This window comes from Arthrobacter sp. AOP36-C1-22 (assembly GCF_052377515.1).
Lineage (GTDB): Bacteria > Actinomycetota > Actinomycetes > Actinomycetales > Micrococcaceae > Arthrobacter_H.
In genome coordinates, this window is sequence record NZ_JBQSWW010000026.1 from 1 (window position 1) to 46,588 (window position 46,588).

The 46,588-nt window shown below is 67.3% G+C and carries 45 protein-coding genes, 1 tRNA gene and 1 pseudogene; 16 read left to right on the top strand and 31 right to left on the bottom strand.

What is annotated here, in order from left to right:
- The first annotated feature begins 152 nt into the window (after positions 1-152).
- From ACT3S6_RS13010 to ACT3S6_RS13040, 7 genes are all read left to right on the top strand, one after another.
- The gene (locus tag ACT3S6_RS13010; protein ID WP_444555316.1) at positions 153-2,153 is read left to right on the top strand and encodes a M13 family metallopeptidase; all 2,001 of its coding nucleotides are present in this window, start codon (positions 153-155) and stop codon (positions 2,151-2,153) included.
- A 173-nt stretch (positions 2,154-2,326) separates the two neighbouring features.
- Positions 2,327-3,811 carry a lysine--tRNA ligase gene (gene lysS, locus ACT3S6_RS13015; protein WP_444555343.1) on the top strand — a complete coding sequence of 495 codons (1,485 nt, stop codon included), beginning with the start codon at positions 2,327-2,329 and terminating at the stop codon, positions 3,809-3,811.
- 3 nt (positions 3,812-3,814) lie between these two features.
- Positions 3,815-4,000: a hypothetical protein gene (locus ACT3S6_RS13020; RefSeq protein WP_444555317.1), complete on the top strand. Its 186-nt coding sequence runs from the start codon at positions 3,815-3,817 to the stop codon at positions 3,998-4,000.
- Positions 4,001-4,134: 134 nt separating this feature from the next.
- On the top strand, positions 4,135-4,437 hold the full coding sequence (locus ACT3S6_RS13025; RefSeq protein WP_444555318.1) for a histone-like nucleoid-structuring protein Lsr2: 303 nt from the start codon (positions 4,135-4,137) through the stop codon (positions 4,435-4,437).
- A gap of 158 nt (positions 4,438-4,595) precedes the next feature.
- Positions 4,596-7,121 (top strand): ATP-dependent Clp protease ATP-binding subunit, encoded by a 2,526-nt coding sequence (locus ACT3S6_RS13030; RefSeq protein ID WP_444555319.1) that lies wholly within the window; start codon positions 4,596-4,598, stop codon positions 7,119-7,121.
- Positions 7,122-7,222: 101 nt separating this feature from the next.
- A complete protein-coding gene (locus ACT3S6_RS13035; protein ID WP_444555320.1) occupies positions 7,223-7,726 on the top strand; it encodes an amino-acid N-acetyltransferase in 504 nt (167 codons plus the stop codon).
- A gap of 184 nt (positions 7,727-7,910) precedes the next feature.
- A complete protein-coding gene (locus tag ACT3S6_RS13040; protein WP_444555321.1) occupies positions 7,911-8,111 on the top strand; it encodes an Rv0909 family putative TA system antitoxin in 201 nt (66 codons plus the stop codon).
- Between the two features lie 95 nt (positions 8,112-8,206).
- Here ACT3S6_RS13040 and ACT3S6_RS13045 read toward each other — a convergent pair whose 3' ends face one another.
- Positions 8,207-9,169, bottom strand: coding sequence for an A/G-specific adenine glycosylase (locus ACT3S6_RS13045; RefSeq protein WP_444555322.1), 963 nt, complete (start codon positions 9,167-9,169; stop codon positions 8,207-8,209).
- Positions 9,170-9,255: 86 nt separating this feature from the next.
- Here ACT3S6_RS13045 and ACT3S6_RS13050 point away from each other — a divergent pair, with 86 nt between their 5' ends.
- Positions 9,256-9,963, top strand: a complete 708-nt coding sequence (locus ACT3S6_RS13050) for a hypothetical protein (RefSeq protein ID WP_444555323.1) — start codon at positions 9,256-9,258, stop codon at positions 9,961-9,963.
- Between the two features lie 16 nt (positions 9,964-9,979).
- On the opposite strand, the gene disA is transcribed toward ACT3S6_RS13050, so the two are convergent.
- The 3 genes from disA to ACT3S6_RS13065 form a co-directional block, all read right to left on the bottom strand.
- Entirely contained in the window at positions 9,980-11,056 is a 1,077-nt protein-coding gene (gene disA / locus ACT3S6_RS13055; RefSeq protein WP_444555324.1) for a DNA integrity scanning diadenylate cyclase DisA, read from the bottom strand.
- Between the two features lie 85 nt (positions 11,057-11,141).
- Complete coding sequence (radA, locus tag ACT3S6_RS13060) at positions 11,142-12,518, bottom strand: DNA repair protein RadA (protein ID WP_444555325.1); 1,377 nt, start codon at positions 12,516-12,518, stop codon at positions 11,142-11,144.
- 42 nt (positions 12,519-12,560) lie between these two features.
- A complete protein-coding gene (locus tag ACT3S6_RS13065; RefSeq protein ID WP_444555326.1) occupies positions 12,561-13,688 on the bottom strand; it encodes an FUSC family protein in 1,128 nt (375 codons plus the stop codon).
- A gap of 240 nt (positions 13,689-13,928) precedes the next feature.
- On the opposite strand from ACT3S6_RS13065, the gene pstS reads away from it, so the two are divergent.
- From pstS to pstB, 4 genes are all read left to right on the top strand, one after another.
- Positions 13,929-15,047: a phosphate ABC transporter substrate-binding protein PstS gene (gene pstS, locus ACT3S6_RS13070; RefSeq protein WP_444555327.1), complete on the top strand. Its 1,119-nt coding sequence runs from the start codon at positions 13,929-13,931 to the stop codon at positions 15,045-15,047.
- Between the two features lie 87 nt (positions 15,048-15,134).
- A complete protein-coding gene (gene pstC / locus ACT3S6_RS13075) occupies positions 15,135-16,067 on the top strand; it encodes a phosphate ABC transporter permease subunit PstC (RefSeq protein WP_444555328.1) in 933 nt (310 codons plus the stop codon).
- Positions 16,067-17,194 carry a phosphate ABC transporter permease PstA gene (gene pstA, locus ACT3S6_RS13080; RefSeq protein WP_444555329.1) on the top strand — a complete coding sequence of 376 codons (1,128 nt, stop codon included), beginning with the start codon at positions 16,067-16,069 and terminating at the stop codon, positions 17,192-17,194. Before pstC ends, pstA begins: the two co-directional genes overlap by 1 nt.
- A 27-nt stretch (positions 17,195-17,221) precedes the next feature.
- A complete protein-coding gene (pstB, locus tag ACT3S6_RS13085) occupies positions 17,222-18,001 on the top strand; it encodes a phosphate ABC transporter ATP-binding protein PstB (protein WP_086997601.1) in 780 nt (259 codons plus the stop codon).
- A gap of 170 nt (positions 18,002-18,171) precedes the next feature.
- Here pstB and ACT3S6_RS13090 read toward each other — a convergent pair whose 3' ends face one another.
- The 3 genes from ACT3S6_RS13090 to ACT3S6_RS13100 all read right to left on the bottom strand — a co-directional run bounded on the left by ACT3S6_RS13090 (position 18,172) and on the right by ACT3S6_RS13100 (position 20,764).
- Positions 18,172-19,194, bottom strand: coding sequence for an inorganic phosphate transporter (locus ACT3S6_RS13090; RefSeq protein ID WP_086997598.1), 1,023 nt, complete (start codon positions 19,192-19,194; stop codon positions 18,172-18,174).
- Positions 19,195-19,207: 13 nt separating this feature from the next.
- A complete protein-coding gene (locus ACT3S6_RS13095) occupies positions 19,208-19,804 on the bottom strand; it encodes a hypothetical protein (protein ID WP_241895493.1) in 597 nt (198 codons plus the stop codon).
- Between the two features lie 300 nt (positions 19,805-20,104).
- Positions 20,105-20,764 (bottom strand): hypothetical protein, encoded by a 660-nt coding sequence (locus ACT3S6_RS13100; protein WP_444555330.1) that lies wholly within the window; start codon positions 20,762-20,764, stop codon positions 20,105-20,107.
- A gap of 101 nt (positions 20,765-20,865) precedes the next feature.
- On the opposite strand from ACT3S6_RS13100, the gene ACT3S6_RS13105 reads away from it, so the two are divergent.
- Positions 20,866-20,941, top strand: a tRNA-Lys gene (locus tag ACT3S6_RS13105).
- A 34-nt stretch (positions 20,942-20,975) separates the two neighbouring features.
- Entirely contained in the window at positions 20,976-21,299 is a 324-nt protein-coding gene (locus tag ACT3S6_RS13110) for a hypothetical protein (protein WP_145997429.1), read from the top strand.
- 192 nt (positions 21,300-21,491) lie between these two features.
- Here ACT3S6_RS13110 and ACT3S6_RS13115 read toward each other — a convergent pair.
- The 15 genes and pseudogenes from ACT3S6_RS13115 to ACT3S6_RS13185 form a co-directional block, all read right to left on the bottom strand.
- Positions 21,492-22,526 (bottom strand): annotated as a pseudogene (locus tag ACT3S6_RS13115) (recombinase family protein); the annotation flags it as partial.
- A 229-nt stretch (positions 22,527-22,755) separates the two neighbouring features.
- On the bottom strand, positions 22,756-22,998 hold the full coding sequence (locus ACT3S6_RS13120) for a hypothetical protein (protein ID WP_101572327.1): 243 nt from the start codon (positions 22,996-22,998) through the stop codon (positions 22,756-22,758).
- Positions 22,995-23,567 (bottom strand): hypothetical protein, encoded by a 573-nt coding sequence (locus ACT3S6_RS13125; protein WP_444555331.1) that lies wholly within the window; start codon positions 23,565-23,567, stop codon positions 22,995-22,997. The genes ACT3S6_RS13120 and ACT3S6_RS13125 overlap by 4 nt, the downstream gene beginning before the upstream one ends.
- An 18-nt stretch (positions 23,568-23,585) precedes the next feature.
- A complete protein-coding gene (locus tag ACT3S6_RS13130) occupies positions 23,586-24,032 on the bottom strand; it encodes a single-stranded DNA-binding protein (RefSeq protein WP_444555332.1) in 447 nt (148 codons plus the stop codon).
- Between the two features lie 88 nt (positions 24,033-24,120).
- Positions 24,121-25,905: a TraM recognition domain-containing protein gene (locus ACT3S6_RS13135; RefSeq protein ID WP_101569924.1), complete on the bottom strand. Its 1,785-nt coding sequence runs from the start codon at positions 25,903-25,905 to the stop codon at positions 24,121-24,123.
- Positions 25,902-26,471, bottom strand: coding sequence for a hypothetical protein (locus tag ACT3S6_RS13140; protein ID WP_180958886.1), 570 nt, complete (start codon positions 26,469-26,471; stop codon positions 25,902-25,904). Before ACT3S6_RS13140 ends, ACT3S6_RS13135 begins: the two co-directional genes overlap by 4 nt.
- The gene (locus ACT3S6_RS13145) at positions 26,471-27,958 is read right to left on the bottom strand and encodes an ATP-binding protein (protein ID WP_101569926.1); all 1,488 of its coding nucleotides are present in this window, start codon (positions 27,956-27,958) and stop codon (positions 26,471-26,473) included. Before ACT3S6_RS13145 ends, ACT3S6_RS13140 begins: the two co-directional genes overlap by 1 nt.
- Positions 27,955-28,821: a hypothetical protein gene (locus tag ACT3S6_RS13150; protein ID WP_444555333.1), complete on the bottom strand. Its 867-nt coding sequence runs from the start codon at positions 28,819-28,821 to the stop codon at positions 27,955-27,957. The genes ACT3S6_RS13145 and ACT3S6_RS13150 overlap by 4 nt, the downstream gene beginning before the upstream one ends.
- A 171-nt stretch (positions 28,822-28,992) precedes the next feature.
- A complete protein-coding gene (locus ACT3S6_RS13155) occupies positions 28,993-30,780 on the bottom strand; it encodes an ABC transporter ATP-binding protein (protein WP_101569928.1) in 1,788 nt (595 codons plus the stop codon).
- Positions 30,781-30,782: 2 nt separating this feature from the next.
- A complete protein-coding gene (locus tag ACT3S6_RS13160) occupies positions 30,783-31,718 on the bottom strand; it encodes a Clp protease N-terminal domain-containing protein (protein WP_444555334.1) in 936 nt (311 codons plus the stop codon).
- The gene (locus ACT3S6_RS13165) at positions 31,715-31,963 is read right to left on the bottom strand and encodes a hypothetical protein (RefSeq protein WP_101569930.1); all 249 of its coding nucleotides are present in this window, start codon (positions 31,961-31,963) and stop codon (positions 31,715-31,717) included. The genes ACT3S6_RS13160 and ACT3S6_RS13165 overlap by 4 nt, the downstream gene beginning before the upstream one ends.
- A gap of 256 nt (positions 31,964-32,219) precedes the next feature.
- Positions 32,220-33,683 carry an SCO6880 family protein gene (locus tag ACT3S6_RS13170; protein WP_444555335.1) on the bottom strand — a complete coding sequence of 488 codons (1,464 nt, stop codon included), beginning with the start codon at positions 33,681-33,683 and terminating at the stop codon, positions 32,220-32,222.
- 7 nt (positions 33,684-33,690) lie between these two features.
- The gene (locus ACT3S6_RS13175; RefSeq protein ID WP_444555336.1) at positions 33,691-35,142 is read right to left on the bottom strand and encodes a conjugal transfer protein TrbL; all 1,452 of its coding nucleotides are present in this window, start codon (positions 35,140-35,142) and stop codon (positions 33,691-33,693) included.
- 38 nt (positions 35,143-35,180) lie between these two features.
- Complete coding sequence (locus ACT3S6_RS13180) at positions 35,181-35,492, bottom strand: DUF6112 family protein (protein ID WP_101569933.1); 312 nt, start codon at positions 35,490-35,492, stop codon at positions 35,181-35,183.
- Between the two features lie 121 nt (positions 35,493-35,613).
- Positions 35,614-35,880, bottom strand: a complete 267-nt coding sequence (locus tag ACT3S6_RS13185; RefSeq protein ID WP_101569934.1) for a DUF6112 family protein — start codon at positions 35,878-35,880, stop codon at positions 35,614-35,616.
- Positions 35,881-36,166: 286 nt separating this feature from the next.
- Here ACT3S6_RS13185 and ACT3S6_RS13190 point away from each other — a divergent pair, with 286 nt between their 5' ends.
- Together ACT3S6_RS13190 and ACT3S6_RS13195 are read left to right on the top strand one after the other, a co-directional pair.
- Positions 36,167-36,532 carry an ArsR/SmtB family transcription factor gene (locus tag ACT3S6_RS13190; RefSeq protein ID WP_180958887.1) on the top strand — a complete coding sequence of 122 codons (366 nt, stop codon included), beginning with the start codon at positions 36,167-36,169 and terminating at the stop codon, positions 36,530-36,532.
- Positions 36,529-37,542: a cation diffusion facilitator family transporter gene (locus tag ACT3S6_RS13195; RefSeq protein WP_101569935.1), complete on the top strand. Its 1,014-nt coding sequence runs from the start codon at positions 36,529-36,531 to the stop codon at positions 37,540-37,542. The genes ACT3S6_RS13190 and ACT3S6_RS13195 overlap by 4 nt, the downstream gene beginning before the upstream one ends.
- 41 nt (positions 37,543-37,583) lie before the next feature.
- Here the strand turns inward: ACT3S6_RS13195 and ACT3S6_RS13200 are convergent, their stop codons facing one another.
- The 9 genes from ACT3S6_RS13200 to ACT3S6_RS13240 all read right to left on the bottom strand — a co-directional run bounded on the left by ACT3S6_RS13200 (position 37,584) and on the right by ACT3S6_RS13240 (position 46,383).
- Positions 37,584-39,227 (bottom strand): M23 family metallopeptidase, encoded by a 1,644-nt coding sequence (locus ACT3S6_RS13200; RefSeq protein WP_444555337.1) that lies wholly within the window; start codon positions 39,225-39,227, stop codon positions 37,584-37,586.
- A 20-nt stretch (positions 39,228-39,247) separates the two neighbouring features.
- Complete coding sequence (locus ACT3S6_RS13205; protein WP_444555338.1) at positions 39,248-39,943, bottom strand: hypothetical protein; 696 nt, start codon at positions 39,941-39,943, stop codon at positions 39,248-39,250.
- 40 nt (positions 39,944-39,983) lie between these two features.
- Positions 39,984-40,994 (bottom strand): ParB N-terminal domain-containing protein, encoded by a 1,011-nt coding sequence (locus ACT3S6_RS13210; protein ID WP_444555339.1) that lies wholly within the window; start codon positions 40,992-40,994, stop codon positions 39,984-39,986.
- A complete protein-coding gene (locus ACT3S6_RS13215) occupies positions 40,994-41,890 on the bottom strand; it encodes a hypothetical protein (RefSeq protein WP_444555340.1) in 897 nt (298 codons plus the stop codon). The genes ACT3S6_RS13210 and ACT3S6_RS13215 overlap by 1 nt, the downstream gene beginning before the upstream one ends.
- 93 nt (positions 41,891-41,983) lie before the next feature.
- A complete protein-coding gene (locus ACT3S6_RS13220; protein ID WP_101569940.1) occupies positions 41,984-42,403 on the bottom strand; it encodes a hypothetical protein in 420 nt (139 codons plus the stop codon).
- Positions 42,400-43,206: a DUF2637 domain-containing protein gene (locus ACT3S6_RS13225; RefSeq protein ID WP_444555341.1), complete on the bottom strand. Its 807-nt coding sequence runs from the start codon at positions 43,204-43,206 to the stop codon at positions 42,400-42,402. Before ACT3S6_RS13225 ends, ACT3S6_RS13220 begins: the two co-directional genes overlap by 4 nt.
- Complete coding sequence (locus tag ACT3S6_RS13230) at positions 43,203-44,144, bottom strand: bifunctional DNA primase/polymerase (protein WP_180958889.1); 942 nt, start codon at positions 44,142-44,144, stop codon at positions 43,203-43,205. The genes ACT3S6_RS13225 and ACT3S6_RS13230 overlap by 4 nt, the downstream gene beginning before the upstream one ends.
- Positions 44,144-45,244 carry an ArdC-like ssDNA-binding domain-containing protein gene (locus ACT3S6_RS13235; RefSeq protein WP_444555342.1) on the bottom strand — a complete coding sequence of 367 codons (1,101 nt, stop codon included), beginning with the start codon at positions 45,242-45,244 and terminating at the stop codon, positions 44,144-44,146. Before ACT3S6_RS13235 ends, ACT3S6_RS13230 begins: the two co-directional genes overlap by 1 nt.
- A gap of 209 nt (positions 45,245-45,453) precedes the next feature.
- The gene (locus tag ACT3S6_RS13240; protein WP_101569943.1) at positions 45,454-46,383 is read right to left on the bottom strand and encodes a helix-turn-helix transcriptional regulator; all 930 of its coding nucleotides are present in this window, start codon (positions 46,381-46,383) and stop codon (positions 45,454-45,456) included.
- Between the last annotated feature and the right edge of the window lie 205 nt (positions 46,384-46,588).

The window sequence follows — 46,588 nt, forward strand, 5'->3', positions numbered from 1 at the left end:
CCGTGCCGGCGTTCCGGCCGCCGGCTACCTGTTTTCGCGTTCAGGGGAACTTCGGCCGGCGCACAGCCAAAGCCCGAAGTCGATCAGTAGGGTGAGGGTCAGACCACCATCGACGCCACGGGAACTTCTGGCGTCCCGACCCCTGGGGAGCCATGACTGCAGATCCAGCTTCACGCACTATGCCCGAACCCGCGACCAGCGAGGACCACCGCGACCACGACGTGAGGATCCAGGACGACCTGTACCGACACGTCAACGGCCAATGGCTGGCCACCGCGCAGATCCCCGGGGACCAGGGCAGCTACGGGTCGTTCATGCAGTTGCGCGACGAGGCGGAAGCGGCCGTGCACGCCATCATCAAACAAGCACGGCACGATAGCGCCGAGCCGGCCGGGGTGGCCGACGCCCGCCAGGAACGGATCGCCGGGCTCTTCAGCAGTTTCATGGACGAGGACGCCATCGAAGCCCGCGGCATGGACCCCATCCGCGAGGATCTGGCATCCGTCTACGCCTGCACCAGCATCGAACAGTTGCTGACCCTCAGCGGGGCTCTTCAACGGCGAGGCGTCTCGGGGCTCTACCAGGCCGGAGCGAACTCCGACGCCGGCCAACCGGACCGCAACATCTTCTCCATCATCCAGTCCGGCCTCGGACTGCCGGACGAATCCTATTACCGGGACGAGAAGTTTGCTGAACTGTTGCAGGAATACCAGGAACACCTGGGCCGGTTGCTCGGCCTGGTGGAGGTACCCAACGCCGACCAGGCAGCTGCCGGAGTGGTCGAGTTGGAGAAGGCACTGGCCGCCCATCATTGGGATGCCGTCAAATGCCGCGACGCCCAGGCCCGCTACAACCTGATGTCAGCGGAGGGGCTCTTCTCCCTCCAGCCGACCTTCCGCCTCTGGCTGGAGGGCGCGGGCATCGACGAGAAGTACTACGACGAAGTCGATGTCTGGCAGCCCAGCTACCTCCAGGGGGTCGAGGGGCTGCTGCACTCCCAGCCGCTCCGGGCGTGGCGCGACTGGCTGGCCGTACAGGTCGTGCGCAGCAACGCCTCGTTCCTTTCCGCGGCCTTCGTGGAGGAGAACTTCTCGTTCTATTCGGCCAAACTGGCAGGGGTGACCGAAATGCGTCCGCGGTGGAAGCGCGGGGTGGCCTTCACCGAGGGGGCCGTTGGCGAGGACATCGGACAACTCTATGTCGACGGGCACTTCGGACAACGCAGCAAGGACCTCATGGAGGACCTGGTCGGCAACCTCATCGCCGCCTATCGGCTGTCCATCGACGCCTTGGGTTGGATGAGCGCGGAAACCCGGGTGAAGGCCCAGGAGAAGCTCTCCATGTTCCGCCCCAAGATCGGTTATCCCGTGAAGTGGATCGACTACAGCGACGTATCGGCGGACCCGGATGACCTGATCGGCAATGTCTCCAGCGCCAATGAATTCGAGTTCTCCCGTGAACTGGCCAAAATCGATGAGGGTGTGGACAGGGACCTGTGGTTCATGTATCCGCAGACGGTCAACGCCTACTATCATCCGCTGCTGAATGAAATCGGGTTCCCGGCTGCCATCCTGCGTAGCCCGTTCTTCGACCCCGACCGGGACCCGGCCTCGAACTACGGGGCCATAGGTGCGGTCATCGGCCATGAGATCGGCCACGGCTTCGACGACCAGGGCTCGCAGTTCGACGGGACGGGCCAACTACGCGACTGGTGGACCGCCGAGGATCGTGCGGCCTTCGAAGAACTCACGGCCCGGCTGGTGGCCCAATATGATGCCCTCGTCCCCGAGGAGGCGCCGGAGCACCACGTCAACGGCGAACTCACCCTGGGGGAGAACATCGGCGATCTGGGTGGCCTGGGCATCGCCTACCAGGCCTACCGCCTGGATCTGCAGGCCCGCGGGCTGTCGGTGGATGAAGAGATCGACGGTCTGAGCGGGGACCAGCGCTTCTTCCACAGTTGGGCCGAGTGCTGGAGGTCGCTGACCCGTCCCGAAACGATGGTCAACCGGATCACCACCGATCCCCATTCCCCCGGGGAGTTCCGCTGCAACCAGGTGGCGCGGAACATGGATGCCTTCCACCGGGCCTTCGACACGAAGCCCGGCGACGGGATGTGGCTGGATCCCCAGGAGCGCGTTGCCATCTGGTGACCGGTGCTCTACCGGCGTCCCCTCCTGGAGACGGCGGTGGAGCGCTTCCGTGCAGCAAACCGTGACCGTTGGCACACCCATGGAAGAGCGTGCCCGTGCCGCGGCCGAAGGACGTAGAATCGAGTACTGTGACTGCTGATCAGACCCCCACCGCCCCCACCCCTGCCGAGACCATCGACACGCATGACCTGCGCCAGGTGCGTCTGGCCAAACGCGCCGAGCTGCTCGAAGCCGGCCGCGAGGCGTATCCGGTCGGCGTCGAACGCAGCCACACCCTGTTGCAAATCCGTGAGAAGTACGGACACCTGGAAGCCGGCGAGGAGACCCAGGACATCGTCGGCGTGGCAGGGCGCATCGTGTTCGCCCGCAATACCGGAAAACTGTGCTTCGCCACGTTGCAGGAGTCGGGCCCGAAGGGCGAGGCCGTCCGCCTGCAGGCCATGCTCTCGCTGGCCAACATCGGCGAGGAGTCGCTGGCCGACTGGAAGCGACTCACCGACCTGGGGGACCACGTGTTCGTCAAGGGTGCCGTCATCAGTTCCCGCCGCGGCGAACTCTCCGTCATGGTCACCGAATGGCAGATGGCCTCCAAGGCATTGCGCCCCATGCCGGTGCTGCACGCCGACCTCAACGAGGAGACCCGGGTCCGCCAACGGTATGCCGACCTCATGGTCCGCGACGAGGCCCGCGAGATGATCTACAAGCGTGACGCCGTGACCCGTGCCGTACGGGACACCCTCTACGGCCACGGGTATGTGGAAGTCGAAACCCCGATGCTGCAACTGATCCATGGTGGGGCCTCGGCTCGGCCCTTCCACACGCATCTGAATGCCTTCGACCAGGACATGACCCTGAGGATCGCCACCGAGCTCTACCTCAAGCGCACCGTCGTCGGCGGCATTCCCCGCGTCTTCGAAGTAGGGCGCCTGTTCAGGAACGAAGGTGTGGACTCCACCCACTCCCCCGAGTTCACGACGCTGGAATGCTATGAGATCTACGCCGACCAGTTCGTGATGGCCGAACGGATCCAGGAGATCATCCTCAAGGCCGCCGACGCCGTCGGGGCCGGCCGCCGGATCGAGACCTCCCAGGGCACCATCAACCTCGACGGCGAATGGCGCTGGCTTAGCGTCTATCCCGCCCTCTCCGAAGCGGTGGGCACCGAAATCACCCCCGAAACCACGGCCGGGCTGCTTCAATCGATCGCCGAGAAGCACCGCGTGAAGGTCGACCCGAAATGGGGGGCCGAGAAGCTGGTCATCGAACTGTTCGGGGAGATCGTCGAACCGACCCTGATCGACCCGACCTTCGTCTACGACTACCCGCCGGCGGCCCAGCCGTTGGCCCGACCGCACCGCTCCCAACCCGGGGTCATCGAAGCCTGGGACCTGATCATCGGGGGCATGGAACGCGGCACGGCCTTCACCGAACTGATCGATCCGGTCATCCAGCGAGAACGCCTCACCGAACAATCCCGACTTGCCGCCGACGGTGACGACGAAGCCATGCAACTGGACGAGGACTTCCTGCGGGCGCTGGAGTACGGTGCCCCGCCCATGGGCGGCATCGGGTTGGGCATCGACCGGCTGGTCATGCTCTTCACCGACGCCGGCATCCGCGAGACCATCCTCTACCCGCTCCTGAAGCCCGAGGCCTAGACCATGGCCTACGTCGAGGTGCTGCTGCCCACGATCGTCGCGGCACTGGTCTTCTGGTTCGTGATGCGTGCCCTGTTCCGGGTGGATCGCAATGAGCGGCTGGCGGAATCCGCTGCCGATGCCCACCGGGAGGGGACGGCCCCTACCGAGGAACCCGACCCCGGGAGCGCCGACCGGCCCGGGGAGTAGGTTCCCGGACGCCGAGATCGGCCCATCCGCAGTACCATGGTCTCCGGAGGCACACCTCGACCCCCGGACCCCGAGGGCGAGATGCCCCGGGGCCCGCCTGGAAGCCCCGATACCTTCTAAGTGAGGAGCCGCCCGTGGCGCGCAAGGTCGAAATCACGCTCATCGACGACCTGGACGGGTCGACGGCGAACGAGACCGTGCACTTCGGTCTGGACGGCAGCCACTACGAGATCGACCTCGGCGAGGCCAATGCCGGGAAGCTGCGAGAGGCGCTGGCCCCCTTCGTCGCCGGGGCGAGGCGTTCCACCGCCTACTCCGCGTCCGAGGCCCCCGCCATCCGGGCGTGGGCTGCCGACCACGGCTTCAAGGTCAGCGAACGCGGCCGCCTGCACTCGGAGGTCATCGACGCCTACCGCGAAGTACATCCGGAGTCCTGAGCCCGCTTCGGCAACCCCCGGGACCTCCCGGGGACCGGCTCGGACACCCCGCCGGCGGGACGGTGGGGAAATCTGCTTTATCCCCACGGCGAACACGGGCCATCTGGCGCCATTTGATGCGTAGCATCGTGAGTACGCGTTAGCTAGGAGTGTGCCGCATGTTTGAGAGATTCACCGACCGTGCCCGTCGCGTTGTCGTGCTCGCCCAAGAAGAGGCGCGCATGCTCAACCACAACTACATCGGAACCGAGCACATCCTGCTCGGCCTGATCCACGAGGGGGAGGGTGTCGCCGCGAAGGCGCTGGAGTCACTGAACATCTCCCTCGGTGCCGTTCGGGAGCAGGTGCAGGAGATCATCGGCCAGGGCCAGCAGGCCCCGTCCGGACACATCCCCTTCACCCCCCGCGCCAAGAAGGTCCTGGAACTCTCCTTGCGTGAGGCACTCCAGCTCGGCCACAACTACATCGGTACGGAGCACATCCTGCTCGGTCTGATCCGTGAGGGCGAAGGAGTGGCCGCCCAGGTCCTGGTCAAGTTGGGCGCCGACCTGAACAGGGTCCGCCAGCAGGTCATCCAGCTGCTCTCGGGTTATCAGGGTGGCAAGGAAACCGCAGGCGCCGGAGTCGGCCAGGGCCAGGCCGAAGGACAGCCTGCCGGCTCGGTCGTGCTGGACCAGTTCGGGCGAAACCTCACCCAGGCGGCCCGCGACGGCAAACTCGACCCGGTCATCGGCCGCGAGTTCGAGAAGGAACGCGTGATGCAGGTGCTCTCGCGCCGGACCAAGAACAACCCGGTGCTGATCGGTGAGCCGGGCGTCGGCAAGACCGCAGTGGTCGAGGGCCTGGCCCTGTCCATCGTGCGCGGCGACGTCCCCGAGACCATCAAGGACAAGCAGCTCTACACCCTGGACCTGGGGTCCCTGGTGGCCGGCAGCCGCTACCGCGGCGACTTCGAGGAACGCCTGAAGAAGGTCCTCAAGGAAATCCGCACCCGCGGTGACATCATCCTGTTCATCGACGAGATCCACACCCTCGTCGGCGCCGGTGCCGCCGAAGGCGCCATCGATGCAGCGTCGATCCTCAAGCCCATGCTGGCTCGTGGCGAACTCCAGACGATCGGCGCGACCACGCTGGACGAGTACCGCAAGCACATCGAGAAGGATGCCGCCCTGGAGCGCCGCTTCCAGCCGATCCAGGTCAAGGAACCTTCCGTGGAACACACCACGGAGATCCTGCGTGGCCTGCGTGACCGCTACGAGGCGCACCACCGGGTGACCATCACCGATGGCGCATTGGCCGCTGCCGCTCAGCTGTCACACCGCTACGTCTCCGACCGCTTCCTGCCGGATAAGGCCATCGACCTCATCGACGAAGCCGGCGCCCGCCTGCGTATCCGTCGACTGACGGCCCCTCCGGCACTGAAGGAGATGGACGAGCAGATCGCCAAGGTCCGCCGGGAGAAGGAATCCGCGATCGATGCCCAGGACTTCGAAGGGGCCGCCTCGTTGCGCGACAACGAGCAGAAGCTCCAGGAGGAGCGTGCAGAGAAGGAGAAGTCCTGGAAGAACGGCGATATGGACGATATCGCCGAAGTCGACGAGGAACTGATCGCCGAAGTACTGGCGAACTCCACGGGCATCCCGGTCATCAAGCTGACCGAGGAGGAATCCGGCCGCCTGCTGAACATGGAGGCGGAGCTGCATAAGCGGGTCATCGGCCAGGACGAGGCGATCAAGTCGATCTCGCAGGCCATCCGCAGGACCCGTGCCGGGCTGAAGGACCCCAACCGCCCGGGCGGTTCGTTCATCTTCGCCGGCCCCACCGGCGTCGGCAAGACCGAACTGGCCAAGGCCCTGGCGGAGTTCCTCTTCGGCGAGGAAGACGCACTGATCACCCTGGACATGTCCGAGTACTCGGAGAAGCACACCGTGTCCCGGCTCTTCGGTGCCCCTCCGGGCTACGTCGGTTACGAGGAGGGCGGACAGCTGACCGAAAAGGTCCGTCGTCGCCCGTTCTCCGTCGTGCTGTTCGACGAAGTCGAAAAAGCCCACTCGGATCTGTTCAACTCGTTGCTGCAGATCCTGGAGGACGGCCGATTGACCGACTCCCAGGGCCGTGTGGTGGACTTCAAGAACACCGTGATCATCATGACGACCAACCTCGGCACCCGGGACATCTCCAAGGGCGTCATGACCGGCTTCCAGTCGACCAGCGACACGAAGACCAACTACGACCGGATGCAGGCCAAGGTCCAGGAGGAACTGCGCCAGCACTTCCGCCCGGAGTTCCTGAACCGTGTCGACGACACGCTTGTCTTCCCGCAGCTGTCGCAGGAGGAGATCGTGCAGATCGTCGATCTGTTCGTGGCCCGCCTGGAGTCCCGCATGGTCGAAAAGGGGATGCACGTCCTGCTGACCGACGAGGCGAAGTACTTGTTGGCCACGAAGGGCTACGACCCGGCGATGGGTGCCCGTCCACTGCGTCGGACCATCCAGCGCGAGGTCGAGGACCAGCTCTCCGAGAAGATCCTCTTCGGGGAGATCATGGCCGGCCAGACGGTCACCGTGGACGTCGAAGGCGAGGGCGAGGACGCCAAGTTCACCTTCACCGGCCGCGAGGAGACCCCGGAACTGGAAGGCAAGGACAGCCCCGCGGAGATCGAGGAAGGCCACCTGAGCACCTGAGCCTGATCCCCGCCTGCACCAGGGGCCCGGTCGTGGAGATCCACGACCGGGCCCCTGGTCATGTGCTGGGAGGGTGCCGCCGACGGGAATAGGATGGGTAGATGCCAGATTTCATACTTCGGCCTGCCCGCACATCGGATGTCGCAGGGATCCGCCAGCTCGTCAGGCCGCTGGCCGATGAGAGGGTCCTGCTGGAGAAGGAAGCCGTCGCCTATTTCGAGAGCCTGCAGGAATTCATCGTGGCCGAGGACCGGGGGGACCTGCTGGGATGCGGTGCCCTGCACGTGATGTGGGAGGACCTTGCCGAGGTGCGCACGCTGGCGACCGTGGACAGCCGCCGCGGCCAAGGAATCGGCAGGTCCCTGCTCATCGAGTTGATCGAGAACGCGCGCAGGATCGGGGTCAGCCGGTTGTTCTGCCTGACCTTCGAGGTCGATTTCTTCAGGACGATGGGCTTCGATGTCATGGAGAATCAGACCGCCGTGGACCCCGAGGTGTATTCGGAGTTGCTGCGTTCCACCGATGAAGGCGTCGCCGAGTTCCTGGACCTCGCGCGGGTCAAGCCGAACACGCTGGGCAACACCAGGATGATCATGAACCTCTGAGGCCCGGGATTTCGCGCTCGGATGAATCCCGGATTAATTGGTCCGTCATGGTGGACGAGCGGCCGTGCTCGTACCTACGCTGGCAGCACAGGTCCCTCGGGGGCCGACGAGCCGCACCCCGCAGCCAGTGGGGAGCCGTGGCACCGTAAGTACCAACTGGAAACCAACGAAAGTAGGTCAAGAAATGGGACTCGGAGATAGCTTGGGTGGACTCGGCGACAAGGCCAAGGACCTCAAGAACGAACACGGTGACAAGATCAACGAAGGCGTGGACGCCGCCCAGGACAAGTTCGGCGACCAGCTCGGCGACCACAAGGACGCCATCGACGGCGCCCAGGAGAAGTTCCTCGGTGGCGACGACGACAAGGACAAGAAGGACAAGTAAGTCCGTTCATCCTTCATGAGGTAGGCGCCGCACGGCGCCACGGGGCCCCGCGGTATGCGGGGCCCCGTTGTCGTTGACGGGCCCCGTCCCCGCCGCTAGTGCGGCAGGGTGATTCCTGCCTCGGTTTCCACGGCCAACCCGTCCCGCAGCAGCCCCGCCAGGCATCGACGGCGCTGTTCAGCCCCCGCAGCCAGCGACCTCAGCCGTTGGAACGCAGAATCGGACTCGGCGTCGCCCCCCGACTCCGGCGGGGCGGTGTCCACCAGCAGGTCGGCGGGTTGGGGGTCGTCGCTGGCGCGCAGGACGGCCATCATGGCACCGCGGACCTGGCGATCGGTCCCCGCCCAGGGTTGGCCCTTGGGCGTGTAATGGGGTTCGGGCCTGCCCCGTGCGATCCAGGCGCAGGAGGCCGAAACCGGGCATTCGGCGCAACGCGGTGAGCGGGCCGTGCAGATCAGGGCCCCCAATTCCATCACCGCCGCATTCCAGGCGCAGGCCAGATCGCCCCCGTCGTCCCCGGTGGCCGGCATGAGATCGCCAGCCAATCGTGCTTCCGCAGCGGTCGGGCTGGGTTCGGCCAGGGCCTTGCCGCTGACCAGGCGGGCATGGACCCGCCTGATGTTGGTGTCCACGACGGTTTCGGGCTGCCCGAAGGCGAAGCAGGCAATGGCTGCTGCGGTGTAGCTGCCGACCCCGGGCAGGGCGAGCAGGTCAGCGGGGGAGGAGGGCACCTCTCCTTCGTGTTCCTCGACGATGCGTCGGGCGGCCTCGCTCAGGCGCAGGGCACGCCGCGGATAGCCGAGCCGGCCCCAGGCCCGCACTGCCTCTCCCGCGGGTTCGGCAGCCAGTGCCGCCGGTTCCGGCCAGCGGCGCATCCATTCTTCCCAGACAGGTAGGACGCGGGCCACGGGAGTCTGCTGGAGCATGAACTCGCTGACCATGATCCCCCAGGCGCCGCACTGCGGGCTCCGCCAGGGCAGGTTCCTGCCTTCGGTGGCGAACCATCCGGTGATGTCGTGATGGAGGGCATCGAGGTCCAGCGGCGGGGTGGGTGGCACGTGACTCCTTGGAAAGCGGGGCACCAATACCCTAGTGCACGGCGTGGGAACCGGGGGTGGCCGCGGCTGCTCCATACCCTAGGGGCATGGCACAACAGCAGTCCCGGTCTCCGGGCAGGGGCAAACCCAGTCCGGAAGTCTTCCGTCGTCGTCGAATCGTCGTTGGAGTGGCTCTGCTGGTCGTTCTCGCGTTGCTGGCCTGGGCCGTGATCGCCGTGGTGGGCTTCTTCACCAGGACCACCGACGGTGCCGGCCCGCCGCCGGCCGCCGCGTCCTCGAGCCCGGCGCCTTCCCCGTCGGCCAGTGCCGAGGCCACCCCATCGGCGAGCGGAAGTGCTGCCGCCACCGAAAGCGGCAGCGCCGAAGCATCGGCCTCCAGCACGGCCTCCTCCGCGGAGGCGGCGGGCGGAACCTGCGCCTCCGGAGACATCACGTTGGGCGCCGCTACGGATCAAGGCAGCTATGACCCTGCGGAGAAGCCGGTGTTGGAGATGAAGATCGAGAACACGGGCTCCGAGGACTGCACGGTGAATGTGGGGACCAGTCAGCAGGAATTCAGCATCGTGTCGGGATCGGACCGGATCTTCTCCACGACGGACTGCCGCAAGGATCCCTCCGATAGCGATATGACATTGAAGGCAGGGGCGACCGAAAGCGCCCGCTTCACCTGGGATCGTCAGCGCAGTGCCCCCGGCTGCAAGGACATCGAGTCCAAGCCCCGCCCGGGAACCTACACGTTCACCGCCAAGCTGGGCGACGTCGAAAGCGACAAGGTCAACTTCTCGCTGAAGTAGGCCGCCGCCGACGGGCCTACATGTACCGGTCGAGCAGACTGGACTCGGCAATGCGTGAGAGGCCCTCACGGACCGTGCGGGCCCTTTGCTCGCCGATGCCGTCCACGGCCATCAGGTCATCGATGTTGGCGGCCATCAGGTGCTGCAGGCCGCCGAAGCTGGCGACCAGCCGATCGGCGACCGCGCGGGGAACCGATTTGATGTTGGCGAGCAGACGGAACCCCTGGGGGTGCACCACCGCCTCCAACGAATCGGTGCCCGGGGTGAAACCGAGGATCGTGGAGATCCTGTTCAGATCGATCATGTCGTTGGAGCTGAAGGAGCGCAGCCGCGCCAAGGATGCGGCGATCTGATCGGGCTCGGTCCCGGCCTCGGAATAGTCCTTGAGCAGCAGGTCGCTGCCCGGTCCCAGCCCCGCGCTGAGCTCGTCGAACTGCAGAGCCAACAGCCGTCCGTCCCCACCGAGTTCAAGCACATACTGGTCGATCTCCTCGGAGATGCGCCTGACCATTTCCTGACGCTGGAGCACCACGGCGACGTCACGAACGGTCACCGTGGCCTCGATCTCGAGGGCGGAGAGGGTGCTGGTGACCTGGTCCAGCCGGTTGCGATAGCGTTCCAGCGTGGCCAATGCCTGATTGGCGCGGGCCAGCACGGGTTCGGACCCTTCCAGGACGTGGCGGATGCCTTGGACATAGATGGCGATGATATGCATCGATTGCGAAACCGAGATGACCGGGAAGCCGGTCTGGATGGCCACGCGTTCAGCCGTACGGTGCCGGGTCCCGGATTCCTGGGTTTCAATGGAATGGTCCGGCACCAGCTGCACCGCGGCCTTGAGGATGTTGGAGGCGTCCCGGTCGCAGAGGATGGCCCCGTCCATCTTCGCCAACTCCCGCAGACGGGTCGGAGAGAAGAGGATGTTGATGTCGAATCCGCCCGAGGAGATCGATTCCACGGTGCGGTCGCTGCCCAGCACGATCAGGGCTCCGGTCCGTCCGCGCAGGATCCGCTCCAGACCATCACGCAGCTGGGTCCCGGGGGCGACCCGGGCCAGGGTGGTGCGCAACGCTTCGTCGGGGGATTTGGGCATGGGGTTCCTTCCGGTGGATCACCCCATCCTAAGCAGGACGTGGCCGCTGCGGCGAGGCGGGTCCTGGTGCGTCGTGGTGGGGATCCTAGCCGAAGGCCGCGCCCAGGGCCTCCTGCAGGGTGCTGACTTCACGGACCTTGAAGCCGTTGGGCACGACCCCGGGGCCGTTGGGCGAGGCGGGGACGAGCGCATAACGGAAACCCAGACGCTCGGCCTCGGTGATGCGGCGACCGATATCGGGCACCGGGCGGACCTCCCCGGCCAACCCGACCTCCCCGAAGGCAATGAATTGTGCCGGCAGGGGACGGTCCAGCTTGGCCCCCGAAATCGCCAGGGCCGTGGCCAGATCGGTCGCTGGTTCCCCCAACCGGACACCGCCGACGGTCGCGACGTAGGAATCCAGGGTGGACAGGTCCATGCCCGCCCTGGACTGGAGTACGGCCAGGATCATGGCCGTGCGCGCGGAGTCGAGCCCGCTGGTGGCCCGACGTGGCTGGGCGTTGCTCGTCTTGGCCAGCAGAGACTGCACTTCGGCGACCAGGGGCCGGCGGCCCTCCAGGGTGACCGTGACACAGGTGCCCGAAACCGGTTCCTTGGTGCGGGTGACGAAGAGTCCGCTGGGGTCCGCGAGGCCTTCGATCCCCGACTCGGTCAGATCGAAGCAGCCGACTTCATCCGTGGGGCCGTACCGGTTCTTCACGGCACGCAGCAGGCGCAGACGCGAGTGGCGTTCACCGTCGAACTGGCAGACGACGTCCACCAGGTGCTCGAGCAGTCGGGGCCCGGCAATGGAACCGTCCTTGGTCACATGGCCGACCAGGATGGTGGTCATGTTCCGTTTCTTTGCCGCGTTGATCAATGAGGCAGCAACTTCACGGACCTGGGTCACCCCGCCGGCAGCGCCTTCGACGTCCGCGGAGGACAGGGTCTGGACCGAATCGATGACCAGCAGGTCGGGGTCCAGCCGTTCGATCTGGCCCAACGCGATGCCCAGATCCGTTTCGGCAGTCAGGTAGAGGGTGTCGGAGAGGGCATCGATCCGTTCGCCACGCATCTTCACTTGGGCGGCCGATTCCTCGCCGGTGATGTACAGGACCGTGCGGTCGGTGCGGGAGGTGCGGGCCGCGACGTCGAGCAGCAACGTCGATTTGCCGACCCCCGGCTCCCCGGCCAACAGGATCACGGCCCCGGGGACCAGCCCGCCGCCCAGGACGCGGTCCAGTTCGCCGATGAGGGTCGGCCGGTAGAGGGCCAGCGAGGAGTCCACGTCGGCGATCTTCACCGCCGGGCTGGCCACGGTGGCCGCGGCCGTGGTGCGTGCGGTGACCTGACCGATCTCCTCGACGCTTCCCCAGGCTTGGCATTCACCACAGCGGCCGACCCATTTCACGGTTGTCCACCCGCATTCGGCACAGCGGTAGCTGGGGGCGTTACGGGCGCGGGTACTGCTTTTGCTGGCCATGGTTCACGATGTTATCGCCTCCGAGAGACAGTTGGGTCGGGTTCAGAGCCGGGCGAGGAAGGGGACCGCCTCGGAGTGCTCGAGTCCGGTGGCCTCCAGCAGATCCACGACCAGCGGCCGCAGCAACAGGACCAGCCCTTCGCCCTGCAGCCCGGTGGCGCCGAAGGAGGCGGGGGTCAGTCGCCCGGCGGCAGCGATCAGTTCCTCCCGTGCCGCGGTTTCGGCGCGGTCGCGTTGGGACTGCTGGGGTTCCATGACGGAGCGGGCCAGCGCGTCGACGGCATCGGCCACCTCGTCGAGGTAGACCGAGAGCTCCAGGGCAGCCTCGTCGCGCAGGGCCGCATGGGTGATGACCGAGGCCATCCGGCGGGAGAAGACCCGCAGGTTACGCATCGCCAGGTCGACTTGTCCGGCAACCCGGCGCAACCGTTGCAGCTCGCCGCGGTGGCGCCGGAAATGGGGCGAAAAGGTGGCGATCTCGTGGGCACCGGTCAGCGACGCCGGGATCTTGTCCATCAGCGGCTGGGTCCCCCGGGCCCGGACCAGGGCATGCCAGGCACGGGTGGAATCGGATTCGCGGACCGCGACGGAACATTCACGCAGGATGGCCGAGAGTTCCCGGATGAGCTGGCGCAGTTCCCCTGCGGGTTCCCGGCGCGGGTCCCGGGGGGCCAGGGCGGTGATCAGCAGGGCGCACAACCCGCCGATGATCGCGTCGGCACTGCGGGTGAATGGGCCGCCGTCCGGGGCCGGGAGCAGGACCACCAGCAGGGCCTGGACCCCGAACTGGGTGGTGAAGATGGAGCCGCTGTCCAGGAAGCGGGCGAGGATCAGCGACACGGAGACGACCGTGGCCGCCTGCCAGATCCCGGTGCCCAGCACGGTGAGCAGCAGGTCGCCGACAGCGATGCCCAGGGTGCAGCCGATGGCGACCTCCAGGACGCGACGCATCCTGGTCATGCCGCCGAAACCCAAGGCGATGACCGCCGAGGTGGCCGCGAAGAGGGGGGCCTGGTGGCCCAGGATCTTTTCGGCGATCCAATAGGCGCCGACGGCACAGACGGTGATCTGGATGATCTGCACCAGGGAGACGCGGACGCGGGCGGTCCCCGATCGCGCTCTTCGGCGCAGCCATGGGGACACTTTGCCCAGCGGTGTCGCCTTGTCCATGCCTACAGTTTGGCATGAAAGCAGGGGAAGACCCCATCGCCTTGTGATGGATCGCTCACGGAGCGCGCCGAGGGCCGTAGACCCTCGTCAACGACGGGTTTTCCGCGGCTGGGCCGGGAAGGTCCGATCCGCGTTAACCTGTTGTTCACCCGGGCCGGGACCGTTCTTCACTTCCGCTGCCTAGCGTCGTAGATACACCGAAGCAGCAGCCACCGTCGCAGCAGAAGAAGGAATGACCACGTGAAGCTTTCCCGCACCACCCAGATCGCCTCAGTACTTTCCGTCGCAGCCCTGGCCTTGACCGCCTGTGGCTCGGACAACCCCACCGGCAGCACCGAAGGCTCGGGCGGTTCGTCGCAGGAGAGCAGCAAGGCCGTCACCGGCACGCTGACCGGTATTGGTGCCTCCTCGCAGAAGGCGGCCATGGACGCCTGGAAGTCGGGGTTCGAATCCACCGGCGAGGGGGCGAAGGTCCAGTACTCCCCGGACGGCTCCGGCGCCGGGCGCAAGGCCTTCCTGGCCGGTGGCGCACAATTCGCCGGCTCGGATGCCTACCTCTCCGACGAGGAATTCGAATCCTCCAAGGACGTGTGCGGCCCAGCGGGGGCCTTCGACATCCCGGCCTATGTCTCCCCGATCGCCGTGGCCTACAACCTCGAAGGCGTCGAGGGGCTCAAACTGGATGCGAAGACCATCGCCGCGATCTTCGCGCTGGAGGTCACCACCTGGAACGATCCGGCGATCGCCGATCAGAACGAAGGCGTCGACCTGCCCGATACCAACATCACCGTGGTGCACCGCAACGACGAATCGGGGACCACCGAGAACTTCACCCAGTACCTCTCGGCCACCGCCGGGGACACCTGGACGTACGAGGAATCGGGGGACTGGCCCTCCGACCTGCAGTCCGAGAACGCCAAGGGAACCGCGGGCGTCGTCTCCACCACCACCTCGACCCCGGGGGCCATCACCTATGCCGATGCCTCCGCCGTCGGGGAATTGGGGACCGTTGCGGTCAAGGTGGGCGAGGATTACACCGAGTTGTCCGCCGAAGCGGCAGCCAAGGCCGTGGAAAGCGCCGAACCGGTCACCGGCCGCTCGGACGTGGACATGGCCCTGGAACTGAAGCGCGACACCACCGAATCGGGGGCCTACCCGATCAGCCTGGTCAGCTACCACATCTACTGCAGCAGCTACCCGGACCAGGAGACCGTGGATCTGGTCAAGGCCTGGGGCAACTACGTCGTGGGCGCCGAAGGCCAGCAGGCCGCCGCCGACTCGGCAGGCAGTGCCCCGCTATCCGAACCGCTGATGGAACAGGCCCACGAAGCCATCGATTCCATCGAGGTAGCCTCCTAGCAGGCATCGAGAACACCCATCCGGCCCGGAATCCAGGAATTCCCCTCCACCATGGAATCCGGGCCACCACGGACCGAAAGGTCGCATATGACAACCAACGCGCTGACGTCGGGACCCGGTTCGGGCAGGACCGGAGACCGGGTCTTCTCCACGGCCGCGAGGTCCGCGGGCATCCTGATCCTGCTCACCCTCTTCGCCGTCGCCCTGTTCCTCTTCGTCCAGGCACTCCCCGCCTTCACCGCGGACCCGGCAGACCTCTCCGGGGGACAGGGGTTCTTCTCCTACATCTGGCCGATCGTCATCGGCACCGTGATCGCCGCGGCCATCGCCATCGTGCTGGCCACCCCGGTGGGACTGGGCGTGGCCCTGTTCATCTCGCATTATGCCCCGCGCAAGCTGGCCGCACCGCTGGGCTACGTCATCGACCTGCTGGCCGCCATCCCCTCGGTGATCTACGGGATCTGGGGCTACCTAGTGCTCGCCCCGGTCCTGGTTCCGGGCTATGAATGGCTCAACCAGCACCTCGGATTCCTTCCCGTCTTCGGCGGCCCGGTCTCCCAGACCGGCAAGACGATGCTCACCGCGGGGGTCGTGCTGGCGGTGATGGTCCTGCCGATCATCACCTCCCTCTCGCGGGAGATCTTCCTGCAGGCCCCCGGACTCCATGAAGAAGCGGCGCTGGCCCTGGGGGCCACCCGCTGGGAGATGATCCGCATGTCGGTGTTGCCGTTCGCCCGCGCCGGGATCATCTCGGCGGTCATGCTCGGCCTGGGCAGGGCCCTGGGGGAGACCATGGCCGTGGCGCTGGTCCTGTCGACCGGAGCGTTGATCCCCTCGCTGATCAAGTCCGGCAACCAGACCATCGCCGCCGAAATCGCGCTGAACTTCCCCGAGGCCTTCGGGTTGCGGATGTCCGAACTCATTGCGGCGGGCCTGGTGCTGTTCGTCATCACCCTGGCCGTGAACATGATCGCCCGCTGGATCATCAGCCGCCACCAGCAATTCTCGGGAGCCAACTGATGACCAATGCGACCCTGACCCCCGTACCCGCCGCCCCGGTCGCGAACCGGCGCAACCGGCTCTCCAAGGGGCGCCTGCCCCGCTGGGCGATCCCCGTCGTCGGACTCTCGGCCCTGGTCCTGGGGGCCGCCGGATCCACGCTGGGCGGCTTCTCCATCGCCTCGATGCTGATCTACACGGCACTGCTGTTCGTCGTCGGGGCCACCGCGGTCACCGTCATCGTGGAGGGCCGCCGGCAGGGAACCAACTCGTTCTTCACCTACCTCATCCACGGTTGCTTCATCCTGGCCCTGATCCCGTTGATCTCCGTGCTGTATACGGTGCTCGAACGCGGGCTGCCCGGAATGACGTCGAACTTCCTGTTCACCTCGATGAACGGCATGACCGGGGCCGTGGACAACCAGTCGGTGGCCGACGGGACCCCGGTCCTCGGTGGCGCCTACCACGCAGTGATCGGCACCCTGTTGATCACGGCGTTCTCGACGATCATCTCGGTCCCGATCGGAATGCTCGCGGCGATCTACCTGGTCGAATACGGGCAGGGCAATTCGCTCAGCCGGGGGATCACGTTCTTCGTTGATGTGATGACCGGCATCCCCTCGATCGTGGCGGGCCTCTTCGCCGGCGCCCTGTTCGGTGTCATCTTCGGACCCTCCACCCGGATGGGCATTGTTGCCGCCGTCGCCCTGTCGGTGTTGATGATCCCCACGGTGGTCCGCTCCACCGAAGAGATGCTCAAGATCGTCCCCAACGAACTCCGTGAGGCCTCCTACGCGTTGGGTGTGCGCAAATGGCGCACCATTTCCCAGGTCGTCATCCCCACCGCGATCTCCGGGATCGCCTCGGGCGTCACCCTCGCCATTGCCCGCGTCATCGGCGAGACGGCACCGATCCTGGTCACCGCCGGGCTGGCCAACAACATCAACTTCAACGTCTTCAGCAACTGGATGGCCACGCTGCCGACGTTCATCTACTACCAGATCCTCAGCCCCACCTCGCCGACGAACATCGACCCCAGTGCCCAACGGGCCTGGGCGGCAGCCCTGCTGCTGATCATCATGGTCATGGTCTTGAACCTCGGCGCCCGGCTGATTGCCCGGGTCTTTTCCCCCAAGACCGGCCGCTAGGCCCGAAGAACACCGAAGGAACCCCTTATGTCCAAACGCATCGACGTCTCAGACCTCAACGTCTACTACGGCAACTTCCGCGCCGTGGAGGACGTGAACATCGAAATCGAAGCCAAGTCGGTCACCGCCTTCATTGGCCCCTCGGGCTGTGGCAAGTCCACCTTCCTGCGCACCCTGAACCGGATGCACGAAGTGATCCCCGGCGCCACCGTCGAGGGCCAGGTCCTGCTCGACGGAGACAACCTCTATGACCCAGGGGTCGACCCGGTCACCGTGCGCAGCCAGATCGGCATGGTCTTCCAGCGACCCAACCCGTTCCCCACGATGTCCATCCGCGACAACGTGTTGGCCGGGGTGAAGTTGAATGCCCGCAAGATCAGCAAATCCGACGCCGATGACCTGGTGGAGTCCTCGCTGCGCGCCTCCAACCTGTGGAACGAGGTCAAGGACCGGCTGGATAAGCCGGGATCCGGGCTCTCGGGTGGCCAGCAGCAACGCCTGTGTATTGCCCGCACCATTGCGGTCAAACCCGGGGTGATCCTCATGGACGAACCGTGCTCGGCCCTGGACCCGATCTCCACCCTGGCGATCGAAGACCTGATCAACGAGATGAAGAACGACTACACGGTAGTCATCGTCACGCACAACATGCAGCAGGCGGCCCGGGTATCCGATAAGACGGCCTTCTTCAACATCGCCGGGACCGGAAAACCAGGCAAGCTCATCGAATACGACGATACGGCCACGATCTTCTCCAACCCGTCCGTCAAGGCCACCGAAGACTACGTCTCTGGCCGGTTCGGATAAACAGACGGTTTCCGTCGCGGGTCAGCGCGTGGCGGGAACGGCCCCGGAGGGGGAATCTCCGGGGGATCCCCAGTGGATCGAGTGCGGATGCGGGGTGCCTGCCGGTGCCCCGCATCCGTGCGTTGAACTCCCCCCGGGCAGCATGCACCTCGAGGGCATGGGCCGTTGCTTCAGCCGGCCCAGCCCAGCAGTGGATTGATGGCCAGGAAAAGCACCCCTGCGGCGGCAATGCAGGTCACGGGAGTTGCCAGCCAATACAACACGACGGAGACCACGCGCCTCCAGGCCACCGATTCGTACCGCTGGTTGGCGCCCGAACCCACGATGGAGCTGGTCACCGCCTGGGTCGTCGACAGGGGCATGTTCAAGGCGATCGCGCCGATGAACAGCATGGAGGCGGACACCGCCTGGGCGCCCATGCCGCGCAGCGGATCGATAGCCACCAGCCGGTAGGCGATCGTATGGGTGATGCGCCACCCCCCGCACAGCACCCCGACGCCCAAACAGCCCGCAGCGAGGGCCTGCGCCCAGAAGGGGATTCCCGTGGGGGTGGCGGTCTGCCCGGCCACGAGGGCCAGGGTGAGCATCGCGGCGGTGCGTTGGCCGTCCTGTAGGCCGTGCCCCAGGGCCACGGCCCCGGTAGTGACCGACTGACCCAGCCGCCCGATGGTGTTCACATCAGAGGAGCTGGAATTGCGTAGCAGCCAGGTCAGCGGGATGACCACCAGGAAGGATAGGCCAAAAGCGATCACTGGGGTCAGCAGCAGCGGGATCAGCACGCCACCGACCAGCATCCGGGTGATCCCCTGGGCGCCGTCCCCGCCGAGCAGTGCCGAGGCCCCGCTGGCACCGGCGAACCCCGAGATCACCGCCTGGGTCGAGGACATCGGCATGGCCCGATACCAGCAAAACAATCCCCAGCCACCCGCGGCCAAGACGGCTGTCAGCAGGATCGCCAGACCCGCGGCCCCATCCGGGACGTTCAAATCGGCGGCGGAGACCAAGGAACTGCCGAACGTTGTGCTGAGCAGGGTTCCCACGACGGTGAAAAATGCGGCCAAGACCACCGCGATCGAGGGGGTCAGCGCCCGGGTACGGACGGCTGCCGCCACGGAGTTGGAGGCGTCGCGGAAGCCGTTGAGGAACGCGAAGGCACAGATCGCGGCGAAGACGCACCACAGCAGCACGGTCATGGTTCCGACCGGCTCAGGATTCCTTGACCAGGACGCGTCCCAGATGGTCGGCGACCGCCCGCAACGAGTTCACTGATGCCTGCAATTGTTCGGCGACCGCACGGTGGCGCAGGATCGAGGAGGCCTTGGACAAATCGGCGATCTCTCCCAGCCAGGCCCGGTGGGTCCGGCGGGAACGGCGACTGAGCCGAATCATCTGGATCCAGACGTCCTCGAGGTCGTCGGGGTGCTGGAGCCTGGCCAGCGCCTCATTGGTCATCTCCGATTGACGTCCGAGCATCTCCAGCTGTTCCGCAGCCCGACGGGAGACCCCGGACACCGAGGTGGACACCAACAGGTCGCCGGCCCCGCAGAGTTCGCCCACGGCGTCATGGAGCAGGCGGGAAAACGTGTAGAGATCCTCACGCGGTAGCGGGTTGACGTAGCTGGTGCGCAAATGTGTGAGCAGGCCATGATGCAGATCGGTGGCCCGCTGCTCGAACTGCTCGAGCTCTCGGATCAGTCCCGGCTGGTCCTCGGAGGGAGCCCCCAACAGTTCCGACAGGGTTTCCACGCAATGGCGGACCGTGGTGCCCAACTCCTGCAGCAACTCCAGTCCACGCGTCTCCACGGGAAATAATCTGAATTTCACGAAGCTCTACCGCCGGCGTCTGGTGGGTGGACGAATGATTGCGTCCCAGTCTACGCACGGGCCTTCAAAGACCTGACCGGTGGGGTGGTGCCGAACCGGGAGCACCTCTCGGCGGAAGGCCGCTCGAAGCGGCTAAATTTTGGAACCCGGGGCTACCGCGGTCCGACACCGCCTCCATTTTTCTCCGTCACCCCCGGCCGTGTCAACATGGGATCTCGCTAGGTGGGATGCCGGATACTCGCGATGGCGGAACAGATCAGGCGGGGCACTGGTGCCGGTTCAGGTTAATTCGCCGCGCCGCCACGACCGGGCCGCCGCTTCGAGATCCTCCGCCGTCTTCACCAGCAGGTCGGCGTTGCGGGTCAATCGGGTGGCCCGGTCGGCGCTGGAGGTCTCGGAGGCGTCGGCGTGCTCGGCCTGGCCCAAGGAGATGATCCGGCAGAACGCGGCAGTACGTTCCAGAGCCACGTCGAAATCACCGTCGAAGGCTCCGGTCAGGATCGAATCGGTCATCGCCGAGACTTCGTCCGCTCCCGGAGGTTCGGCCACCCCGGCGACGACCCGTGAAACGTCGGCGGTCTGTTGCCCGGCGGCGAAATACGCGGCGTAGCGTTCGGGGTCGCGCCGGGTGGCCGTTCCGAGGGCGTAGAGCCGCCACAGGGCGCCGGGGAGCGAACGGGCGGGGCTCTTGGCCCACAGTTCGGCCAGCACCTCCAGACCCTCCTGATCGGCCAGCTTGATGAGCCGGGCGGTCACTGCGGGATCGGAGTTGGCCCGCCCGTGGTGGACCAACGCCTCGGCCGCCAATTGGCCGGCCTCCGAAATGCGGGCAGGGTCGATACCACTGGCGAAGGGCTCGAAATCTGCCGGGGCAAAAGGTGTCGGGCGGTGGTGTCGGCGTCCACCCGAGCCCGCTGCGGATGTCTGGGCGTCACTCATGTACTCGACGATACTCCGGACCCAAACACCCCGGCCACGACCTCGCTGCAACGGAGAGCGCGGATTGCGTTAGGATATATACCGGCCATCATGGTCGCCGGGGGCCTTTAGCTCAGGTGGTAGAGCATCGGACTTTTAATCCGCTGGTCACGGGTTCGATCCCCGTAGGGCCCACCAGAAGGTCGTTGTTCAAACCAGCGACATCACCGGTTTGAGTTCCGGATTCCGTCGTCCGTCCTTGTTGGCGGACGGCGAGGGTCTGGACGTCGCGGCTGAGAAACACGTTGAACGGGACGCCGGGCTCCCCGTGGATGGTGTCGTCGTCTTGGACGATGAGCTTGTCGAAGAAGGCTTGGTTGGCGATCCGTCGCAGTGGGTCGTCGATGCTCATGTAGATGGCGTGCATGTCGCCGGCCAGCGCCAGGCAGTCGTCCAAGTGGGCCTTGGCCTGTTCGTACTCGATGTCGCCGGCGTTAATCTGCGCTTGGAGGAACGCAAGCCGACGGGCGATGCGGTCCTGCTCGGTCCCCAGTAGGTCCAGGGGGACGGCTCCGGCGTAGTGGGCTTGCAAGAGTTTCTGGCGTTCATTCCGGAGCGCGTCGCGTTCGCCCTTGTATGCCTGGGTCTCCTGCTTGGCGGCGGTGTGGAGCCGATCGAATTCACCGGTGACTAGCTCGCGGAGCGCGGTGAGGACTTGCTCGGGTATCTGGACGTGGCGGTAGTAGTCCTCGACGGCGGCTTCGATGTCGGGCACGAACATGGACTTGCGTTCGCAGGTGGTGCGCTTGGCGTGCCGGCCGGAGCACATGAAGTAGGGGTAGATGACGCCGCGGCGGCTCTTCGCCCGGGTCAGGGTCAGTCGGGACCCGCACTCCCCGCAGTACAGGCTTCCCTTGAGGTAGTGGTCGTGGGATTGAGTCTTCTCTCCGGACGTCTGATGCGCGGTCAGGACGGCCTGAACTCGGTACCAGACCTCGGGCGCGACTAGGGGTTCGTGGATGCCGTCGTAGCTGGCGCCGCGGAACCGGACGCTGCCCTTGTAGTAGGGGTTGGTGAGCATCTTGTGGATCGTAGACAGCACCGGCGGCTTCGAGGGCCGCTTCGGGGTCGGGACCGTGGTCAGGCCACGGTCGATGAGTTCTTCACGCAGGCTGATGGTGGAGTGGTTCCCGGTGGCGTAGGCCTCGAACGCCCATCGCACCAGCGGGGCACGGTCGGGGTCGACCTCGACGGTGCGGACGTCGCGGCCGAGTTCGTCGCGGCGGGTGACGTTGAGGTAGCCCATGGGTGCTTTGCCGTTGGTGCCGCCACTGAGCGCTTTCTGGTTCATGCCCTTGGAGACTTCGCCAGCGAGGTTGCGGGAGTAGAACTCCGCGATGGTGGACATGATGCCGTGCAGCAGCATCCCCGACGGGGTCTCGTCGATGTTCTCGGTCGCGGACACGAGCATGACCCCGGCCTCTTTGAGGGCGAGGTGGATGGTCACGTCGTCGGCGCGGTTGCGGGCGAGCCGGTCGACCTTGTGGACGATGCAGTAGGCGACGTGGTGGGCCTTGACGTACTCGATCATCCGCATCAGCTCGGGCCGGTCGGCCTTGCGGGCGGACTCGCCGGCGTCGATGAACTCTTCGGTGATGACCGCGTTGAGGTCTCGGGCCTTGCGCAGGTTTGCCTCCCGCTGGGCGGGGATCGAGAAGCCCTCGGCACGGCCGCCGCGTTCGGCTTGTTCCTTGGTGGACACGCGCAGGTAGGAGACTGCCATGGTGGTGGTCTCGCCGATGCGGTCCAGGGCGGTAGTGGCTGGTGGTTGTGTAATGGTCACGGGTCGTGTTTCCCTTCCCCGGATTGATCGGGCCCAGCACGAACGGTGGCTACCGCTGGTGCGGTGCGACTCGTAAAAGGGAAACAGGACCCAGCCGACTCGATATCGGAGCCTGCTGGGTAAGCCACGAAGGCCAAACAGGACCGCGCACCACGACCGAACCGGAGGTTTAGTCGTTGGCTTCTTGCTGATCTGATTCTACCTCGTGCCCCCGACATGCGTCGGGACCCGGCGACACGGTGTCCGGTGCGGGACGGGCGTGGTCTTGTTCGGCGCGGGAACGGGCCATGCCGATGAACAGTTGTGCGAGCTTGTGCAGGTCGGGTGTCTCACGCGGCTCGGCCTCAATCCGGTAGTCCCGCATCCGATCCGGCAGCCGCTCGTCCCGGCCGGGCGTTTCTCGGTGCGTCATGAGATTTCTCCGGTGCGTTCATCGAGGGCGCGGAAGAACGCCTCCTCGGCTTCGCGGCGGGCCTCGACCTGCTCGAACACGAACTCCACGAAGTCCTCGCCGCGGTCGGCGATGATGACGTCCTCGACGGGCGGGGCGGGGTCTTCACCGGGCCAGACGGTCTGCCGGGTGTGCCGGTCGCGGTCCAGGCGGGTGCCGGAGGCGGCGACCCATTCGCGGAGCCTGTTGCGGGCGTCGGCGAAGTCGCGGTGCCAGCCGACGGGCGCCGAACCGTTCTGTTCGGGGTCGTAGGCGCACAGCCAGTGGAGGTGCAGCGCGGACAGCTCCCACATCAGTTCCAGGTGCCGGTGCCAGAACGGCGGGATCACCGCAGCGGGGAGCCCGTAAGTGCGGCGCAGCCATGCCACCCAGTCGTTCAGCGCCAGCCACTCCTGTTCGAGGTCGTGGGCGGTCAGCAGGTTCCAGTTCACCGGGTGCGGCGGCTCCGCCACATCATCCGATGCGTCTTCGGTGCCGGGGTCGTCGTCCAGATCGTCGGGCTCGTCTGGTCCGGGGGTGTATTCGTCCATCGTCAGCATCCCCTTCGGTCACATGCTCACGGACGCAGGCGGCTGCGTGACGGGGCGGTGCTCGGGGGCGGTAAACGCGGCCGCGTCCCGCTCAGGCGCGGCCCGGCGGGGTGTGCGGTCGACGTCGTATCGCGTGCGGGCCATGTCGTGCCCGAGCCGGCGGGCGACGAACTCCTCACCCTCGACCGCTTGACCGTCGCGTTGGTGGGTGTATTCGCGGACGTAGCCCTCGGCGATGAACTTGTCGCCCTTCGCGAGTCGTTCGTGGCCCTGCTCTGCGGCGGCCTTGAAGGCGACCAGGTTGTGGAAGGTGGTCTCCAACTGGGTGAACGACCGGTCGTCCTCCTGCCGGTAGTGTTCCTTGCCGACCTTCATGTACAGCCTGGCATCGCCGTTCTCGGTGCGGGTGAGTTGCGGGTCGGACGCGACGAAGCCCGAGAACGATTGCTGAGTCTGGATAGCCATCGGAATCTCCTCCTGAAACGCGGCGTCCCCGGATCGGGGTCGCTGGTGTCAGGCAGGTGCACATCCCACCCCCGGCAGGCGCGCCGGGTCAGGAACCAGGGCGACGCAGCAGCGCCTCGATCTCGGCCCGGTCGGCCTTCAGCTGGCCTGCGTCCGAACGTGACGGCCAGGAGCGTAGGTCGGTGACGATCGGCGGCGCGGCTCGCAGCAGGGTGACACCGGTGCCGAACGGGAGTGTCCTGATGCGGTCTGGTGGGAGGATCGCGACGCGGCGGATGGAGCGTTGGTTGGAGCGGGTGCCGTGGTCGCCGCGGGTGACGGAGTCGGTGTACTCGTCGCGTTCGCCGATGAGCGTGCTCAGGTCTTGGAGGTCGCGGGAGTTGGAGGCGCCGCCGAGGATGATCTTGACGATACTGGCGTCCCAGATTGCTCCGGCGGCGTTGTCGCTCCACTTATCCCGTGCTTGGGCCAGGGACTGGAGGACGGGCAGGGTGGTGATACCGGTACCGCCGCCCTCAGCCATCAACGTGGGCAGGCTGGGAAGTGGTGCGAGGTTGCCGATCTCGTCGAGCGCGAGCAGCAGGGGCGGGTCGAGGCGTGCGCCTGGTGAGCGGGCAGCGATACGGCGGGCAGTTTCGATGAGGTCTTCGACGAACGCCGCCACCAGCGCGGAGGATGCACCGGCCCCGGCGCCGGTGGCGAGGAGATAGAGCGTGCCGCGGTCACGGATGAAGGTTTCGGGGTCGAAGCCCTCACCGGGCCCGGGCGAGACCGCGTCGAGGACGCGGGGGTCGGCCAGGGCGCTGAGGGCCAGGGCGACGCCCTGCCAGATCGAATCCCGCGTTTTGGGGTCGGCGTCGATCATTGCTCCGAGGGAGTCCGCCCACCCGGTGGCCGCCTGCGTGGTGTTGGTGAGGATCGCGACGGCTTCAGCGGCGGCGGTGGGGTCGAGGGTCCACCGGAACAGCTCTGCTGGTGGTCGGTGGTCGAGAGCCGCGGCGTGCAGGAGGGCTTGGAGGGCGGTGCGGGTTTTGCCTTCCCAGAAGCCGCCGGATTCGACCCCGCCAGCGGACAGGCCGGTCGCTGCGGAGAGGCCGGTGGCGCGGATCATCGCCGTGAGCGGGTCCTCACATCCGCGGATGGGTGACCAGCGCATTCCGGCGGGGATGCCTTCGGCGAGGCGCTGGGGGTCGAACACCGCCACCGGCCGTCCGCCACGCTGCCTCGCGCGGAGGGTGGCGGTGAGGTTGTCCGGCCGGGTGCTGGTGGTGACGACGGCGCCGGGCGCGTCGAGGATGGCCGGGATGACGATGTGCAGGCCCTTGCCGGAGCGGGGCGGGCCGATGAGCAGGATCGAGTCTTCTACCGACGCCCACACTTCGCGCCCCTTGGACGTGCCGATCCGATAGCCGACATCCGACGGTGCGGGATCGGTCAGGGATGCGCGGAGTGCCTCGGCCCGGCGGAGCAGCGCCTTCGCCGAGGCCGTCTGGGTGACTTCATGGGCCGTGGCGGTGCCGGCGAGGCGGCGTGGGTCGGTCTCGACTCGGCGGGAATGGCGGCGCAGCCGCACCCACCCCCATACTCCGGCGGTCACGAGCCCGGCCAGCATCGCCACGGTGATGATCCAGTACATGGTCGGGTTGAGCCCGTCGGCGTCGAGCGCAGCCGCGGGGTCGCCGGGGTTGAATAACACTCCGAGCCCAGCGGCGGGGCCGGCCTCGGGCTGGGGTGTGCCGGTGAGGAACGCCGCCACGGACCCCGAGGCGCGGAGGATGAGCGCGATCCCGAACATCCCGACCAGAGCGATAAGGGCGGCGTTGGTCAGCTCGTCACCGAACGACCCACCCTGCCGCCCCGGTGGGGCGCTCACGGCAGCCGCCGCACGTGAATAGTCCCCGAGACGCGTCCGAACAGCACGACCTCGCTGGCAACATCGGATGGCAGCGACCGGAGTTGACCCCGGTCCAGGAGGGCGCGGGCATGACCGGTGCTGATGGCATCGGCGTGGGCGATGATGACCGCGACGGCGACGTCTTCGCCGGGTACGAACCCGTCGCCGGTCACTTCGACGGGTTCCGGCCGCCGCTTGCTGCTGCCTTTGACCTGCCTGCCTCGTTCGGCCTCGGTCTCCGCCTCGGTTTCTGGTGGCTTGGGCGCGGTGCGGCGGCGGGTGCGGATGACGTCGGTGAACACGGTGCCGTCGCTCTCGTGCACCTCGATGCGCACCGTGCTGGTCCGGTCCCGGGTGAGGGCGTCCATGAGGGGCCCGAAGGTGCTGCGCGTCCACGCATCGCCGTCTGGTGGTGGGACGTCGGTGCCGTCGACGGTGACGTCCAGGACGCCGGTCTCGGTGACGGTGATGACCGCGTGCGGCAGCACAACCGGCGTCTCTTCCGGTACCGGTCCGGTGGTGTGGCGTGGGGGTTTACGGGTCATCACTTCACCCCCGAGGTGAGCCGCGAGCTGGTGTCGAACAGCTCCAGCTCGGCGGGATGGAGCTGGTGCTGGGTGACGAAAGCCCGGTCCTTGATCCGCCACAGCCCCTGCCCGACGCCCAACGATGGGAGCAGTTTCTGTTCGGTGCCGGTCAGCCCGAGCGCCTGGGCAGTGGGGCCGAGCTGGTCGGATTCCTGCCGGTAGACGATCCGGGTCTCGGCATTGGCCAGCAGACTGTTCGCCAGGGAGCGCATGGCCGAGCCCGCGTCGCCGACGTTGTCCAGGTCGGAGAGTTTGTGGAAGATCAGCATGTTCGCGATCCCGTAATGCCGCGCAAGGCGCCAGTGCGCGTCCATCCGCTTCAACAACGCTGGGTGGGACATCAGGCGCCACGCTTCGTCGTAGATCACCCACCGCTGCCCACCGTTGGGGTCCAGCAGTGCGGACTCCATCCACGCCGACGAGCACGTCATCAACACCGAAATGAGTGTGGAGTTCTCGGTGACCCGGGATAGGTCGAGACTGATCATCGGCAGCGACGGGTCGAACCGGACCGTGCTGGGACCGTCGAACAGGCCGGCGAGGTCACCGGCGACCAGGCGGCGCAGGGCATGGCCGACGAGCCGCCCGTCCTCGGCCAACCTGCCGTCGGCGGCCTCGTCCGGGGTGAGGATGCGGTCGACGACCATCGGCAGGATCGGCACAGTGTTCTCCGCGACGACTGCGGTCAGGGCAAGGTCGATCGCGGTGTGCTCCAACGGCGTTAACCCGCGGGCCAGGACAGTCTCAGCAAGAGCGCCGATGAGATCGCGGCGGCGGGAGGCGACCGTGATGGCCCACTCGTGATCCGACAGCCCGGAGGGCCGGAGTCCTTCATCAAGGGGGTTCAGTCTCGTGCTGAGTCCGTGGCCCAGGACGATTGCCTTCCCGCCGACCGCGTTCGCGACGGCGGTGTGCTCGCCCTTCGGATCACCCGGGACATAGACGCGCCGCCCGAACGGCAGCGACCGCGTGTAGAGCGACTTCGCTAGCGAGGACTTGCCCGATCCCACGATGCCGGCGAGGACGACGTTGGGGGCGGTGATGATCCCGCGGGCGTAGAGCACCCAGGGGTCGTAGACGAACGAGCCGCCGGAGTAGAGGTCTTGGCCGACGAACACCCCCTCGGAGCCGAGACCGCCTTCAGCGACGAACGGATAGGCACCCGCCAGCGTCGCGGAAGTGTCCTGGTGGCGCGGGAGGCGGAACCCGCCCGGGGTGCGCAGAGCTGTAGGACCGGACTCACCGGCGGCGGGTAGGTAAGTGGTGGCTCTACGGTCGGCCCGTTCGGCCTCGGCTTTCGCCCTGGCCGCGGCCTGCTCGGCGCGGCGCTGCTCGACTTGGAGGCGTGCGGCGGCCTGTTTGCGTTGCTTGCGGAGCCGGCGACGGTCGGCGGTCGGGGCGACCAGGACCGAGGTGTGCAGGCGTTCGGGCTCGCGCGCGCTCACAGCGACAACCCCCGCCCCGTCGACTCTGAGGAGCGGGTCGGCTCCGCGAACCAGTCCGGCTCCGCTCCCACCGACCCGTGCTGCGTCCGCGCGGATGCGGGCGTCACTTCGGTCTGGGGCGTGCTCGGATCGAGTGGCCCGACGCCGCTGATGGCCTCACGCGATGTCACCACGTCGGTCCCGTCGATGGTCGGGTCGGGTGTGGCGGCGGGGTGTGCCCGGAGGAGATTGACGTGCCCCATGAACGGGTTGTACGTGAGGGTGTAGTCACCGTCCGTGGCGACCCGGTCGAGTTGTCCGGTGGGTGGTTCCTCGTAGACGTACCCGTTCTCCAGTGCCGCGTCGGTTGTCTCCTCCCCGTAGTCCCAGTTCCTCAGGTGCGTGATCGCCGCGTCGGGGCCGTCCCGGTTGATGAGGTCGAGCACCTCGTCAGCTTCTGAGCCTTGGAGGAAGACGACGCTGAGCCACCGCCGCGGTGCTTCCGTGGACACTGCCTCCCGGTCGAGTTCCTGGGCGGGGGCGTGCCAGGCGATGCGTCCCGAATGGGTCATCGCGGCATTGACGCGCTCCTCGACACTATCGAGGAGCGTTCCGGCGTGGTGCAGGTCGTCTGCCGCGGCGAGGGCTTCGGAGGCACCGATCGCTTGGTCACCGTCATCGTCGTGAGCGCGGCCGCGATGAACGAGATGCGCGGAGCCGAGCTGATCGAGCACCTGGCGCAGCGATCGGACGCCCGAGAGGAGGTCACCGAGCACGCTGTAGGTGTCGGCGGGGTTGTCGAAGACGCGGCTGGCGTGCGCGAGCCCGCGCAGCGCGTCAGATGCCTCGGCGGCATCGGCGAGTGGGTTGTGGAATGTGGGCATCGTGTGGCCTCCCTGAGACGTGGTGTGTCAGGCAGGTGCACTCGCAAGCCCTGCGCGCCTCACGTCGGAGGGAGGCGACCAGACGTGGTGGGTATCCGTGTCACAGTTCAACGCCGGCCGTGCGTGTGTCCGAAGTCCTCGCACACGTGGCCAGTGCGGGACTCTCGACTCTCATGCGAGCAGTTGGTGGTGGGCGAGTTCGCGGTAGAGGGCCGAGGTCTCCAATAGCTCGGCGTGCGTGCCAGTGGCAGTGAGCCGGCCACGGTCCAAGACCACGATCTGGTCGGCGGCCGCGACGGTGGCCAGGCGGTGAGCGACGATGAGCACCGTGCGGCCGGTCGATGCCGAGCGGATCGCTTGGTGCAGGGCCTGCTCGTTGCGGGAGTCGAGGCTCGCGGTGGGCTCATCGAGCAGGAGCAGCGGGGCGTCTACGAGCAAGGCGCGGGCGATGGCCAGGCGCTGGCGTTCTCCGCCGGACAGGCCGGCACCGTCGTCGCCCACAGTGGCATCCAGCCCATCGGGATGGGCGGCGATGCGCTCCAGGAGGTTGACGGCGGCGAGCACGGTGCGGCATTGGTCGTCGTCGGCGGTGGGGTTGGCGAGAACAAGGTTCTCGCGGATCGTGCCGGCCAGCACCGGCGCGTCTTGCTCGACGTAACCGATCTGGGCGCGCAGCACCGCCCTCGGCATGACCCGGATATCGGTGCCATCCAGGCGGATTGCGCCGCGGTCGGGGTCGTAGAACCGCTCGACCAGGGCAAGCAGGGTCGACTTGCCCGCCCCGGACGGACCCACGATCGCGGTGGTGGACCCGCGAGGTGCCGTGAGGGTGACATCGGTCAAGACGCGGTGGCCGGGCCGGAAGGCGAAAGTGACGTGGTCGAAGACGACTTCGGCGCCCTCCGCGGGTGGTGGGGGTTCTTCCGAGGAGGTCCCGGCGCGCCCTGGCACACCCGCGATGACAGGCGGGTCGCCGTCATCCTCCCGCGGTAGGTCGAGGACCTCGTGGATACGGGCCAAGGCACCAAGAGCGGAACGCACGGTGGTGATCGCGGAAAAGAACTGTCCGAGCGGCATGATCATCATGAACAGGAAGAGGATGAAGGTCACCAGGTCGGCCACGGTGAGGGCACCGGCCGCTACCCGGTAGCCCCCGACCCCGAGCACGGCGAGGAATGATCCCTGGACTGCGAGGCCGCTGATGGGCCAGAGCACGGCTTCAACGCCGGCCACACGCACGCCGTAGCCGTAGGCGGCGGACGCCTCATCGTTGAGTCGGGCGATCTCGCGGTCGGTGGCGCCGCTGGCCCGGATGGTGCGGATCGCCGAGACCGCCCGTTCCACGCCCGCGCCGAGCCGCCCCAGTGCCTCCTGGGCCGATTGGGTGAGGGTCTGAATCTGGGCCGAGGCCAGCACGACGCTGACCATGGCCACTGCGACGACGGCCAGGGTGATCCCGAGCAGGACCGCATCGAGCAGCAGCATGGCAATGAGCGAGCCGGCGAAGACCAGGGCGCCACCGAGAGCGTCGACCAGCCCCCCGGTCAGGGCGGCGCGCACCATGGTGGTGTCCGACCCGACCCGGGAGACGAGGTCACCGGCGCGGCGAGTGTCATAGACCCGCACCGGGAGGTGGAGCAGGGCGGCGATCAGCCGGCGCCGCGCGGTCAGCACGACGCCTTCGGCGGTGCGCTCCAGCAAGAACTGCTGCACCGCACCGACCACCCCGGCACCGACCACCAGGACGATGAGCACCCAGATCAGCTGGGCCAGCGGTCGGCCGGTCCCCACCGAGTCGATGAGCCGATTGACCAGCAACGGTTGGGCCAGGTTCAGCCCCGCGCCCAGGATCGACAAAGCGACCACGATGACGAGTGCGCCACGGTGCTCGCGCAGGTAGCCCAGTAGGGCGCGCGACGGTGCCGGGGCGAGCGTCGGGGCGCCTGCCCGTCCCTCCATCACTACTTGTGATCCATCGCGTCGGCGCAGGCGAGCGCGAGGTTTTGTGCACGGACGAGCAGGCCAAGTCCGTTCGACAGACGGATCAGCGGAATCAGTGCGGCGCCGAGCAAGCCGAGGGGACGAACAGCGCGGGTCAGCGTAAGTATTGTGCCACCGTCGACGGCGACAAATCGCAGCTCGTACCAGCCCAACGGCTGGTCGTCCCAGCGAACGTGTCCGTCCTCGTCGGCTGTGGGGGTGAGCCGGAGAGTACGGGTGCGACCGCGCTTCGTCACGTCCACGACTAGCGTGCCGTCGTTTTGCCGCGTCGTGTCGGGAACCATCAACCATTGCGGGGCCACCGTGCTGTCGGTGGCGACTGAACGCACGAGTCCCCGCTCGGCGGGAATGAAGTGCGTCAGCTGCACGGCTGCCATGCGTGTTTCTGCCTGCGATTCGACGGTCTGAGCACGCTGCGGGGCGACCGGTGACCAATCTGCGTGGCCACCAACCACCTCGCTGGTCATGGTTTCCAGATCAGCGCCACCGCGTTCGATGAGGTCGCGGATCGTTCCGGATGGCTCTGCGAGCAAGGCATGCAGCAGATCGCGTTCTGTCGCGCGGACACCGAGGCGGTCAATGAGTCGATCAGCCCTTTCGTTCATCGGCACTTCCCCAACATCCCCGCGGTTCAGCTCGTTCAATGGTCGCGGTGCCGGTGCGGGGAGTGCGCGGACGTCCACGCCGAGAAGAGCGACCGCATCAGCATGGACCGCACCGGCGGCGGAGCGCGCAGAGATCAGATCGATGCCGTGGCGGGTGAGTAACTGGGCCGCCTGCCCGCCAGCAGCGATCAGGCCGATCAGAAGGTGATCGAGGTCGATGTAAGGCTCCCGCGCACGGGCGGCCTCGCGCCAGGCGGCGGTCAGGTAGATCGGCATCGTGCGTGCGCTCATCGAGCTCCTCCGTGCTTGGGCGCCAGACCGGGCCGGACCCGGTTGCGGTACTTCTTGTGAACGGCCTGACGGGACACGCCCAGACAATCGGCGATATCGGTCCAGCCCAGACCGGCGGCCAAAGCGGCTTCGACCTGGCGTAGCTCCAGCGTGTCCACCAAGCGACGCAATGCTGCGATCGCTCGCAGTCCCACGCGAGGGTCGGACACGTCAGCCGCCCGAACTGTGAGGTCCATGATCTCCATACAAAGCAACCTACGTTGACATGGCCTCCAAGTCAACATAAGTTGCGTTGCCCGTCGGGACAACGCGTCTAGCCGGGCGCCCACGATGCCGAGGAACGGTGAAGTCAGAGAAGAGCGACTCGATCCCGCACGGGTACGGGCCGAGCATACGAAGCGGAGACGGCGGGCGATCAAAGAGTCTGTGTGCACCAACCCGAATGCCCACGTCACGTACGCAGCCGGCTTCGGGATTGGTACTGGCTCTCCGTTTGACGGGTCAGACTCGGCGACACAGCGGCAGCGCAGCGGCGGTGAACGCGGCGGCCTGCTGTCCCACGAGTAGCCGGGTCTCGCAGGAGGCTTGGATCGCGGCCTGCTCAATCGCGGCCACACCGGCCTCCAGCTCTTCGACGGTGGGTGCGGAGACGCTGATGAGGCCGGTGAACCGCAGCACGCCGTGGCCGGCGGTCAGGTCGGCTTCCTGCTGGAGGACGTCGTGGTACTCGGCGGTCTGGGTGGCGTCTTCGATCTGCCCGATCTTCGCCCGCTGGGCGGCGTCGGAGATGTGCTCGACCTTCTTCTTGCGGATGTCGCGGGCGGCCTGGTCCGAACGCATCGGAGTGCACAGCAGCGAGAAGCTGCGTTGGATGCCGGTGGACAGCAGCACCGGAGACAGGAAGCCCGGGTAGACCATCGAGCGCGGCCACTCCGAGACCCACAGCACTGCGTGGTGTGCGGAGTCGGTGCGCAACCGGGTCCAGGACTCGTTGACGGCCACGGGGCCAGCGGTGGCGAGGTGCTGGCCGAGTTCGCCGTGGCGTTCCAGGGTCGCGGCGATCGCCGGGTCATATGCGCTGCGCAGGATCACCGCGATCTGTCCCGGGCTCAGCCACCCGGAGGGCTTCAGGTCCGCTGAGCGCAGCGCCGCGACCAGGGTCGACATCTCCTGGCGCAGGACGGCCGCGGCCCCGCGGATGCCTCCGCCGGCGGTCCTGATCTGCCGGGCCGCGGTCTTCATATCCAGCGAGAGGGACAAAGTGGTCGCGTGCCGTTCCCCGGCCGGCCCGGCACGCTCGATCAGTTCCGCGTACGTGGTCGCGGCCCAGGTGTCGTCGGCGGTGCCGTGGGAGGCCCACCATTCAGCCAATCCGGTGCCGGAGTCCGGCAAAGTGCGTTCGACGACTTGGAGGGTGGCGATCCGTCCGGAGCGGCACACCGTGGCCAAGACGCGACCCCAGGAGGTAACGCGGCGTTCCTGCTCGCCCGGGTCCAGGAGCACGAACGCTGGATGGGTCACCTCGCAGACCACGGTGAGGGTCGCGGCGTGGGGGTCATGGATCATCCCGGCCCCGGTGTCGGGGTCGGTGTACTCGCGCATGCGTGCCATGTCCCCGGGCAGCGCGAGCGTCCCGACCGGCCGCGGTGCCACGATGCGGCGCCGATAGAGGAGTTGGCCTGCGGTGGTGCGCCAGAGCCACCAGGATGCGACCGGCAGCCACTCCACGGCTGGGCGTCCGGCGACGGGTATCCACGTCAGCGCCGCGGCGAGCACCCACACCGGAGCCGTGTAAGCCAGCAGGATGCCACCGCCGGCATACAGGCCGCCGACGACGGCAAGGACGCCGGTGGCGAGGGTGATGAGCTGGGCCAGGGACAGGCCAAGGAGGATACCGCGGCGGGTGAGGCGGGAGAACTTGACCGGCACCAGCTCCGTGGAGGACTCCTTCTGCTTCGTCGTCATGGCCGTCTCAGTCCTTCCCGGTCGGCTTCGGTGCCGGCGGCGGCGGGGCCGGCTTCGGCGCAGGCGGCGTCGGTTGCGAGGGACCCGCCGACGGTGTCTTCGGCTCGGCAGGAGGCGGAGCCTTCGTGGTCGGTGTAGACGACGTCGAGGACGCCGCAGGAGAGGGTGTGGCGCCGGTCTGCCCGGCACTGTCGGCGGCGGCCTCGCCCTGGTTGCCAAGAGCCGTGCCGGCCTTCGGACCGGCAGTCGCAGCACCCTTGGCGACCTTCGCCGCGATCACCGCAGCCGCGGCCGGACCAGCCGCCGCAGCACCCGCACCCACCGCACCTGCCCCGGCACCACCACTTGCTCCTGCTCCTGCGCCGGCGGACCCACCCGCGGTGCCAGCGCCTCCAGCAGCACTCGCCCCACCCCCGGATGCCTGGGGCGCGGAGGTCTTGGCCGGAGGCGGCGTCTTCCCACCGCTCCCACCGCTGTCGCCGCTGTTGCCTCCGTCGAGGACCTTCTTGGGGCCGTCGCCGGCTGGTTTCGTCGGGGTGGGGACAGGGCGGTTGAGGGCCTGTTTGGCGTCTTGTTCAGAGCCGATCGCGTGGTACATGTCGAATCCGATGAAGCTGATGAACTTGTAGGTCAGGTAGGGGGCGAATGCGGCCATCGCCATCAGCACGATTCCGGCCAGCGGGTCGCTGATCGAGGACAGGTCCGCATCGATCGGTGCCGATACCTGGGTGATGGCGACCAGGAACATCACGACCAGGACGAGCTTGGAGCAGATCAGCGCGATGACGAACATCGCCCACTTGCCGATCCATCCTCTGCTGGCGTCCCAGGAGGCGCCGGAGAACGCCAGGGGTGCGAACACGATCGCCACCAGCAACAGCGCCTTCCGCACGAGCAGCGACAGCCACACGGTCGCGGCGGCGGCGATCGCCAGGCCGGCGAGGAAGATCGTGATGATCGCCCCCACCCCGGGGGCGGCGATGTTGATCCCCACCAGCCCCGCCGCGAGGAGGGTGATCTTGTCGCCCATCGACTCGGTGGTCTCACCGGCGGCCTGGATGATCCCGACACAGAGCTGGTCGACGATCTCCAGCAGCAACGCCGTCAGCGTGATCACCACGAACGAGCCGAGCACAGACTTCGCCAACCCGAGGGCTGCCCGAGCCAGGGCAGTGGGATCGCGGCGGATCAGACCGGTGAGCAGCTGGAGACAGAAGAAGATCAGCATCACGAACACTGCGATGCCGAACAGCAGGTTATAGACCGCCACATATTCGGGTCGGGTGACATCGACGAGCGTGGTGGTGTCGAACACGGACCACACGGCCTCGAACAACCAGCCAGCGGCGGCACCCATCGCTTGGGCGAGCCAGTCGAACGGTGCCGCCACCAGACTGGCGGCGGCTTCGCCGGCGGTGTCGCACACGGCCGAGATGACGGGGATATCGCATACACCCACCGCAATCACTCCTTTAAGGATCGAGTCAGCGGTTGGTGTCAGACCTGCTGGCCGACGTCCCAGAAGAAGTTGATCAACGTCACGCTGGCGCCACAGATCACCGCGGCCCCGCAGCTCACGAGGACGCCCATCTTTCCCCGGCCCGCGAGGTGTGGATTAGAGGAGTTCGCGCCGAAACCCCACACGATCGCCGAGATGATCAGCGCGAGCACCGACAAGATGAGGCCGACGGTCATCACCGCGCCGACGATGGTGCGCAGCTGGGCGATGCCGGGCAGACCGGAATCGTTGGGGGTGATGTCGACATCCATTGGCATAAGCGCAGGCAGAGCGGTGATGAGATCGAACACGGTGAGTCTCCTGACGAACGGAACCCGCCCTTTCGGGGCGGGTACACGGATGGGTTCGCAGATCAGGTGCGCGACAATCCCCAAGGCCGTCCGAGGCGGCAGTTTCGAGCCTGGGCAGGGATCAGAGTTGCTGGCCGAGGTCGATGAGCCAGTTCATCCACGCCACTCCGGCACCAGCCAGGACCGCGGTGCCGAGGGCGACGAGGACACCGGTGCGGCCCTTCCCAGCCGCGCTGTAGTTGCCGTTCGCAGCTGCGATGGCCCAGATGACGGCCGAAACGATCAGCATCAGGACGCTAGTGATGAGCACGAACGTCAGCAGCGCGCCGATCACCGCGCGCAGGTCACCGATCCCACCGATCCCGTCGAAGTCTGGAAACACATCCATGCCGCTCATGCCTTCGGGCGGCGGCGTCGCATATTCGACGTGCCGGAATAGATGGTGCGAGAGCGGGATTGCCATGCCGTGAAGGTGCGCTGAGGCCGCCCGGCTGCCCGCTGTCGATCAATGCGACGTGGTTCACCCGGCATTGGGAAGACCCGAGGCCGGGCTTGTCAACGCTCTCGGACCTTCGTGCGTGTGGTGTCTAGTCGTGTGCTCCGTTGTCGGCACCTTCGCATCACTGTTCTTGGACGTGCTTCTCACGCGCAGCCCGATCTGCAATAATCTGCGTATGGATGCAGATAAGCAGGTGTGTGGGGTGGACCCGGACAGTCAGTTCGTGGAGCTCGCGGTCGAGGTGTTCGGGCTGCTCGCGGACGCGACGCGGGTGCGGATCATTCTGGCGCTGCGCCGCAGCGAGGAGCTGTCGGTGAATCACCTCGCCGACATTGTGTACAAGTCCCCGGCGGCGGTGTCGCAGCATCTGGCGAAGCTTCGCATGGCACGGATCGTCGCTGCCCGGCAGGAGGGTCAGCGGGTGTTTTACCGGCTGGAGAACGAGCACGCCTCGCAACTCGTGACCGATGCGATCTTCCAGGCCGAACACTCCCTCGATGACCGTCCGCGTCACCACCACTCCGAAAGAGCGGAAGCATGACCGATCACAGCCACTCGCATTCGCACGCCGCCGATCACGAGCACGAGCACTCGCACCCGACCGGGTTCAAAGGATTCCTTTACGGAATCTTCGTGCCGCACTCCCACGACGCGGCGGACTCGATCGACGACGCGATGGAGGCGAACTCTGCGGGCATCCGGGCGCTGAAGATCAGCCTCGTTCTCATGCTCGCCACGACCGTGGCTCAGGCGGTGGTCGTCGCGTTCTCCGGCTCGGTCGCACTCCTCGCCGACACGATCCACAACTTTTCCGACGCGCTCACCGCGGTACCGCTGTGGATCGCGTTCGTTCTCTCCCGCCGCGCAGCGACCCGCCGCTACACCTACGGCTTCAATCGGGCCGAAGACCTCGCCGGGCTGTTCATCGTGCTCATGATCGCGCTGTCCGCGGTCATCGCCGCGTGGGAGGCGATCGACCGGATGATCAACCCGCGCTCGATGGAGAACGTTGGCTGGGTGATCGCCGCCGGCATCATCGGCTTCCTCGGCAACGAGGCCGTCGCCGTCTACCGCATCCGCGTCGGCCGGAAGATCGGCTCCGCCGCGCTCGTCGCCGACGGCGTGCACGCCCGCACCGACGGCTTCACGTCCCTGGCCGTCGTTGCCGGCGCCATCGGCGTCCTCCTCGGCTTCCCGCTCGCCGACCCCATCGTCGGCCTACTCATCTCCGTCATGATCGCGGTGCTGCTCATCGGAACGATTCGATCGGTAGGGCGTCGCCTCATGGATGGCATCGAGCCCGAGCTCGTTGACCGGGTCAAGCACGCTCTCGAACACGCCGCGGAGGTCGAGTCTGTTCAGCGGGTGCGGCTGCGCTGGGTCGGCCATCGCCTCCGCGGCGACGCCGTCGTCCGAACCGCCCAGATGGATCTGGCCCACGCCGATCTGGTTGCCGAGGAGGCCGAAGCAGCCGCGAAGCGGCACGTGCCAAAAGTGGACGAGATCACGATCCGCGTCACGGCATCCGCACCCCATCTTGAGCGGCGATGAACGCTCAAGGTACGAATCTACGGTAGATGTAATCTCGGACCTTAGGCGACGACCGTTACGTGCAGGTGGTCGATGTGTTTGGTCGTGACGTCGGTTCCCCTGGTGTAGGTCCGCCAGCCCTCGGCGTCGCGGGCCAGCGACCAGATCTTGTCCTGCCAGATCAGGTATTCCACTCCGAGAGCCTCGGCGTGGTCCTTCATCCAGTTGGTCAGTTCCCAGCCCGCTTCGAGCTGCGCGGGAGTCGGGACCGATCCGATCGCGTTGCCGAAGGTGATGTCGCATGCCCGCCCGAGGGGATGTTCCGAGACGGTGCCCGGTCGAGGTGACCAGCACGCCCAGGACGTGTCGGGGAAGGCGGCGGTGGCCTGCTGATACAGGTGCAGGGTGCGGGCGGTCATCTGCCCGTCGGAGGTGGGGTCGTCCACCATCTGGTTCGGGTCGCCCTCGAACGGCTCCGGTGCCTGGCCGGGCGTCCCGGCCCCTGGGTCGCAGCCGCCGTTGGGGGCGCCGGTCTCGGGTTCGGGCAGGTCGCCCGCATCATGGGTGTTGAGCCAGGCGGCGGGGTCGATCGCTTCGCCGTTGGTGCCGCCGGGGCGGACCTCGAAATGCAGGTGCGGACCTGTGGAGTTGCCTGAGCTGCCGACGTCGCCGATGTGCTGCCCGGCGGTCACGGTGTCGCCGGGGTTGACGTGGATGCCTTGCTCCCACATGTGTCCGTACGCGGTCGCGACGGCGACGCCGTCGAGGGTGTGCTCGATCACGATGAGCCCGCCATACCCGCCGGAGAACTCGGCGACGGTCACGGTTCCGTCGGCGGCGGCGAGGATCGGGGTCCCGTCCGGGGCGGCGAAGTCGGTGCCGGTGTGGACGGAGTTCTCCCCGGTGATCGGGTGCACCCGGGGTCCGAACTCGCTGGTGAGCACCCAGGTGCCCTCCGGCAGGGGGAACACCACCCGGGAGGACTCCGCCGCGACCGTCTGCACCGCTGGAACTGTCATGCCGCTGCTCGACCCATCCGTGTCGGCAGCATTGGTTTTCGTGGTGCCGGTGAGGGTGGTCAGGATGGTCTTGGCGACGGGCTCGTAGTTGCGGTAGCGGTCCGGGTAGGCGGAGACCTCGACGGCCTGGGCGGCCTCGCCCTTGTCCATTTGCTCCCAGCCGGGGATGTCCAGCAGTCCGCGCGGGGAGGGGGAGTTCGGTCCTTCGGGTCCGCCGAAGAACGCCCGAGCCTGGTACACGGGGTCCATCAGTTCGGCCACCGACCCCCAGCCGGACTGGGGTCGCATCTGGAACAGGCCGAGGGAGTCGTTGTCGGAGCCGTTGCCGTCGTTGGGGTAGTTCGCGGATTCGGGGTAGGCGGAGGTGTTGGCGAGCATCCGCAACGTGGACTCGGTGAGCGCCGCCATCAGCGCGATGTGTATGCCGTTGCGGGTCACCCCGTCGATGCTGGAGCCGGTCTCGATGATCGTCGCCGCATGCGTGAGCTGCTGGCGGTTGAGGGTGAAGGTCTCACCGTTGGCGGTGGTCACCTCCAGCTCGTCCGGGACGTCCCCGACGGTGACGCCGGTTCCGGTGACACAGGCGTTGGCGGTGGCGGCCGGGTTCATCAGCACCCCGACCGACAACAGCAGCAACGCCGGACCAAAGAACACTAGGGCGATGGCGGCGGCGAGTTTCTTCAACACGAGCAATCACTCCTCAGCAGCTATCGGAGGGGGTTGTCGAGCTGGGACAGCCGCAGCAGGTGGCAGGTGTCGTAGGTCGGCTCGCAGACGAGGAACACGGTGAACGCCACCGCATGCTTCGAGGTGACGGGTTCGTCGTTCCAGGTGCCGGTGCGGTGGCGGGTGCCCTCGATCGTGTAGGCGATGGTGCCTTCGGCGAGCTGGCCGGGCTGGGCCTGCTCCACTGCCTCACCCCATGCCTGAGGGACGAACACGTCGTCGATGCTCAGGTGCTGGGCGGTGGCGTACTGCCGCAGCTCGATCCACGCCTCCCGGTTCGGGAGGTAGGTGGCGATGTCGGCGGCGAGCCCGGCCTGTTCCGCACCGGACGGATCACCAACCTCTAACACGACGGAGGTGTAGTCCAGGGGCATGAATCCGCTGGCGGTATCCCAGCTGAAAAGCGCCGTGACGACGTTGCCGACGAACGTCGCCGGGTCCGCCGAAGGCCGCACGACGGGCAGGCGGGGTGTCGTGGTGGGTACCGGATCGCTGGGCACGGTGACGACTGGCCCCGGCCCGGGGCCCTCATCGCTGCCGGGCTCGTTGCTGGTGGGTGGTCCGGTGATCAGGCCGTAGACCCCGATCCCGGTGAGCACGAGGACCGCCACGAGTGCGGTGAGCACCGCGATCATTCGGTGGTGGGAGCGAGCATCGGAAAGGTCGGGAGTCTTCATGCCCCGTAGGTGCACCGCCACACCCGAGCCAGCGAGGTGGCTACAAGGCGCGCAGGTGGCCGCGCACCGGCCCGGTGTCGGCGCTGCTCCCGCGCTCGCGCGCGGCACGCAGCTGCTCGCCGAATCGGCTGGTGCCCTCAGCAGTGGCGAGGAAGGAATTGATCTGCTCGTCGGTCAGCTCGGCGGCGAGCTGGTCGAGGTCATAGTGGGTCCACCAGTCGGCCAGCTCGCTCCAGGTGAGCACGAACGCGCGCACCGGATACCGCACCGGCTCACCCTCACCCTGACCCGCTGCGGGGGTGGGCCGTGGGGTGCGTCTCTTTGGTGTCGTGGTCTTGATGCGGACGAGGGCGTCAGCGGCGAGCTGGTGCAGGTCCGCGTCGCGGTCACCGCGTGTCGTGTCGGCCTGTTCCCGGACCTGCCGGTAGAGGGGGTCGACGGGGTTGCCGGCCTCGATGCGTTCCAGCGCGGTCGCTGCCTGCTGGCGAAGCTCCTCGGGTTGGGCGGGGTCCTCGGCGATGTGGTGGAGGAAGCTGATCTTGTCCAGGGTCTTGTAGGACGCGCTGCCGGGGATCATCCGGGCAGCCTGCTCACTGGTCCGGCCGTGGTCGGACGGTGCGGGAAATTTTCCCGCACCGTCGTCTCCGGGTTGCTGCTGCGCGCTGAACTGGGTCGCGGCCTGCCGCCGGGCCGCGTCCTCGGCCATCACCTGTTTCAGCTCCCGATACAGGGCGGCGGCTTCGAGCTGGGTCAGGGGCTTGTGCAGGACGTTGTCGTCTTGCTCGGCCAGCAGGTGTCCGAGGCGGTCGGAGATGCCCGAGCGGACCCAGACGTTCACGGTCTTCCAACCAAGTTGCCGGATCGCCGCCAACCGTCTGGCCCCACAGACGAGCACCCCGTCCGGGGTGATGGTGATCGGTTGGAGGAGGCCGTCGCGGTCGATGGAGGCGGCGAGTGCGTCGATGTCGCCCAGCTCGGTGCGATGCCGCCTGCCCACCTGGATCGAGGCGACCGTGCGCTCCAGCTCGATGAACCCCGCCGGCGCGCTCATCACGCACCACCTTGGGCATCGTCGTGGTTCCGAGGGCGGCGTGGGGCGGCGAGGGAAACCGAAAGGACGAGGTCGTCGTCGCGCAGCAACACGGGCAGGCTTTCGCCGATCAACAGGCGCAGCAGCACACCCCTCCCGAGGCCGGTAGCGGTGTAGGCCGGGTGGGGGGTGCCCAGCAGCGCCTTCAACAGTGCTGTCCAGGAGTGGCTGGGGATGTCGAGCAGGGCGCGGGCATGCTTGTCCCGTCGCAGCCCTTCGTAGGCGGCTTGGCGGGTACCGGCCTGGGTGAGCGCTCCGCAGGCGTGCTCGATCGCGGCTCGGGCCGTGTCGGCGGGCCAGTCCAGGAGCGTGAACAGCGCGATCGCGTCTTCGACTGCCGAGCCTGCTGAGGTGCTGGCTCGCTCCGATGCCGGGGTCTCGTCGTTGCCGTCTGGTGCGTCGGCGGCGGGGATGTGGAAGGCGGGGTGGTAGTCGGTCAGTGGGGTCTCGCGGTCGGAGAACCGTTCAGGGTCGTGGAAGGCAGAGATGTGGGGGCGGCGGGCTTGGTGGACCGAGCAGAGCAGTCCCTGGGCGCGTTCTTCGAAGATGCAGGTGATCCGCACCGCGTGCGTGATGACCGCCCACGGATCGTACGCCTCGCGTGCTGCCCTGGTGCGCATCACATCGAACGCCGCCGAGGCGGCCTCCCACGGGTCCAGCCCGTGCTTGCGCGCCAACGGCGCGTACTTCTTCGCGGTGAACTGCATCAGCTCCGCCGCTTGCGCATCGTACGCCCAGGCGCGCCGCCCGCCGTGGTGGAGCCGGTGCAGCAGTGCGCGCAGACCCTCACCGGTCGTGAAGTCCGCGCGGTCAGATCCTGTGGTCGGGTCGCTGGTGGGGTGTGTGTTCTCGGTCATGGTCAGGGCACCTCCTGACAAGCAGGTGCGCACGCCATCCCCAACATCGCTGTCGGTCCTCGTTGACGCACGCATCGCTTGTCACCGCCCTACTCAGCTCAACCCGACGCCGGGCCGGGACGGAGCGGCCTGCCCCGTGCTGCCACGGCCGAATGCTGCCAGTGGTGGCAACCGGCGGGTCCGCTCACCCAGGTCACGAACACCCGTGGCGAGCGGCGCGCGGGTACGGCGGGCCAGCTCGACCTCGAAATCGACACCCCGGCCAGCGAGGGCCGCGCCCTGGCGAGCGATGAGATCCGTGGGCCGCACCCACTCCACACCCCGCGCACGGCTCACCTCCGCCGCTGGTGTCTGCCGCTCGGTTCCGCGTCGGCGGGAGGCCCGTGCTGCCCGGACCGCGTCCGGTGCCTCGAGTTTTTCAACCGCCTCCGACGCCGGGCGAACGGTCCCTACATCGGGTGCCCGATCGTCAGCGTCGGGTCGTCGCAGGTCGTGGTCGTGTTCGGGACTCATGGGGTTGCCTCCTCGTCATCGGTGCTGTCGGTAAGGTGCGCGCCGGTGAACCACCGGCCCACCGTGGAGGGGTGCACGCCCAAATCACGGGCGATCTTCTTGTTCGACCACCCCTGCCCGCGCAGCTGCGCTGCCCGAGCACGCCGATCGGTGCGCGCCACCCCCGAGTCGGTCGTCGGCTCACTGTCCCGATCTGCCGATGCCTGCGCTGTGCCGGGTGCTATAGCCTGTTCGCTCTCCTCTGCTGGCGCCGGCAACGCCGCGATCTCCTCGACCTCGGCCGACGACACCGTCCCCGGCCCAGGTGCCGAAGCCCACTCTTCGATGGGCGCGGATATGTCAGGGGACACGGCGTCGTCGCTGGACATCAGCGTGTCGGGGGCTGGTTGCGGTCGGGTGAGGATGACGGTCAGGTGAGTGATCGCCAGCAGCACCACGGGAGGTACCGCGGCAACGGCCGCGGCCAGCACTCCGGGGACATCAGCATCCGCGGCGACGACAGCGTGGAGGGCGTTGGCGATCACCGACACGGCGGACCCACCGATCAGCAGCGCCCACGGATACCACGCCGACCGCTGACCGGCTAGGGCAACGGCGGCGACGGTGGCGACAACGATGATGCCGTCCACGATCAGCGGCCACACCCACGCCTGCGAACCGCCGACCCCGGACCGAGCAGCCAGATCGGCCAGCGCGGTGAACGAGAGCCAGAACGCTCCGGCGGCGATGAACACGGTCCCCGCCACCGCGGTGACCACCGCCCAACGCCGGTTCCTCTGCCCGGTGCTGGCATGGATGGTCATGACAGCCCCCGCACCTGAGGGGACGACCGCGCGGCCGCGTCCCGGCTGAACCAACTGCCAGTTGCCGACGAGCCGTCCTGTAGCCGCGAGGAGGTCTGGGGTCGGGGTTGAACGGTGCGATAGGCGGAGCGGACAGTCGCGGTAATCTCTCGCTCACCCAGCCCCGCCTCCGAGGCCGCGGCCGCAAGCACCTCCAGCGCCTCCGGCGCCGGAAGGTCGTTCTCTGCGAGGCGGCAGGCCGCCCAGAACAGGCCACGGTTTCGCTCGCCCTCGCCACGGTTGGCGACCCATTCCGCCAACTGCGACACATCCGCCTGCTGCCCCACGCTCGGGCTCGCCGGCCAGCGCGGCGCGGGCCGGGGGTCGAGGATGTCCCGCAACGCATCCGAATCCACCGTGGTGCTGGGGCCGGTGCTTATCTGCCGAACCCGATACTCGGCGCCCGTGCCATTGCTGACCACCCTGGAGGGCGGGACGATGATGTAGCCGCCGTCGCCACGGAAGTCGATCCCGGCGCGAGCGGCCTGCCACGACCGCTGCACCACGCCCGGCGTCGCCGGGTAGTAGGCGTGCATCCCATCGGACGGCGTGGTCACGAGGAACTGCCATCCACCGACGAGCCCGGCACGGTGGGCGCGGTTGAACGCCGCGAACCCGTTGACGGGGCCGTGGACGTCGACATCGACCACGACGACACCGGAGGCCGTGCCGGTCGGCACGCCAATATTCGCGGTCGGGTGCTTTCTCCACCACGCCTCCGTCTGGTCGGGGTCTCTGGTGGCGTCGTGGAACCCGTGCTCGGTCAGCGGGCGCTTACCGCCCGGTTGACATGGGAACACAGGTACTCCCGCACCGGCGAGTTCCCGCGCGACGGCCGAGGCCGGCCACCGGAAGGTCATGCGCGTTAGTACGCCGGCGAGGCCGTCGGGGGAAGTCATCACAGGCCCCGTTCCTGCGGCACGATGGCGGGGCTGGCCCGGGCGCCAGGTGCGGTCAGCGGCACACTCTGTCGCCGGCGCGCTGGCTGGTCATGTGCCGGCTGGGCACGCTGTGGCGCCTCGCGGTCGAGGCCGGGCGGGGTCCCGTCGCCGAGCTGGGCGGTGTCGAGCTGATCCAGGATCGACAGGGCAGTTTTGCGGACCCGTTCGCCTGTGGCCTTGACGATGTCGGCCGGTTCCTTGCCATCCACGCGGGCGGCCCAAGTGGCGACGTACGGAATCGTGTAATCCGAGGTGTCCATTCCGTGGGCGGCACCTACCATCAGCGCGACCGATTCGGCCTCGACCTCACCGATCCCGCGATGCTGTCGCGCGTCCTCCTGGTCAGGCCCGTGCATGAGCACATGCCCCAGTTCGTGAGCGAGAGTCTTCACCTGGGCGGCGGGGTCCATGTTCTCCCGCACCGTCACCGTCCGGACTTCGAAGTCCGTGACCCCATTGGCGCCGTGGATTATCCCCTCGTGCGGCACCCGCGATACCTCGAACCCGGCCGCGCGGACCTGGAAGGCAAGCCCGTCCCACAGTCCGCCGGGTGCCTCGCCTTTCAGCAGGGTCGGGGTCGGATGCTCCGGGATCGGATCGCCAGCCGTCTGGGAGGCATCCCAGACATATGCCGGCCGCACCCCGACCATGCGGGTCCGGGCCACTTCGCCGGGCGTGGGCTTCTCGCCCCGGTTCAGACGTCTCCACAACTCCGGATCGGCCGGGTTCGCCGAGGCGAACCGGCCCGTGATCGGAGCGAGAATCTGGTAGCCGGCCTGGCCTTTCTCAACCTGGCGGCCCAGCTGCTGCCACTGCTTGTAGCCGGCCACATACGACGGCACCGGGTCAGGCACGCGACCTGCCTCGAACGCTTCCCCGTGCTGCGCCCAGATCAGCAGAACGTTGTTGAAGCTGCGGGACCGGAACCGGGCCGCGAACGACAGGGCCTTCGCCCAGTCCTCACCGGAGACCAGCTGCTCAACCGCGCTCGTCAGTTTCCCATGCAGCTCGTCGAGCTTCGCCTCCCGCGCCCGGCGGGCTTCCTCCCTCGTCGCCATCGTCCGGCCTCCTCCCGGTAGGGCCGGCCACCGGGCTGGTGGTCGGTCCTACACCTGCGAGGTGCGCCAGGAGCATCCGGCGAGTCGAGACGGTCAGCGAACAAGCAAATCGGTAGGTTGGCCGCCAGGAAGCTCGCGTACTCCTGACGTAGACAACGGCATATCAGCCAACACGCCACCGTGGGGCTCAGCACCGCGCAAGGTGTCGTTTAGGTGGGCAGGAATGTCCGATCAATGGGCACATCGCCGCCGATGAACCGCATCGTTCGATAGCGACTCGGTGTGATCCCCACGCACTCTCGGAAGGCCCCCGATGCCCGGTTCCGGGACTGCCAGCCAACCTGGCGACCGGCCTCCGTGACGGACAAGTCGGTTTCCCGCAGGAGCCTGGCCATCTCCTCCACACGGAGCATCGTCAGGTAGGTCATCGGGGTCTTCCCAAAGGCGTCCGCGAACACTCGGGTGAGTTGCTTCGACGACAGATGGACCATGTTGGCCAACTCTGGCAACGTCCATGCCCTGGCCACATCAGCATGTAAAGCGACGTGAACCTCCCGGGCCTCGACACGCAGCGGCGCGAAGCGGCGATCGCGCGGGATTGTCGGCCGAATATGGGCCCGTTGCAGCGGTGAAGTGCGGAGCGGCGAGATGCGGATGAACGGAGCAACCACGTCGATGACCGCGTGCAACAGTGCCTGCATCCGATGGAAGCGCTGCCGGTAGGCCTGACCGATGCTCAAGGCGACCAATTCATCCAACCACGGCATCAACATGCCGGTCCGATCTTCACCGAGGCGGAGCAATTGGGCGGGCTCGGTAAAGGTCGTGTCCGCGAAGCCTTGCGCGTCCAGCCGGTCGTGCAGGAGCTCGACATGCTGCCAGAACAGTTGATCGAGGACGTAGTCAGTGTCGAGGTAGATCGTCGTGACCGTGATGTGCCCCTCCGGCTCCGATCCGCAGAGGACGTTCGCGCCGAGCAGGATCACGTCGCCGACATTGACGGGCTGTTCACCGAACTCGCTGAAGAGGATGGCGCCACCGTCGCGGACCACGATCAGCTTGACGCAGTCGTACGCGACGGGGCCACTGGGATTGTGGATGGTGCGTGTCCGGGCGAGCAGGGGGTCGTACGGTGCCATGTCCGCCCCCCAGCTCTCTCGTTGTTACGCCCGTGTGGAGATGGAGAACGGGCTATCGACAGCTTCTGTCGGTTGACGTGCGTGCGGTGATGACCCATCGAAGTGCATTGCAGCAACGGCTGATCGAGACGCTGACGTCGCCCGAGTCGAGAGCCGATTTCAATGTGTGGGCGAGGGTTCTCATGTGTTCCTCCTCAGGACTTGA

Bases quoted from the DNA above. Each gene is read 5' to 3' on its own strand.
- ACT3S6_RS13220 (WP_101569940.1), bottom strand. From the start codon at position 42,403: ATGAGTCCCGAACACGACCACGACCTGCGACGACCCGACGCTGACGAT.
- ACT3S6_RS13090 (WP_086997598.1), bottom strand. From the start codon at position 19,194: ATGACCGTGCTGCTGTGGTGCGTCTTCGCCGCGATCTGTGCCTTCGCG.
- ACT3S6_RS13230 (WP_180958889.1), bottom strand. From the start codon at position 44,144: ATGACTTCCCCCGACGGCCTCGCCGGCGTACTAACGCGCATGACCTTC.
- pstC (WP_444555328.1), top strand. From the start codon at position 15,135: ATGACAACCAACGCGCTGACGTCGGGACCCGGTTCGGGCAGGACCGGA.
- ACT3S6_RS13210 (WP_444555339.1), bottom strand. From the start codon at position 40,994: ATGAGCGCGCCGGCGGGGTTCATCGAGCTGGAGCGCACGGTCGCCTCG.
- ACT3S6_RS13190 (WP_180958887.1), top strand. From the start codon at position 36,167: ATGGATGCAGATAAGCAGGTGTGTGGGGTGGACCCGGACAGTCAGTTC.
- ACT3S6_RS13020 (WP_444555317.1), top strand. From the start codon at position 3,815: ATGGCCTACGTCGAGGTGCTGCTGCCCACGATCGTCGCGGCACTGGTC.
- ACT3S6_RS13140 (WP_180958886.1), bottom strand. From the start codon at position 26,471: ATGACCCGTAAACCCCCACGCCACACCACCGGACCGGTACCGGAAGAG.
- ACT3S6_RS13120 (WP_101572327.1), bottom strand. From the start codon at position 22,998: ATGACGCACCGAGAAACGCCCGGCCGGGACGAGCGGCTGCCGGATCGG.
- ACT3S6_RS13155 (WP_101569928.1), bottom strand. From the start codon at position 30,780: ATGGAGGGACGGGCAGGCGCCCCGACGCTCGCCCCGGCACCGTCGCGC.
- disA (WP_444555324.1), bottom strand. From the start codon at position 11,056: ATGCCCAAATCCCCCGACGAAGCGTTGCGCACCACCCTGGCCCGGGTC.
- pstB (WP_086997601.1), top strand. From the start codon at position 17,222: ATGTCCAAACGCATCGACGTCTCAGACCTCAACGTCTACTACGGCAAC.
- ACT3S6_RS13125 (WP_444555331.1), bottom strand. From the start codon at position 23,567: ATGGACGAATACACCCCCGGACCAGACGAGCCCGACGATCTGGACGAC.
- pstA (WP_444555329.1), top strand. From the start codon at position 16,067: ATGACCAATGCGACCCTGACCCCCGTACCCGCCGCCCCGGTCGCGAAC.
- ACT3S6_RS13040 (WP_444555321.1), top strand. From the start codon at position 7,911: ATGGGACTCGGAGATAGCTTGGGTGGACTCGGCGACAAGGCCAAGGAC.
- ACT3S6_RS13165 (WP_101569930.1), bottom strand. From the start codon at position 31,963: ATGGAGATCATGGACCTCACAGTTCGGGCGGCTGACGTGTCCGACCCT.
- ACT3S6_RS13215 (WP_444555340.1), bottom strand. From the start codon at position 41,890: ATGACCGAGAACACACACCCCACCAGCGACCCGACCACAGGATCTGAC.
- ACT3S6_RS13050 (WP_444555323.1), top strand. From the start codon at position 9,256: ATGGCACAACAGCAGTCCCGGTCTCCGGGCAGGGGCAAACCCAGTCCG.
- ACT3S6_RS13030 (WP_444555319.1), top strand. From the start codon at position 4,596: ATGTTTGAGAGATTCACCGACCGTGCCCGTCGCGTTGTCGTGCTCGCC.
- ACT3S6_RS13130 (WP_444555332.1), bottom strand. From the start codon at position 24,032: ATGGCTATCCAGACTCAGCAATCGTTCTCGGGCTTCGTCGCGTCCGAC.
- ACT3S6_RS13160 (WP_444555334.1), bottom strand. From the start codon at position 31,718: ATGAGCGCACGCACGATGCCGATCTACCTGACCGCCGCCTGGCGCGAG.
- ACT3S6_RS13010 (WP_444555316.1), top strand. From the start codon at position 153: ATGACTGCAGATCCAGCTTCACGCACTATGCCCGAACCCGCGACCAGC.
- ACT3S6_RS13235 (WP_444555342.1), bottom strand. From the start codon at position 45,244: ATGGCGACGAGGGAGGAAGCCCGCCGGGCGCGGGAGGCGAAGCTCGAC.
- ACT3S6_RS13185 (WP_101569934.1), bottom strand. From the start codon at position 35,880: ATGGATGTGTTTCCAGACTTCGACGGGATCGGTGGGATCGGTGACCTG.
- ACT3S6_RS13205 (WP_444555338.1), bottom strand. From the start codon at position 39,943: ATGAAGACTCCCGACCTTTCCGATGCTCGCTCCCACCACCGAATGATC.
- ACT3S6_RS13100 (WP_444555330.1), bottom strand. From the start codon at position 20,764: ATGAGTGACGCCCAGACATCCGCAGCGGGCTCGGGTGGACGCCGACAC.
- ACT3S6_RS13240 (WP_101569943.1), bottom strand. From the start codon at position 46,383: ATGGCACCGTACGACCCCCTGCTCGCCCGGACACGCACCATCCACAAT.
- radA (WP_444555325.1), bottom strand. From the start codon at position 12,518: ATGGCCAGCAAAAGCAGTACCCGCGCCCGTAACGCCCCCAGCTACCGC.
- ACT3S6_RS13195 (WP_101569935.1), top strand. From the start codon at position 36,529: ATGACCGATCACAGCCACTCGCATTCGCACGCCGCCGATCACGAGCAC.
- ACT3S6_RS13170 (WP_444555335.1), bottom strand. From the start codon at position 33,683: ATGACGACGAAGCAGAAGGAGTCCTCCACGGAGCTGGTGCCGGTCAAG.
- ACT3S6_RS13225 (WP_444555341.1), bottom strand. From the start codon at position 43,206: ATGACCATCCATGCCAGCACCGGGCAGAGGAACCGGCGTTGGGCGGTG.
- ACT3S6_RS13065 (WP_444555326.1), bottom strand. From the start codon at position 13,688: ATGGACAAGGCGACACCGCTGGGCAAAGTGTCCCCATGGCTGCGCCGA.
- ACT3S6_RS13150 (WP_444555333.1), bottom strand. From the start codon at position 28,821: ATGCCCACATTCCACAACCCACTCGCCGATGCCGCCGAGGCATCTGAC.
- ACT3S6_RS13035 (WP_444555320.1), top strand. From the start codon at position 7,223: ATGCCAGATTTCATACTTCGGCCTGCCCGCACATCGGATGTCGCAGGG.